Raw genomic sequence first — 57,671 nt, 5'->3', positions numbered from 1 at the left:
GTGTTCCCTCTGTAATTCTCAGTATTTCAAAAATATTAGCTTTAGTTTTTTCAACTAAGGGTTGCATAGCAATACTTGTTTTATTAGCAGCGCTTTCATTATTTATAAATAAAAATTGGAAGATGACAATAATTCAACTTTTAATTTCGCTTCTTCCTATGATTTACATTTTTGCAGTTAAATTTGCTGTAAATCGTCCGCGTCCGTACATTGGTTTGAATATTAAATTACCAACTGATCCAAGTTTCCCAAGTGGACACACTTCAGCAGCTGTAGCAGTTTGCGTTATGGCAATGTTGATTCTTTACATCAATAAACCATCATCAATTCAATTTGGATTACTTTTTAGCGCAATTCTTGTTGTTATAGTTGCTGTTTCACGTATTATTGTCGCTGCTCATTTCCCTACGGATGTATTAGCTGCAGCAATTATATATCCACTACTTTCTGTTACAATTTTGCGCTCGTTCCAGCGACATAATTTATATATTGACAACAGAAATAATGACAAATCTACTTACGAAGAACAAATATTAGATTCTAACTCACAATCTAATATTCAATAATATATAAAAGGAAGAAAATACTAATGATAAAAGGATTTAAAAAATTTATTTTACGAGGCAGCGTAATCGACATGGCTGTCGGTGTTGTTATGGGTAGTGCAGTAACTTCAGTAGTAACAACGATAGTTAATTATATTATTAATCCTCTTATTGCAATGATTTTTGGAAAGCCAGAACTTAATGGTGTTCTAACTATTAGTATGAATGGTGCAACAATTTCTTTTGGCGCAGTAATTGGAGCATTATTGAATTTCCTTATTGTTGCTACAGCAGTTTATTTCTGCATTGTTTTACCTATTAATAAATTGCGTGAAATTGGTGCAGATTTGTTGCAAATTGAACATGAAAAAACTGAAGAAGAAAAAAGAAAAGAGCGTGAAGAAAAAACTATTCAACTGTTACAAGATATTCGTGACGAACTAGTAAAACGTTAATTTCTTATTTTTCTTATAAAAAATTCCCACTGCTTCGTAGTAAACAGTGGGAATTTTATTATCCAAAGCTAAATTATTCACACTATCAGTCGTCACCTAAAGTAATGTGAATTCCTCCAACTAATGAACCAACAACGTTATATAGAAGAGCAATTATTGCAGATAATACGGTTATTATAATTATTTCTACAATTGAAAAAATAGTCACAGTACTTAATACTGTTGGGAGTGAGAACACATCTGCAAGATTAAAACCGTTACTATCCAAACCAGTAGAAGAAACAATCTGCGTTACTTGATCAAATACACCAATCATATTCAAGAACAACCACACTAAACCTGCAGCAATAACTTGAATAATTCCTCCTGCAACGCTTAAAAGGAATGTTACTTTTGCTACAGACCATGCATCTACTCTTACTAAAGAAAGACTCATACGACGAGCACGCGGAACACGTCCCGATTTTGTTGCATTTGATTTATTGGAAATAGATGAAGCAGCACCACCAATTGTACGACGATACGTATTGGAACTACCACTAACACGTCCAGAAGATGATGAATTTTTAACAATATTTCCTAAAGAAGAATTACCAGATATTTCATCAAAATTATTTTCTTCACTTGAATAATTAACTTCCTTAGAAGGAACCATTTTTTCTGCAGATAATTCTGTGTCATTAGACAAAAATCTTGCAGATTCCTCATTCATATTCATCGGATTTTGCGATGGCTCAAAATTTTCGCTCATCTCAGTGTTCCTTCTCTTATTAATTTGCCTATAATCAGTGTCATTATACCAATGAGAGTACCAATAAAAACAGACTAGAACAGTTTTTATTAGTACTCTCAAATTTTTGTGGAATAATATTATTAATATTATTCCACATAAGAAGTTTCTTAAGCTTCCTCATTTTCTGAAGTAGCTTCTTTTTCTTCTAATTGATTTTCTTCGTCATCCGTTTCTTCATTACGGGCAATAGAAATAATTTCATCGCCTTTATCCGGCTTAGCTAAGGTTACGCCTTGAGTTGTTCTACCAGTGCGCTTCACTTCATTAACGTCAGAACGAATTACCTTACCGGACTTCATAATTGCCATTACTTGATCTGTTTCTTCAACAATCAAAGCTCCAACTAATGAACCACGACCCTCTGCAAGTTGAACAGCTTTAACACCGTAGCCGTTTCTTCCTTGCAAACGATACTCTTCAATAGCAGTTCGCTTAGCAAAACCTTCATTAGTAACAACAAGAAGATCTTTACTAGTTTCTGCCGCAACAACGTCCATATCGAGTAATTCGTCACCTTCACGGAATCTCATACCCTGAACGCCGGCAGTCTGACGACCCATTGGTCGAAGTTGTTCATCATCTGCTCTAAACTTCAAACTCATTCCAAGCTTAGAAACAAGAATAATGTCATCTTCTGAATTGCACAAAGCTGCACCAATAAGCTCGTCGACAGGTTCACCTGTTTCTTCATTTGCCATCAAACGTACAGCAATCAAACCGCCTTGACGTGGAGAATCATACTCTTGCAATGCAGTTTTCTTAACTTTCCCGGAACGAGTTGCCAATACCAAGTATTTAGCAACATCATAATTTGGAATTGATAACACTGCTTGAATTGTTTCTCCAGGAGTAAATTGCAACAAATTAGCAACATGCTGACCTTTAGAATCGCGAGATCCTTCTGGAAGTTCGTAGGCTTTCAGACGATAAACTCGACCACGATTAGTAAAGAAGAGCAACCAATTGTGTGTAGAAGTTAAGAAGAAGTGATCAACTACATCATCTTCACGAAGCTTTGCACCCTTAATGCCTTTACCACCGCGGTGTTGAGCACGATACTCGTCTGCCTTAGTACGCTTAATATAACCTGCGCGAGTTACTGTTACAACAACGTTTTCTTCAGCAATAAGATCTTCAACATTCATTTCACCAGAGAATGGAAGAATCTTAGTTCTGCGATCATCACCATATTTTGCAACAATTTCATCAAGTTCATCGCCAACAATTTTGCGCTGACGTTCTGGGCTTGCCAAAATATCGTTGTAATCAGCAATTTTAATCATCAAATCTTCATGCTCGTCGAGAATCTTCTGACGTTCCAAAGCTGCAAGTCTACGAAGTTGCATTGCAAGAATGGCATCCGCTTGAACTTCATCAACATCAAGCAAATTCATTAAACCAGTACGAGCAGTTTCAACATCTTTAGATGAACGAATTAAAGCCACAACTTCATCAATCATATCCAAAGCTTTCAAATAGCCTTGCAAAATATGATCTCGCTCTTCAGCTTCACGCTTTAAGTAACGTGTACGCCTATCAATTACTTCAAGCTGATGAGTTACCCAATGACGAATAAACGCATCCAAACTCAAAGTTCTAGGAACGCCATCAACCAAAGCAAGCATATTTGCGCCGAAAGTTTGCTGCAATTGCGAATGCTTATACAAATTATTTAAAACAACTTTTGGAACAGCATCACGCTTAAGAACAAGAACCAAACGCTGACCAGTACGACCAGACGTTTCGTCGCGCATATCTGCAATACCTTGAATTTTGCCATCTCGTACAGCTTCACGAATAGAAGCAGCTAAGCGATCAGGATTAACTTGGTATGGAAGCTCGGTAACAACCAAGCACATGCGTCCCTTAATTTCCTCAGTATTAACTACTGCTCGCATTGTAATTAAGCCGCGACCTGTGCGGTACGCTTGCTCAATTCCCTTGTGACCTAAGATTGTTGCTCCAGTAGGGAAATCAGGTCCTTTAATTCGCTGAATTAAAGCTTCAAGAAGTTCTTCTTTGCTTGCATCAGGATGATCCAACGCCCAGTGCACACCATCAGCCACTTCACGCATATTATGAGGTGGAATATTGGTTGCCATACCAACAGCAATACCAGCAGAACCATTAACTAAAAGATTCGGGAAACGAGCTGGCAAAACCGTAGGCTCTTGAGTTTTACCATCATAATTTGGCAGGAAATCAACGGTATCTTTATCGATATCTCGTACCATTTCCATAGCCAACGGTGCCATACGACATTCCGTATAACGCATTGCTGCTGCAGGATCATCACCAGGAGAACCAAAGTTTCCTTGACCATCAACAAGCATATAGCGCATTGACCAAGACTGAGCCATACGCACTAAAGTGTCATAGATAGCAGAATCACCATGAGGGTGATACTTACCCATAACATCACCGACAACGCGAGAACACTTGTTATATCCGCGATCAGGCCTGTATCCTCCATCATACATTGCATAAATAACACGACGGTGAACAGGTTTTAAACCATCACGAACATCTGGTAAAGCACGCTCAACAATAACAGATAATGCGTAAGCTAAATAAGATTCGCGCATTTCCTGCTGCAAATCCATGTTCTTTACGCGAGCACCCTTCATTAAGCCATAATCAGTATTATCTGCTTCCTGAGGGCTCTGTGGTTCCATAGAACCATCTGGAAGCTGATCTCGCTCAGCACCATCACGAGCGGAATTTATTTCGTCTACCACTTCAATTCCTTCTTAATCTTATAAAAATTAAAGTTTTTTCTTTTTATCTTTTCGAATAAATTAATACTTTTAAGCGTCAATAAACCTTGCATCATGAGCATTTCTTTGAATAAAGAGTCTACGAGGCTCTACTTCATCGCCCATAAGCATGGAGAATGTTTCATCAGCTCGAGCAGCATCTTCAATATGAATTTGCTTCAAAATACGATGCTCAGGATCCATTGTTGTTTCCCACAACTCCTGATAACTCATTTCACCCAAGCCCTTGTATCGCTGAATACCTTCACCTTTAGGAAGTTGACGACCAGCAGCTTTACCTTCTGCCAAAACTCTGTCTCGCTCAGCATCCGTATAAACAAAATCATGTGCTCCCTTGCTCCACTTCAAACGGTACAAAGGTGGCATAGCAACATAAACGTATCCTGCAGTAATCATAGGACGCATATAGCGGAAAAATAATGTCAAATTCAAAGTAGCAATATGAGCACCGTCGACATCAGCATCAGCCATAATAATGACTTTGTGATATCGAACCTTGCTTAAATCGAAGTCTTCTCCATAACCACCACCAACAGCAGTAATTAAGGATTCAATAGTTTCAGACTTCATCATTCTGTCGATTGAAGCGCGTTCAGTATTCAAAATCTTACCACGCAAAGGCAAAATTGCTTGCGTAATAGGATCGCGACCTTGAATTGCTGAGCCACCTGCAGAATCACCCTCGACTATGAATAATTCACATTCTTCAGGATTACTTGACTGGCAATCCTTCAACTTATCTGGCATTCCAGCAGTTTCAAAAATAGACTTGCGACGAGTATTTTCGCGAGCTTTTTTAGCAGCAAGTCGAGCACGAGAAGCTTCTATAGCTTTTTGAATAATATTTTTTGCTTCATTTGGATGAGCATCAAACCAATCTCCAAGCTTTTCAGTCATGACTCTTTGCACAAAAGTCTTAGCTTCAGAATTGCCAAGCTTTGTTTTAGTCTGACCTTCAAACTGTGGAGTTGTAAGCTTTACTGAAACAACTGCTGTTAAGCCTTCGCGAACGTCATCACCAGAAAGATTAGTATCTTTCTCTTTCAAAATATTCTTTTCGCGAGCATAACGATTAACTAAAGTAGTAAGCGCTGCACGGAATCCTTCTTCGTGAGTACCGCCTTCAGTAGTCGAAATAGTATTAGCAAAAGTGTGAACTGCTTCAGAATAAGCAACAGTCCATTGCATAGCAATTTCCGCAGAAATACCAATTTCAAGATCTTCAGCCTCAAAGTCAATAACATCTGGCTCTACTGGAACAGCTTTTCGAGATTTAACTAAGTAATCAACATAGTCTTTAATACCATGCTCATACTGGTAGCTTACGCTTCTATGCTTTTCTTCACTAGAAGATTCGGAATCACCTGCAACTTCATCTCCAGCTTCATCTGGCTTACGTAAATCAGTTAAAGAAATCTTCAAACCCTTATTTAAGAAAGCCATCTGCTGGAAGCGAGAACGCAAGGTTTCAAAATCATAAACTGTTGTTTCAAAAATTGTTCCGTCTGGCCAGAAAGTCACAGAAGTTCCAGTAGATTCTCCTTCTGTCATTGGCTCACCTTTTGCCAAAGGAGCAGTTGGATGCTGATCAACATAAGTTTGAGTCCAGTGGAATCCTTGACGACGAACTTCAATTTCTACACGAGTAGAAAGTGCATTAACAACAGAAATACCTACACCATGTAAACCACCAGAAACAGCATAACCGCCGCCACCAAACTTACCGCCAGCGTGAAGCTTAGTCATAACTGTTTCAACACCAGAAACACCTTCGCCTGGCACTTCATCTACTGGAATACCTCGACCATCATCGACAACACGAATAGCATTATCAGGCAAAATTGTTACTTCAATATGCGAAGCATATCCTGCCAAAGCTTCATCAACAGAATTATCAACAATCTCATAAACCAAATGATGCAATCCACGAGGACCAGTAGAACCAATATACATGCCTGGTCTAATACGAACTGCCTCTAATCCTTCTAGAACACGAAGGTCACTCGCATCATAATGTTCAGGAGCAAGTGAATCATCGAGTTGAGCATCATCGAGTTTATGCTCTTCGACGGCATTATCCATCGAATTATCTTCCGTGTTTGCCACTTTAGGTCCCTTCACAAATTGCCTCATATTAAAAGGCATTTATAGAGCCAACATATGCCAGAAAGCACATAAAAGGGGATTCTAGCGTTTTAGCCATAATACATGACATTCTACACACATACTATGACCTCTCTTCAGAAATAGGCATTTTTACTATTTTTAAAAAATATAATAATATTATTAAAATTTATTTCTTAAAAATCCTAATCCACTCGTTGTTGGACCAATAACTTTAATTTCTTTTATTTCAATATTTTCAAGGTTATTATTAATTTTTTCTTTTAATTGTGGAATTAAATAAGAAAGTTGAGTTGCCCAAACTGTTGATTGAGCACGAACAATAAGCACGCCATTTACAACTTGACTTATTTCACAATGTTTTGCAATACTTTCCCCTACTACTTTATGCCAAGAAGAACGTAATTTTGCTATAGAAAGTTGACTATTCCAATTACTTTCAGAAGCAAAATTTTTTAAAATACCACAGAATGATTTAGGATCTCTACCAGGTTTTCCAAAATTTTCCCAAGCTTGTTCTGCATTTTTTTCACGATTATTTTCGCGTTCAGCTTTTCTATTAATAGGATCAAAAATAATTGCAGGTAATTTTCGAGTATCAATTTTTAAAAGAATATTAACAGGAATCATTATTTTTCCTCCTGCTTATTTTTTCTTTGTTCTATTACATCAAGCAAAATATTATTATGCTCTTCACTGAAATTATTAATTTCATTATTTTTTTCTAATAGTTTTCCAATATTTATAAGATTTGTTTTTTTAATATATTCTTTATTAGGAATGTCGCTAAGAGAAGAAGTAGTAATAAAAACTTGACCTTGATTAAGTGCAAAATTTAATATTCTTATACGCCTGTTTTCATCAAGTTGTGCAAATACATCATCAAGAATAACAATAGGTTTATCATTATTTTTTTCTTCTAATGCCTTGCATAATGCCATTTTTGAAGCTATTGCAATTGTCCAAGATTCACCATTCGAAGCAAAATCTTTAGCAGAAATATTATTAATAGCAAAGTCAATATCATCACGATGAGGGCCAATAAGATTGCATCCTCTAGCTAGCTCTCCATCATAAATACGTTGAAAATGCTCACTTATTTTAGAAAAAAGCTCGTTTTTATCTTCAATATTTTCATCACTCTTTTTTTCAAATAATACTTCTTCAAAAGAAGGAACATATATTATTTCCGTATTTTCTTCATTAGTAAAAGATTTAATTATATTTTTGAAATATTTATTAATAATTTGCACAGTTTCTTGGCGTGCTTTTGTTAAGTTAATACCACTTTCAATAAATTTACCAGTCCAAATTTCTAATCCGGATAATGAAACTGTCTGATTTTTGTATGAAAAATCTCTAATATTTTTTAGTAATGCAGCACGCTGTTTAGAAATATGTTTAAATTCTTGCAATAATTGCACATAATTTGGTATTAACAAAGATCCAGCTTGATCGATAAAAGTACGTCTAACATTAGGATCACCAATTATAAGAAATTGGTCTCTTGGAGTAAAAGAAACTATTGGCAATAATCCAACAATGTCTTTAACATATAATGCTTTACCAGAATTTATATGTGCTCTATTAGAACCTTTTACATAAAGATCTATTTCATAAGTTGTTTGATTTAAATTACTTTCTAAAGATGCAATATTACTTAAGCCAGTATTTGTTTCATCTTTTTTATAATTTATATCATTATTAATGGTATTTATTCTTATTATTGATTTTTCATAGCCTTTTTTAATAAGAGGCAATGTTGAAGATGTTCTGTGACTTATTCCAGTACCAGTAACTTCTAATGCTTCTACAATATTGGTTTTCCCTAAACCATTATTGCCATATATAACATTTATTCCAGGGTTGAAATCACAAATTATATGGTTCCAAGAACGAAATGTATCAAGGGCAATTCGCGAAATATACATTGCTTAATTACCCTTTCTTAATAGTTTTAAAAGAAAAATGCGATATTACATTGTACATCAAAAAATAATCTAAAATACAATGCAATATCGCAACAATATTAATTATTAAAACGCATAGGAACAAGCAAATAGCGATAATCTGTTGATTCATCACCATCTGATTCCTGCTGACCATTAAATTCAACAGGTTTTACAGCTGTTGCCATTTTCATATGCACAAATGGCTCTGGAATAGCTCCTAACCCTTCAAGTAAGTAGTTCGGATTAAAGGCAACAGTTATGTCTTCTCCATCCATATCGATATCAAGTACTTCTTTTGCTTGTGATTCGTCAGCAGTACCAGCACTCAAAGTTAACTCCTGATTTGAAAAAATCATTCGAATAGGAGCATTTCTTTCGGCGACTAAAGATACTCGCTTAATTGCATTTATCAATAATTGTTTATTAATAATTGCGTGAATAGGATATTCATCTACGAATAGTCGATCTACAGAAGGGAATTCTCCATCAATTATTTGTGAAGTACTTGTACGACCGGAATTTTCAAAACCTAAAAGTGACTTATCTTCCTCATTAAAATGGATAATAACATTTTGATGATCGTCGAGAGAATGAGCAATATCTCTTAGTAATGACCCACGAGTAAGAGTGGTCGAATGAATGTCATTATGTTCTGGTGTCCACTTAAAAGTAGATCTAGATAGACGGAATCTATCAGTAGAAGTCATAGTAACGGTGTCATCTTCAAATTGGATCCTAATTCCAGTTAGAACCGGTCTATTTTCTTCTCTAGATGTAGAAACAGATGCTTGATTTACAGCTTGAATAAATGTTGGTGCATCAACCTGACCTAATTTATGAGGCAGTTCAGGCAAGTCAGGATACTCTCCAAGAGGCATAAGTTGTAGAGTAAATGTTGATTTTCCGGAAGTAATAGTCAAAGTATTATTTTCAGATTTTAGATAAGTTTTTTCTGCAGGAAGAGACTTAGTAATATCTGCCATCAATTTGCCTAGAATAAGTATGCTTCCCTCTTCGTCAACACCAGCTTCAATGTGATGGCAGCTAGAAATTTGATAGTTGAATGCAGAAAGCTGCAATGTGCCATTTGCTGCTTCAATTTTTAAGCCTGCAAGAATAGGGTTTGCAGGGCGTGAGTCAATTACGCGTGTAGTCCAAGCTACAGCATCAGCAAATGATGCAGAGTTGACTTCTACTTTCATGCTTCCTCTTTTCTGTAAAGTCTGCATTTATTCTACAGTATGAGGGTGTCTACAAAAAATATTTTTCAATGTTTGCATTGCTTTTGCAATTGTTATTTTTCTTATTAACTAAGTAGTAAATAAAAGTAGTAATAAAGACTGTGTATATGTGGAAAAGTGCTTAAAAACCGCTTTTAAAAAGACTTATTAACAATTAAAAGATGTGGATAACACAAGAACAACAATGTGTATAAGTGGGGAACTTATCCACAACTTTTTCTATTTTTTAGAGTTTCCACATTTTTAAATGCCTTATAAACAACTTAATAACATTTTTACGCGGCGTTTTCCACGAGTTATGCTCAGCTTTTACCCACACTTGTTATTAAGTATGTGGATAACTTTTTATAAACTTTTAAACATTTATTCATGAATATGTGGAAAATAAGTTTAATTTCTACGCTCAACAGGATTTTGTTTTAAACGAACAGTTAATTCCATAACGTAGTTATAAATTTCTTGCTTTTCTTGCATCTCGCCACTTACTCGAGTATAAGCATGCATAACTGTAGTATGATCCCTACCGCCAAAAACTTCGCCAATATCAACCAAACTCATGCTTGTCATTTCTCTTGCAAGATACATTGCAATTTGACGAGCGAGTGCAACATTCTTTGTGCGCTGACGACCAACAAGTTCATCAAAAGTCATGTGGAAATACTGAGCTACTTGACTAATGATGTCAGTTGGCCTTACTTCAATATCTGTAGCAAAGAAATCTTGTAATGCTTGTTCAGCTAAAGCTTTACTAACAGGCTGATTACTTAAAGATGCTACAGCAGTAACGCGTGTCAATGCACCTTCAAGTTCACGAATATTTTCTGTAAAACGTTCAGCAATTAAATCAAGTACGTCACTTGGAACATTACAGTGATTCATTGATGCCATCATTCTCAGAATTGCAATACGCGTCTCCAAATCTGGCGGTTTAATATCAACCGTAAGACCTGATTCAAATCTGGAAATTAAGCGTGCTTCAAATCCCTTAAGATTTTTTGGCGCAACATCTGAAGCTATAACTATTCGCTTATTTGCTTGATATAAAGAATTAAAAGTATGGAAGAATTGTTCAAGTGTTGCTTCTTTTCCACCAAGGAACTGAATATCGTCAATAAGAAGAACATCTACTTCACGATATCGCCTATTAAAATCAGCGATTTGACCTTGACTTTGATTTGGTGTTTGAAGAGCTTCAATAAATTCATTAGTGAATTCCTCACTTGTTACATAACGCACTTTAAGTGAAGAATCTTTTACTAAAGCATAATTGCCAATTGCATTAAGCAAGTGAGTTTTGCCAAGACCGGAGCCACCATAAATACATAAAGGATTAAAATCTCTGCCGGAACCCTCTGCGACTGCCAAAGCTACAGTTCTTGCAAAACGATTTGAATCGCCAGGCACAAAAGTATCAAAAGTTGCGCACGTATTTAAATGTGTAATTGCATCGCGTTGAACAGAGACAGGCATTTTTTGCTGTGCAGCCTGTTCAGTAGAAATATCAGTTTGTTGAAGAGTAGATATTCCAGTTGCATGATCAAAATCTGGTTGTACAGGAGATGAATTATTTGCTGTAACCGATGACAAATTATTAGATGATGAAACTGAAATATTATCAACAGGCAAAACTGTATTATCAGTTACTATTTTATTTTTATTTAAATTCGCATTGTTCTGTGCTTGATGAGATAAAGAATTTGAAGAATTTTGTGCAGCTTTTTCCTGATATTCAGATTGAGGGACGATCCTAAAAGCAGGAAACATATCTTTACCAGTGCAAATTTTTAATGCTGTAAGTAGAGGAGAATTTAATTCATTTTGCAAAGCTTGTTGCGTTTCAGCATTGGATACGCACAAAACAATGGTCGTTCCAAAGATTGCTTCTGGTTTAACACCTTCAAACCAACCTTTATCGCGCGCAGTTAAAAGGGCGTTATGCTGTAAAACAGTAAGCGTATTAGACCATACCAAAGCAGCTTGCGATGTAGAATCGCCTAATGTATCAGCCATTTCACCCCCAAACTTGCATTTAGCACATGTAATAATGCTGATTCTGTTTACGCGCGCACGTGTGTAATAAGTATCAGTAAGATATGTTTACTCTGACCCTACGAAGTTATCCACAGTCTAGCGTGTTGAAATTGTTTAATTGTGAATAACATGTGTGTAATTTGTGGATAAGTTTAAAGCTGAGATTTGGCTATTTTTCAACGATTTTGCGTGTACAATAAATTGTAATAGAAATGTGAATAAATCATTTTTATTTATATCTGACAATGTTGATTCTTTAATAAGAAAATGTGGAGTTTTGAGCATTGGTGAGGGGTAATAGTATTTTGGTATAGCTTGACTCATACGGGGCCATGCTTTTGCGTGGCTGAATACAGGAGCATTAGTTATGAAGAGGACATTTCAGCCGAATAATCGTCGTCGTCACATGAAGCACGGCTTCCGCGTTCGCATGCGTACGCGTGCAGGTCGCGCAGTAATTAATCGTCGTCGTGCCAAGGGCCGCAAGTCACTGTCTGCCTGAGTTAAGGTAGCGTCGTAAGGCATGGAAAGGCTGAAAAGCCACCGTGATTTTGTTGCGGTGCTAAAAAAACGGCGCAAGGTGAGTTCTCGGGATATCGTCGCGCATTACATTATGCGTGACGATATAGCCGTGCAGAGCACACTTAACGAAGATAGAAGTGCAAGTTTAGATTATATTGCCACGGGTTTTGAAAGTGATACTCCCGCGGCATTTTCTGATACCTTCTTACATGATCAAAAATTTGAACATGTAAAGAGGCTAGGTCTTGCTGTATCTAAATCAGTGGGGAAAGCTGTAGTTCGCAATAAGGTAAAAAGACGTCTGCGAGTAATCGCAAAAAATTATGAATCTTTATTACCTGCAGGTTGTGATGTGGTGCTAAGAGCAAAACCTTCTGCAGCTCAATCTTCATTTGATTCGTTACAATGCCAGATACAAAAGCTTTTTGGCAAAATTAGTGCAGATTTATGTTCTACACAAAATTGCAAAATGCATGAGAATAATCAGAATCAAGGATAATTGAAATATATTATTTTGAGTAAATGGTGGTTATTGTTATGCGTAGTAAAAAAAGTTTAAGTTCTAAGTTTGTAATTAGTGCAATTAGATGGTATCAGCGCACGATTTCTGCAAATAGACCAGCTTGCTGTAGATACTATCCTACGTGTTCGCGTTATGCTATTGAAGCAATTGCTAGGTATGGCACGTTTAAAGGTGGTATTCTTGCATTATTACGCCTTCTACGCTGTAGACCTTGGACAAGCTGCAGTATTGATGATGTACCCCGCAAATATTCGATTTTTTACAGATGTGCTTGGTCTAAAGCACATGAAGAGCCACGGCTAACTCCCTTGGCTGAAGAAGACAAGGAAAACTAATGTTTAATCAAGATAACTTCATACTTGATAATGGATTCTTGGGATGGTTTTATAAAATCTTGACGCCAGTTGAGTGGCTCATGACTCAAATTATGTCATTATTCCATAAGTTATTAACTCTTCTGGGAATGAATGAAGTTGGCTTCTCTTGGGTTTTTTCCATCGTATTCTTGGTATTAGTTGTGCATGCGTGCATTTTCCCTGCATTTATTAAAAGCATTAAAGGCATGCGCAAAATGCAAGCTATTGCGCCTAAGATTAAGAAAATACAGCAAAAATATAAAGGCAAAAATGATCCTGCAAGTAAAGAAGCTATGCAGCGTGAAATGATGAAGCTTTATCAAGATAACAAAGCCAATCCTGCTGGTTCGTGCCTACCTATGATGATTCAGGGTCCTGCGTTTATGAGTATTTGGTATACGCTTTCCGTTATTCCTTTTATTGCTCGTGGTAAGCATGCAGCTCTTGGTGCCTTTGATATTGCAACAGCACAGCAATTCATTAAAACTCGCGTATTTGGGGTTGGTGTTGCAGATACTTTTATGACAACTGCTGGCGCAGGTAAAATTGTCATAGTTATATTTGTTGTACTTATGTGTGCTGCAATGTGGTACATGCAATTCAATAATATTCGTAAGAATCTTCCGCCTGAGTCTAAGCAGGGTAGCCAATATACTGTACAAAAGCTCATGATGTGGGGATTCCCGTTGATTTACGTTTTCTCTGCGTTTGCTATGCCATTTGCAATGTTGGTTTACTGGTTAGTAAACAATGTTATAAATATGTTGCGTTCAATTTGGCAGGTTTACGCATTCCCAACTCCTGGATCTCCTGCAGCTGAAGAAAAAGAAAAGCGTGACTATCAAAAAGAAACTGCTTGTCGTGAGCGCGAAGGGTTGCCTTCTATTGAAGAAGAGAATCTTCAAAAAGCTCGTGAAGAAGCTGAGCGTAGAGAGATTGAGGGATTCCAGCGCAAACAGCCACAACGTAAACGTAAGGTGGCAAAGCGCTAGTATTTAGATACATTTTGCGGATATATAAAGTCATTTTTATGACTTGAAAATAAGTTAGTAACTTGGCTTTATTATCCGCTAAACTAGACTTCAGGAATTTGTAAAACGTGAATTTTCTCACGATAAGGAGTAATTAATGGTACAAGATGAGAAGAGGACGGTTGATCAACTCAATGAAGAAGCTGATATTGCCGCAGATTATTTAGAAGGCTTACTCGATATTGCTGATTATGAGGGTGATATTGAGATGGGTGTGCGCAATAATCGCCCAATGATTCAGATTGTTGCAGATGATGACACTGATATTAAGAATTTAATTGGTCGCAATGGTGAGGTTGTCGATGCCTTGCAGCAATTGAGTCGTCTTGCTGTTCAACAAAAAACTGGTGATCGTTCGCATCTTATAGTTGATGTAGATGGATTCTTAAAGCGTAAGCGCCAGCATTTGCGCGATATTGCGTTAGATGCTGTTGATGAGGTGCGTGAAACTGGTGAACCTGTGAATTTGAAGCCAATGAATTCTTTTGAGCGTAAAGTTGTGCATGATACTGTACGTGATGAAGGTTTGCGCTCCCGTTCACATGGGGAAGAACCACGCCGCTATGTAACTGTTTACATGCCTTCAGTTGCTTCTGAAGATGAGAATATTGATGAAATTGACGATGTAGAAGGCGAATATTCTGAAGAATAATTAATTTTTATTTAATTGTTTCTTTTCGAAGGAAAAGAGAAATAAAATGAAAAGTAACACAATGGAACAAAAAATGTTTTGTTGTGTTACTTTTTATTTATTTTTTATATTGCTTTTATTTGTTTTGGGGAAAATATGGAAGCTAATTTAGATAAAAAATACGAGGAAAATACACAAAAAATAGCGGACGAATTGGAAGGATCCCCGTTGCTGAACGAGGTTTTAGGTGAAGCATTAGAAAAGTGTAAGCTGTTTCACGTGAAACTTCAGCAAGAAGGATTAATAAGAGGTCTTATCGGTCCTAGAGATATGAATATTCTCTGGGAAAGGCATATATTAAATTCTGCAGCAGTTGTTCCTTTTATTAAAGAAGCAATAGTTGGTAGAAAAAATAAAAGAGTTGCAGATGTAGGTAGCGGCGGAGGTTTTCCTGGTCTAGTTTTAGCTGCGTGCTTACCTGATTATGACGTTACTTTGATTGAACCTATGGAGCGTCGTGTTGATTGGTTGCGTGAGTGCGTTGCTCTTATGAAATTAAAAAATGTTACTATATTTCACGGCAGATCAGATGAAGTTATTGACAAAGTTAAGTCACATGAAATTCCAGCGTTTGATGTAGTAACATGCAGGGCTGTAGCTCCTATGACGAAATTAGCTGGATGGACTATTCCTCTATTGAATAAGCACGGGAAATTAATAGCATTAAAGGGTAAATCTGCTCAAGCAGAAGTAGAAAAAGCTGTAAAAATGATTCGAAAAGCCGGTGGAATAGATACTCATGTTTTTGAGGCACCTGTTGCATCTGGCTTACAACCAACTACAGTTGTAATAGTAAATAAAGCCTAATTTTTTAATTAAAATTTGTGTTTGCGCAAGTTTTCGTTTAGTATGATGCAATTTTATTTGCGATGTTCTTGCGTATCGTCTATGAGTTTTGACTGGTGTTTTCTGAAAACGGTCTGATGAGCCTCGAAAGTTCTTGTTTGGCGTGGCGTGAGTTTTAGCTGGTGTTTGGCTGGCGGGTTTCTTTGTGTGGCTGTGTGAGATAGGAATTACTTGTCTCGCAGCGCTCCGCTCTTATACCTTATTTGGACTTAGCGGTTGTGTAGTTAAGTTTAGTTTTTTACTTACTTTTTCTGCAAAAATAGTATTCATCAACAAGATTATTACTATCGTTCCGCTTTTATATTGCTCGACCAAGCAATTCCTATCTCCCACTATTAGTAAAACCGCTAGTGTTTTTGGTGTGGTAGGAGTGCCTGGTGTGACGTGCGCAGCAGCACGGATGCTAGTGTTCTCTATGCGATAAATATTCAACGTCCGCAGAGCAATACTGTTAAAGTTTGCTAATCAATAAATAATCGCCGTTTGCAAAGCATTACTGCAAAGCTTCATGTGCAACGTTTGCAAAGCATTGGTGCAAAGCTACAGAAACATACAAGCATCCAATCAATGCGAAAAATCTCACACATGAATATAAATTGTTCAATTAGGTTTTGGGGAGGGCGAGGCATTGATTGTTTCTATTTTGTAGTGTGCAGTAGCATTAATATTAGTGTTCTATGATTAGAAAAATATGTAGTTAGTTATGGAATAAGGTGTTGATGTTTCATGTGAAACATCAAAAAATTTGTGCTTTTTATGTCCATGGAAACGACGAAACTTAAAACACGATATTTTTGTTTTAAGAGTTTCGCATATTTAATTGGGGGTGATACGTCGTGGAATCAGCTGCTGAAACGATTCAACGAATTTTTGGAGATTCAAAATCCTCCCTAGGTATTGAATTGGCAGATTTGACATCTCGTTTTCATTCCATTGAACAAGCGAAATATCCTAAGCCTAAGCAAACGCGTTTTATTGCTGTTGCTAATCAAAAAGGTGGAGTAGGAAAAACAAGTTCTGCTGTAAATCTTGCTGCAGCTATGGCAGTAAGTGGATCAAAAGTACTTCTTATTGATATGGATCCACAAGGGAATGCATCAACTGCATTAAATACTCCTCATGCTTCTGGTAATTTGTCGGTTTACGATGTTCTTGAAGGGCGAAAAAGTATCGCTGAAGTAAAACATGCTTGCCCAGATATTGAAGGACTTGATGTTGTGCCAGCATCCATTGATTTAAGTGGTGCTGAATTAGAGCTTGCAGATATGGATAATCGTAATAATCTGTTAAAGGATGCCTTGCAAGAATATCTTGATAATAGCAGCGAACATTACGATTATGTTTTTATTGATTGTCCTCCGTCGCTTGGCTTGTTAGTGATTAATGCCATGTGTGCAGCACGTGAAATGCTTATACCAATTCAAGCTGAGTATTATGCTCTTGAAGGTTTAGGACAGCTTATAAGAACTATTGGTTTAGTCCAGCAACATTACAATCCAATTTTAGTTGTTTCTACAATGCTTGTTACTATGTTTGACAAGCGAACTTTATTAGGCAGAGAAGTTTTCCAAGAAGTTAAAAAACATTATCCAAATATTGTGCTTGAGACTACGATTCCTCGTACTGTGAAAATACCTGAAGCGCCAAGTTTTAACCAAAGTGTTATTACTTATGATCCTCATGGATCAGGAGCGATTTCTTATCGCGAAGCTGCGTTAGAAATAGCGAAAAGGTCTAAGACAGTATTATCTGTTATTGCAGCAAAGCAAGATGCTAATCGACAAGAATAACAACAGGAGAATCAATAATGAGTGGAAATAAGTCTCGCCTGGGTAAAGGTTTAGGTGCTTTGTTCCCAGCTTTGCCTGGCGAGGATGCGCTTGCCGATGCATCTAATAATTTGCAATTTAATGTTTCACATGAAACAAAAAAATCCGAATCTGTGGATAGTCAATTAGAAGAACAAGCAAAAGTTTCACGTGAAACGTTACATAAAGATAATAATCAATCAAAAAATGTTTCACATGAAACAAAGGTCCCTAGTATGAGCAATTCAATTGCTCCTCACGCGGATAAGAATAATAACAAAATAAAGAATGTTTCACGTGAAACCGTGCCGTCAATTCATACTAACAAGCATTCTCATAAACGTTCAACTATGCCATCTCTTGGAGATGTCACTAGACCTATGGATTTCTTTTTTGGAGATTCAGCATCAACGACATTTATGTCGTCTAAGGCAAAAAATAATGAAGAAACCGTTATTGGTGAAAAAAATAACGCTGCTGAAAAATCGAATAAAACCGCAAAAAATGAGCCTTTGAAGCCAGTAAAAGGTGGATATTTAGCTTATCTTAAGCCGTTAGATATTGTTCCTAATGCGCATCAACCTCGAACAATTTTTGATGAAGATGAGCTGCGAGAACTTGCGTCATCTATTAAAGAAGTCGGCGTTTTACAGCCTATAGTTGTGCGACCTATTGTTGATGCAGATAAAAATGATGAACAAATTGCACATTATGAACTTATTATGGGCGAGAGAAGATGGCGTGCTTCTCAGCTAGCTGAACTTGATACAGTTCCAGCGATTGTGCGCACAACTGCTGATGAAAATATGTTAAGAGATGCATTGCTTGAAAATCTTCATCGCGTTGCTCTTAATCCTCTTGAAGAAGCGGCAGCATATTCTCAGATGATAGATGATTTTGGTTTAACACAGATTCAGCTTTCTCAGTCTGTATCAAAATCACGTCCACAAATTGCTAATACTTTAAGACTTCTCAATCTTCCTGCTAGCGTGCAAAAACATGTCGCCTCAGGTGTGCTTTCTGCAGGTCACGCACGAGCACTACTTGGCTTGGAAAATCCAGAAGATATGGAAAGTCTAGCCAATCGCATTATTGCAGAAGGATTGTCAGTTCGTAGTACTGAAGAGATTGTTTCGTTGAAGAATGAAGATACATCTCATGGAGCAGTACGTACGCGTGTGCGTCGCAATAATCAGTGGTCTTCTTCGCCTGTGCGCAAGCAGCTTGAGGAGCATTTTGCTACCAAAGTTTCTATTAAGGGCACAGAAAATCATGGAAGAATCGAGATTGTCTTTTCTTCTCCTGAAGAAATGCAACGAATTATTGGTTTACTTGTTTCTAAAAAAGAATAGTAGTTTTAATAAAATACGTGTGACATTTGTCTACAATATAATAGCTTAGACTGTAATGTCACACGTAAATTTAATTGTATTTATGCTTTTACTTTTAGTAAGCCTTTGTGTAATGAGTAAGATTTAAGCGTATTTTTCGTTAAGATAAGTTTGAGCATCAAGAGCTGCTCTGCATCCCATTCCTGCTGCAGAAATTGCTTGACGATACATGTTGTCGACAACATCTCCCGCAGCAAAAACGCCTTCAACAGAAGTGCGAGTAGTTGCACCATCAACAACAATTGTTCCATCTTCATTAAGTTTTAATTGGCCGTTTAAAAACTTTGTTGCAGGAGTGTGACCAATTGCCACAAACAATCCAGCTGACTCAACTTCTTGAGTTTCTCCTGTAATAACATTGCGAACAGTAAGTGAAGTAGCTTCTACATCGTTGCCGTGCACTTCATCTACAACGCTATTTGTAATAAATTTGATTTTTTCGTTTTCTTTTGCTCTGTCAACCATAATCTTTGAAGCGCGGAATTCATTTCTGCGGTGAATTAAAGTAACAGAAGAACCAAATCGTGTGAGGAACAATGCTTCTTCAAAAGCAGAATCTCCTCCACCAACTACAGTAATTGGTTTTCCTCGGAAGAAGAAGCCGTCACAAGTTGCGCAATAAGATACACCTCTGCCGGAGTACTCGAGTTCTCCCGGAATGCCCAATTTGCGCACTTGCGAGCCCGTAGAGACAATAACTGCGTCGGACTCATAAGTTATACCGTCATCGGTAGTAACGAGCTTTACAGCACTTTTAAAGTCTACAGAAGTGACATCGTTCAGCAATATTTCTGCACCAAATTTTTCAGCTTGTTTTTGCATAGACTCCATTAAGTCAGGGCCTAAAATACCTTCTGGGAATCCTGGATAATTCTCTACTTCCGTTGTGTTCATCAATTGACCGCCTGGAGTAAGAGCTCCAGCAATAACAAGTGGTTTGTACCCAGCGCGACCCAAATATATTGCAGCAGTGTATCCTGCAGGTCCGGATCCAATTATGATAACTTTTCGAAGTTTATTTTCCATTACTTATTTCCTTAAAAGCACTTATTATAAGAGATTCAATACAGTTTTACAGAATTGATGTACAAACTGTTCTTAGGCATGCTATCTTTTGGAACCCATAGCATGAAATCTTGAGATTTTACAATCTTCTTAAGTTTTACATCTGTTGTTCCGCTTTCATCGAATGTAAATTCTGCTACTTGAGTTCCCTTAGTTGGATCATCCTTAGTATCTGCCAACAAATATGCGTGACCTCCAGAGGAACGTATCGAAACAACGAAGCGATACACAGTTTGTGGTTCGGTTAAGTGAATATAGTATCCATATCCAGCTTGATTAGCCGGGAAGCTTAAGAATTGATAACGATCAGCTTCGTAAGCAACGTTATTAGTAGGAATTTTAGGCTTAGGCACAGGTTTTACTTGCTTACGACCCATATTTTTCTTAACAGGTTGTTTTTCTTGAGGAAGAATACCTTGGCTACCAAACGGAACATTTTCTAGACTAGTGCTATCCCATGAGCCGTTGTTTCCGAAGCTACCTGTGCTTTCATGATTGCCAAATAAACCATGTAATGCCAAAGCTAATCCAGCTACAAGGAGTAACGAAACAGCCCCGATAACAATAACTTTGGTTGAAAGACCCCACCAAATCTTAGCATCTGCAATAGTGTTGTTATTTTGTGTATTCTGCTTTTGTTTGTGCAAATTAGCAGTTTGTTCCAGAGGCTGGAAGCTTGGCGGCAAAGAAAGTGCTCCATTTTCTTGGATATCGTCGTTTTGGTCATTGTTTATTTCGTCTCTAAGTGCTCTTGCTGATTCCTCTCCAGGAGCTACAAATCTTCCGTGAGAATCAACAACAGGAACGCGACCAGTAGCTTCGCCTTCTGAAGTTAAGTTTTGTGGTCTTGAGATTAATTCTGTGTGTTGATTATTTTCAGTAAGAAGATGCCCAAAATCAAAACTACTAACTACGCCTGTTTCGCTAATGGTATTTTTGGAAGTTTGATTTCTTGTATTTTCAACGTGATCAAAAATATTTTTAGACGTAGCAGTATCGGGAAAATGTTTATATGAAGCAGACAATGTTGGGAAAAGAGCATCGTCTGTATCAAGTTCTGTAGGAGCGAGAATGCTAGCCATTTCTGCTGCTGCAATATCATGAAAATCTATATCTGTATTAGTGTTAGTTTCGTCACTAAAACTATTGTTACCAATGCCTTCAGAATCTGAGTTAGTATTGCTTCTTTTAAGAAGAGATCCCAATGTTCTTCCAGCATTTTTGAAGCTATCACTTAACTTAGCGGATCCATTTGTATTATTTGAAATAGTGTTGGCTGAATTAGTTGAAGAAAAATCGTTAGAATCCTGATTATTTCTTTGCATTAATTGTGCATCAAATTCTTCTTCACTTTGTGAAAGACCTTCAGGCAAAGGTAGTATACAATCATCTTTTGCTTCGCGAAGTCGAACATTGCTAATAGAAGCAACACTTGTTTTACCATCAAGCACAATATCTCTTGTTGTGAGCTTCGATAAAGGCGTGTATGAACCTAATAATGCTACTAATTCTGCAATAGACGCCATAGGTATTACGTTGTTATTTTTATTTGAAGCTAGGCTTCTTGTGCAAATCATCCTAAATTCTGAAGGAGTATTATCTGGCAAAAGAGACGCATCAAAACGAGCTTGTATTCGAGAAGAAGTTCTAGTAATCAAAGTGTATAACAATGATGCAAGTTGCTTAGTTGCAATATGTTCAACATTTTGCCTTGGAATTTGATCATCATCTTTTTGAGTCACATCTTCCAAAAGAGGACTTACTGGAGTATCTGCTAACTCAATTCCTGAAGAACTTATGCGAACAGTGTCACTAGAAACAGCGTGGTGAGTAATATTGCTAGCAAGTAATCTGCTTAAAGCTTGTGCAGTTTCTGCAACAATAGTTCTTATTGCTTCGTAGCTTAAAGGTGCTTTTTTAAGAGCCAAATAATCATTGATAGTAATACCGCGATCTAAAGCTGTAACAATAATTGCAACAGAATCATGATGCCGTAATTGAAGTACTTGCGTAAACTTGCGGCTATGCGATAAAGCCAAGGTTGATGCAATTGTATTTACTTGCGGCAAAAAACGTGAATCTCGTACAATAAAAAGCTGGCAATCCTGCGTAAGTATGCGGTCATTGGCTTGCCATACTTGCAAGCCTGCTTCGTTGCGCAAAAGCGATACTAGTACGTATCGATTTAGTACAATATCTCCTAACCGAGGTTCCATTTGTTCCTCATCTTCCTACGCATGTGCAATAAGTAACTTAACATTTTTTACTAACACATAATTGTACTGGTGAGCCGTCATGTTATGTACAGCATTTTGCTGTTATTGAAATAATTTCCCAAATAATCACATATTTTAAGGAAAAGCTCAATATGAAACTACGCTCTTAGAAGTTTTTGCTGTTAGAAGAATCATGATATTTTGCATCGGATTGTATTCTACGCGGAATTCTAAGATTTTTCTGTTCGTGCTGTGATTGACTTTTTGCAGTTTCTTCAAAAATTTTAGCAAGAGGAGCAAGAGCAGGAATCTTTTGGGCAAGCTTACTAATTATTGGGGCAGACAAATCTACAAGTTCTCTGGTCTTCAAAAGTAAGAGTGCTGACAGATAAACAACAGCAATAATAATTGTTGTTATTGCGCAAATAAGTATTGCGTATACCCACCTTAATATTCCATGCATATGTGGGGAATTGAAGTTTAAAACATGCAATAGCGGTTTACTCACTAAGAGACCAACAACAATAGATACTATTGAAGCAATAGTAATTTTTATATGCGTAATTGCAAGATTTCGATCATCTAAGTCATTGTTGAAACGATTTCGAAGCATATGAACAAGTGATGGGAAAGTCAAGAAGTAGCTTATTGAAACTGATGAGCCTAAAGCTGTAACCCAATAAGTAGGTGGCAGTACATTAATGCAACATACAAAGGCAAAAAGCTCAGTAAGAAGTTGCGCTGCTGCGAAAATAAAAGGACTTTTACCGTCTTCAAAAGCAAAGAATGTGCGTTGAATAATCAAATAGCTACTAGTTAAAGGCAAGCCAAAAGCTAGCATCATTAGAGGTGCAGACATAAGGTTTGCTTCTTGAACACTTATTGATGGTATTAAAGCTAACGAAATAGGTGTCGGAATAACAATAAAAATGACTGTAAAGAAGCACATAATTATGCTTACATGCCTGAGTGCTTCACTTAAATCATTGCGCGCGCTATGTAAATCGTGAGATGCAATGGAGCGTGAAATTTTAGGGAAAATTGCTGTTGCAACAGATACTGCAACTAAAGAGTAGGGCAATAGGAACATTGTGTAAGCGTTTTGATAAGTAGCATTACCTGCTACTTCAAACTGATCTAATCCTAAACGTTTTTCGGCAACAAATGGGACGCTTGTTGTTATATGCGTAGTAATCATTACAACTATTTGTGTAACAATAACAATGCCCATGCTCCATGCAGCAACAGGGCCCATTGATCTTAAACCGATATCTCGTATACCAAAACTTGGCTTGTAGTGTATTCCGCATTTTATAAGAGGTAGGAATAACACTAAGGCTTGTGCTGCTACGCCAATAGTCCAGAATCCTGCAGTGAGCAAAAGAGTATTGCCATTCCAAAAACTTAGTGGCATCCTATTTGCTTTACCAAAGATGATGATAAAAACGCCAAAGCCTAGGCAACTAATAATATTTGCTGCAACTGAACTCCACGCGTACATGGCAAAATGCTCTTTTGCTGCCAAAACTTGCCCAAGTACTGTATAAATACCGTAAAAGAAAATTTGAGGCATGCACCATAAAGTAAATGAACATGTTAATGTTTGCATTTCGGCGCTTCCGCCGGCGTATAGCATAGTGAGCACAGGCGTTGCTATAGACATAAGAACTGTTAGCGCGAGAAGCAGAAGAATTGCAAATGTAATAAGTTTATTTAAGCGTTCCTCGGCATTTTTCTTTTCGAGAGTGCGAACAATTTGCGGTACTAATACAGCGTTGAAAATTCCACCTGAAACAAGCGTATATATTAGCTGTGGAATCATAGATCCAGCTTGATATGCGTTTGCTGCTAAACCTGTTGTTCCAAGGGCTGCTGCTAATAAGATAGTACGTATTTGACCTGTAATGCGTGATGCGGCTGTTCCGCTAGCCATAATTACAGAATTTCGACCTACTGAACTCATTCGTCTGGATCCTTCTTACGGTGGAATTGCCTCCAAAGGCCAAGAAGACCAAGAATGAAAGCAAATACTATAATAATCGTACCGCTTTTATCACTAATTTGCAGTGTACTAGTAATAAGTGTGCTTTGTTCTTTTGCAAATACGCGATGCTGATTGTCTTCAAGCACAAAAGTAGCTTTTGTGTGAATTGATGTAGTGATTCTCAGTGGTAAAGTTACTTGAGTTTCGCTATTAGCTGGAATTTTTACTAAAGTTTTACGGCGTGTAACAATTTCCATAGCATGAGTATTTGCAGATAAATACACTTGCACAGGGTAAGAGTATGTGTTGCTTATCGTAATAGGCATGCTTGCTGTTTCGCTTACGGCAGTAATATCATGCGGTGGGATTATGCGAATGCCATTCATCAGTGTATTTGCAAAAGTCTTAGCAGTATTTTTACTTATACAAGACTTGTTATTTTTCTTGCTGTGTGCAGTAGTTTTGGCTGAATCTTGCTGCTCGATCGTATTATTGGTAAATTCGTGCAAAGAAATATCGTCGTATAAGCGTAATAAATACTTTTCTAAGTCTTTTATGTTAATAAGTTTTTTTGTTTTGGCTGTTTGTTTTGCAAGTGCTTGAGCGTCACCCTCAGTATTATGAGGATGCTTAGCGGAACTATAGTCGAGAATATTCTTAGTAAAACGTAAAACGTCTTTCCTTGAATGTGACAAATCGTTTAGGCAAGAGCGTCGTTTTTCAGTAATATTCTCGCTTATAGAGCTGTTGCGAGATATTTCACGCATTATGGAATTTTTCTTCCAGTCAGGCAAGGCATTTTGCTTCGTATTTGCCATTGTTTGCAAGTCGCTTAACGACAGCCAAGGAGATTGTTCTAATGCGTTCATAACAGCATCAATATTTGAATTAGATGCATTATTCGAAAAAGTAATGAGAATATGTCTATCAACATACGGCTGTTCCATTTGGTAGAACGCGCTTTGTGCCACTAAACGATTAATGCGCCCAGCCTGAGTTCGTTCGCTTGTTGCGTTATCGCTTGTAGGCTTTCCGTTTGCCAGAAGAGTAAGCACTGATTGAGGTGACAAAACTCGCACATTCCCTGCAGGCGTATCTATATCGTATATGCCATTTCTAACAGCAAACTGTGAAGCATTATTGTCAAATTCGTCTGTTGCAATAACAGTTTCATATCCATTACGTTTTGCTTGCTCTAGTGCATGAATAGTCCATTTGCCGTATGTTTGCCATGCATAAGCTTTATTTAAATTATGATTAGTTGAGTCTGTTTGTTTTGAATTATTTGCTTTAGTAATATTTTTCTGCGATTGCGAATTTTTTGCAGACCATTTTTCTTTAGTAATTCCTGCCGATTTATACAAATCGTCATTATTGTCATCTGCATAAGCACTGATATCAAAACCAGATTGTTGCATATAAGCGCTTGGTTTGAGTGTTAAATGCGATGCTTGTATTGTGCTTAAATCTGCGATTGTTTGTAATTTTGAGTGTTTATTTGCTAAATCAGCTTTCCCAATAATGTTGTGAATACTATCTTTGTCTGCTCTAAGTAACATTTCTAAATGATCGCTAGGTTGAATGTTATTAGCTTTAAAATTGCGTAAATCGTTTTGTGTACGAATTAATATTGGCATGAGCGCAGTAAGTTTCATCGCTGGTAAGTTAGCTGAGTGCATGCCAATATTTGCTCTTGTCAAAAAAGAATGTATCGATTTGTATTTTGAATAATCTTGTGAGAAATACGTAATTTTTAATGGTTTGGGACCCCAATTCAGGATGGAACGTAATTCTTGTTTATCTGCAGGTATGTTAAAGCTAAGAGTGCACGTGTGACCGGAAGCTAAACTTGGAGTTTTTACGGAATCTAAAATTTGAGGAGTTGGTATAAGAGATTCCTCTTGCGACCAATTTTGCACGTCCGTGCGCGAAACAAAAGTGTAATTGGAATTTATAGAAAGTTGTAAAGTGCCTTCTGGAAGTGCCGTTTTTACGGCTTTTAGTGTTGCAGTAAGGTGGTATCCGCTTTTATCTGTTACTACAGGCGTTGCTTGAGTTATATCTATTTCAATGCCCTTGCTATGCGGGTTCTCATACGTAGATTGTTTTTTATTTTGTCTTGTAGAAGTTTTGTCAGATAAATCTGCTTTTTTCGTGTTTGCATATGCGTAATTTGCTAATCCTGCATATTTTGCTGTTGGAAAAGCAAAAATTGTTGCAAATACTACGAATAATATAAAAATAAAACGTGCAGAAATTAAGCAAGTATGTAACGTAACTCGTAATAAAGAAAATACGTATGAAAGTGCCTTCTGCTTTAGAACAGTAGACGCATTTGTGGTCTGATGTTTACGCGTGAGTTTCTTCACTGTTAGACCGCCTATGTGCTTTTTTGGCATAAAGCCATGCAATTTTACGTTCATTTGGATAGCTTAGTATTGCATTAAGTTCTTTAAAATTCACCCATATTGCGTCTTCTGCTTCGTGATCAGGATCTCCTAATACAGATAAGTCGCCACTTACGTAACGTAACGCAAAATGGTGTACTAGCTTGTGTACTCTATGCGTTGTGCCTGTAAACCAATAGTCGATTGTGGCAATCGAATCTACTACTTCGCCAACTATACCCGTTTCCTCATGAATTTCGCGAACTGCTGTTTCTTGAGGTGTTTCACCTTTTTCTATATGTCCTTTTGGTAGACACCATTCAAGGTGTCCGCTTCTTGAATGACGAGCAATAATTGCGACACGCCCGAGAGAGTCAAATACTAAACCGCCTGCGGAATATTCTCGAATAATTGGCAAGTCTTGCGCATCTAAAGAAGCAAAAGTTGTAGGAGTATCTGCCTGTCTGCGTGGTGGCATAAGTGCTGGAGATACGCCTGAGAAAGAAGATGTTTTTTGAAGATTATCTTCCGGCGATCCTGAGTCTTGCGCAGTGCTGTCATCCTTAGAAAACAGCGGAATATCAACAACATTTTGTTCTTCACAACTGTCTTGCTGGCAAGACTTTTTTCTATGCATTTTAGCTAAATCAAGTGGCGTAATAACAGGAGCAGCTTGATTTTGGGCATGATTATCCGCAAGCTTGGCGAGCGTACGTCGTAAGTCTGCAGGAGTGATCATATAGTCAACATTACTCAATCCGCTGTGCATTGGGGTAACGGTATGCTGGAATATAGATTGATTTTTGCTGAAAGGGTGTCGGTAAGGGTGACTGAGAACTTCGAAGTTTGGCCTGAAGCTATAGAGTTGGGGCGACTTTTTGCTGAGCGTCATTATGAACTTGCATTAGTTGGTGGTCCTGTGAGAGATATGCTACTGCATCGCGTGTCGCATGATCTTGATTTTTGTACATCAGCTCGACCCGAAGAGTTTGAACCTATTTTGCGTCGTTGGGGACATGATGGTTTTTGGGATATGGGTCGCAAATTTGGCACGTTGGGAGCTATGCGTCGACGTGCTGATGGTACAGAAGTAAAAGTTGAAATTACTACATACCGTTCTGATGTGTACGATCCAGATTCTCGTAAACCTGAAGTGCAATACGGTGATACTTTAGAAGGTGATCTTTCTAGGCGTGATTTTACTGTCAACGCAATGGCGTTGCGCGTGCCAGATTTACAGTTTGTAGATCCTTTTGGCGGTGCTAGTGATTTAGCTAAAGGCGTGTTGCGAACCCCGGTTGATCCTCGTCAATCTTTTGATGACGATCCTTTGCGTATGATGCGTGCAGTTCGTTTTGTTGCGCAACTTGGGTTTAGTATCGAAGCAAATACTGCTGAAGCGATTGTGGACATGGCAGATAGGTTAGATATTGTTTCTGCTGAAAGAATTCGCGACGAAATTACTAAAATGTTACTTTCGGACAGACCTCGTAAAGGATTAGAAGCTCTTGTTGAATCTGGTATAGCTCAGCGTGTTCTTCCGGAGATTCCAGCTTTACAGCTTGAAATTGACGAGCATCATCGTCATAAGGACGTTTTTGAACACACAATGATGGTTCTTGAGCGCGCTATAGCTTTGGAAACAGATCAGGAAGGTCCAGTGCCGTCTCCAGATTTAACGTTGCGTCTAGCTGCTTTATTGCATGATATTGGGAAGCCAAAAACTCGAAAATTTGAAGATGGAGGGAAAGTTAGTTTCCACCACCATGATGTTGTTGGCGCAAAAATGACTCGTAAACGTTTGAAAGCACTGCATTTTGATCATCATCTTATCGAAGATGTTACTGAATTAGTGAATTTGCATTTGCGTTTTCATGGGTATGTTGATGAACCGTGGACTGATTCTGCAGTTCGTCGTTACGTAAAAGATTCAGGACATCTGTATGAGCGGTTGAACCGACTTACTAGAGCAGATGCAACCACTCAGAATCGTCGCAAATCGTTAATGTTTGAGCATGCGATGGACGAGATGGAAGAGCGCGTAAAGGAGCTTAAAAAGCAGGAAGATTTTAACGCTATTAGACCTGATGTAGACGGTAATGAAATAATGCAATTATTGCATTTGCAACCAGGTCCAACAGTTGGTGAGGCTTATAAGCATATGCTTGATTACCGTCTCGATAATGGTCCGGTAGACCATGATATTGCTGTAGAAGAATTACAGCGATGGTATGAGGAAACGTACAAAAAGTAAAAGTTTCTTCACTTAAATAAAGAGTAGCAGTATAAAATATTTTACTGCTACTCTTTTTTATTTAACTTCCTTATGCTGATCTGCCTTAGGAATGTTTTTCATAAGATCAGCTCTTATACATCCTTGCACTTCATGTATTGTTGCGCCTGCTGCTGGAACATCTACTTTAGGGCGAAGATTATTAAAAGTAGAGCCAAGCACAATATCGACGAGCTTATCTTTTCTATCATCCATTCGCATAATTGCATCGGTAAAATTAGCGTTTACTGTATAAGCTTCATTAATAGCGTTTTTTCCAAAGTAAATGATTGTTCGTTTAATGTTACTGGATTTGTTATTGTTAACTTCTGTTAAGTTAAATCCGCGAGCGTTTAAAGCTTCGCCAACCGCGCGAGCAAGACCGCGGAACTTTGTGCCGTTGAGAACTCTGATTGCTACAGCTCTATTATCTACGTAAGGGGCTTTGGCTCCTTCTTTTCCTATTATTGCGCATGGAGCTGGAACGCCGTAATTTGGGTTATCTTTTGGAGCACGCACAGAATTTATGCCAAAAGCGTGGAATTGCACAAGTAAAGCAAATATAAAAGTGACGCCCAAGCCTACGCCCACTGTAGTGAGTACAGATCTTTTTCTTTGATACATGAAAGCTTTACGAGCAATACGTTCGTCGTATTCTTGCGTCATGTTCACTTCCGATCTGTGGTTTGTAACTTTGTTAGCAGCAAGTTTACACAAGCTGCAGAATATACGTAATATTTCATTGCGTAATATTTTATTTTGCATATTTATTCAACGAATAAATATGCGTTTTATTTATAATTTACAATCTTTGCATGCGCGATATAAAGCAATAAATTCATCGCAAGTAAGCGTCTCGCCGCGTCTAGTTGGGTCAATTCCAGAATTTTTATATGCTTCTTCTGGAACTTGATTTTTAAGAGCTGCGTGCAATGTCTTACGTCGTTGCTGGAAGGCGGCATCAATGAAAGCGAATACTCCCTCACGTTCATTATTGTCACCTTTGCCTGTGCAATTGCGAGTAAAAGAAACTAATGCTGAATCAACGTTTGGCGATGGCCAAAATACATTACGACCGATAAGCCCTGCGCGTTGGGCTTTGCCGTACCACGCCAACTTAACACTTGGTGTGCCATATACTTTATTCCCAGGTTGTGCGCATAAACGATCTGCTACCTCTTTTTGAACCATAACTAGAAAATTCTGTAAGTTACTAAATTTTTCTAGCAAAGTAAGAATAATAGGCGTCGCAACATTGTATGGCAGGTTTGCAACAAGAGTAAATTGTTTAGCCTGCGTAATCTGTGGAACATCATCGGCATTTACTGCCAAAGCGTCTTTTAGAATGACGTTAAATTTTTGCATTGATTGAGGCATAAATTCTTCTACAGTATGCGGCAATCGTCGAGCTAGCGGAGGGTCTATTTCTACTGCAGTAAGCTGTGCTCCTGTTTGCAATATTGCAAGAGTAAGAGAACCAAGACCAGGCCCTACTTCCATAACGATATCGCCAGATTTAACTTCAGCTGCCGCTACTATTTTTCGCACTGTACCAGGATCAATAACGAAATTTTGACCAAACTTTTTGGTAGGAGTAATGCCTTCCTCGGCAGCAATACGTCTAATATCTGCTGCACCTAAAAGCTGACCTTCATTTTCAATGCTGATTTCTGTCAAAGTTTTACCGTCCAAATTTCGTAACAATTAATCCGTTGCGCCAAAGTGCGTTAAAACACGCTGCTGCCTTTTAATACCAGCCAATTTCGCGCGAATGCTTTACTGCTCCACTAGGTGTTTTATATTTGCTCTTAATGTAACTTAGACCCCAGCTAATTTGTATTGCGGCATCTTCATGCCAATTAGCTCCTGCACTGCTCATTTTATTTCCAGGAAGAGCTTGAGGAATGCCATAAGCGTGTGAGCTAGGATTTTCTGCGTTCCATCTCCATCCAGATTCCCTATTCCATAACCATAAAAGATCTTCCCATTCTTTACCGGTCCAACCCATTTGCGCAGCTGCGCCCTGAGCGAATAGTTTAGCTTGTTCTGGAGTAGCATGTACAAGGCTATCGGGATTAGAGCTTGGAGCGGGTGCAGGTGGATTAGCTGCAGGTGCGGGAGCTGCAGATGCGGTTTGTTGTTGAGTTGGCTGTTGGCTGTTTTTCTTCTCCTGTTTTGCAGGTTGCTCAGTATTCTGCTTTTTGGGTTGAGAGTTTGTTTGTTGTTTGGATTGTTTTGACTTTTGCGTATTTGTATTATTTTTGTGAATTGGTGCAGGAGCAGCCTTACCTACAGCAATAACTTGATTAACTGCAGGCTTTACCAAATTTTGCGAAACTAAAGTTGCGCTTTCTGCTTTGCCATCTACGTATGTAACGTTATAAATATCTTCGCGCTCACCATTCACGCCAACTTGTTGTACAACGCGAGAATTCGCTGGAAGTTTAGGATCTACTACAGTTTGTGTGGCAAAAGGTAATGAAACTGTACGAGTTTCTTTGCCATGAGTAACTCGAGAAACACGTAAAACAGTATTTCCATCATCTTCTTCTACGCTTACGCGATCTTCCTTGCCGAGCACTATACCTTGAGAATCAAGAATTGCGCTCGCAGGTAAGTCTCCATTTTGCACAATGCGTGTTTTCCTGTCAGCGATAACGCTAATTGGACCTTTTTTATTAATTGATAAGCCGCAAGTGAGTTTATCGTAAATATTTTGCAAATTTACTGTAATTCGTGAAGCGTTCTTAGCATTAGCTTTAAAAAAGCCGATTAATTGATCGACACTAGTTGCAACAGTCCAGAACGGTATAGTTACTCCATCTACAGTGATAGAAGTTTGATAAGCACTGCGAACTGTTACAGTAGAATGATTTGTGAGAATATCTCCAGAAGAAGAAATAATTTGATCGTGAGTTTTTATTGGCACGTGTTGTTCTTCCAATAAACGTATTGGATTTGTTGAATAAGTGCTTACAATATGCGTTTTTCCATTTATGATCATTGCAACAGATTTTTTAGCTGTAAATATAAACAAGCTTGTTGCTGTGAGTGATATAGATAAAACGCAGGCGATTATTCTTGCACGACGCATCACTATTAATCGTCTAGGCGTCCATCGACGTGCCATACAATCACTCCCTTTGCAATAATGCTAACTTCTCTATTATACCTTCAGTATTGCATTCAAAATTGAGTGCAAAACAAAATAAAAGTGGGGGCGGGAGAGAAGGGGATATTCCCGCCCCCTATGAGGTGGAGCTGGTTGGGGGACGCTCCACTCTCACCTCGGAAACCCTGAGTTGGGGGAAGGTTCCCGAGTTCTTACTCGCGAAAAGTTTTGTTATAAAGATGATCATGTGCACAGATATAGATTTGTTATTTTCATAATACGCCATAATTTGGCACTGTATATGAAAAATAAAAATCTTTTCTATTTTTGAATAGTTAATTAGCCACTATCCCCTCTGCTTTAATCATTTCACGTCATTATATGTGATACGAAAGATAACAAAACTATAGTTCTGGAATATGTGAATGGAAAATAAGAAATACTCGCGAAACGAGTGGAATAAAAATGGAGCCTCCTGCCGGGATCGAACCGGCGACCTGCCGCTTACAAGGCGGCCGCTCTGGCCATCTGAGCTAAGGAGGCGAAGTTTCTCGTTAGCATGACGAATCATGCTAAGTAGAACAATTGATTAGTGTACCATATGCCACGTCATTACAAAATTACGGCGATGTTGAATATAGAAACGGCGTGTTTTTTGTTGTTTATATTTGCGTATTTGGCAATATAAGGCATTAACATAATGCAGTATGGAAGATACAAGCATGTTCGATTTGCAACCAGGGACTAATGTAGGCGGATACACGCTTATTTCTAGGCTTGGCGGCGGCGCAATGGGGTCAGTTTGGCGCGTTAATGACGATGGCGGCAATCAATATGCTATGAAAATATTACGTGCTTCTGTTCATGCAAAACAGAGTGAAGATGAAGATTCTGAGCAGGAACGTGCTCGAATACGTTTAAAACGTGAAGCTTTGGCTTTGCAGAGGATTCATCATCCAGGTGTTTGCGCGATAGTGGATATGGAATTAGATGCTTCAATCGCTTTTATTGTGACAGAGTTGATTGAAGGACATAATTTGCGCGAAGACGTGGATGAGAATGGACCTTATATTGCAGATGATTTGGAGCGTCTTGCGCATAAGCTTATTGAAGCTGTTAAAGCAGTTCATGAAGCCGGTATTGTTCATCGCGATATTAAACCAACTAATGTAATGATTTCTGCTACTGGACCTGTATTGGTAGATTTTGGGATTGCGATGGGCGAAGGTGAAAGCCATGTTACTCGCACGGGATTAGTGATGGGCACTCCTGGTTTTATTGCTCCAGAAATTATTGAAGGCGGAGATTCAGATGAACTTACAGATTGGTGGTCTGTTGCTGCTGTGCTTGCATTTGCGGCTACCGGTAAGCCTGTTTTTGGGACAAAGCCTATGATGGCGGTTTTGGAGCGTGCTGCCTCAGGCAATGCAGATTTAACTGGGTTATCTCCTAGAACAATGGCTGCTTTTCGTAAGGCTTTGAATCCGATTCGAGAGCAGCGTTGCATGCCATCTGATTTAGAAAATGCAATTAGTCAAGATGCTATGGATCCTTTAGCCTGGCCGGAGGCGAACCGCCCTTTTGACCGTAATGCCACTAACATAACTATGCGTAAAATGTGGTGTGAAACAAGTCGTGAAACAAAAGAAAAAACTGCTATACTAACAAATTCTCGTACCTGCGATGCAGCTGGTACAGCTGGCATAACAAATCTTAATTCTGATGGAGAAATGCCAACCGTAACTGTTCGTTCTACTACTGTTATGCCACATTCATTAGATAATAGTGAAGACGATAAAACATTTTGTGTGGATGAAAAAACACGAATTAATACGTTAAACGATGTAGATTTTCAGAATATACAGGACGACAATTCAAACAATTCACGCATTGCACAATCTTCAAAACTTATTCGTTCTTCTGATAACACTTTTGATAATGGCAATATTGAAAATGAAGCAGGTGATTCTCTACACGTTAAAAGTGATGAAGTGTCTTCTGTTGATCCTGCTCTTAATAAACATGATTATGCGCGTAGAGGAACATGGATACTGCTGATTTGTATAATTCTTCATTTAGCCATTGCTTGCTTAAGCATTCTCGATTCTATTGGTTTTGCGATGGTTTTTATGTGGATTAGTGCAACATCCGGCTACAGTATTTCATCAAGCTTGCGAAGATGGCAACTTAACGATGGAATAATTCCTCGCCATGATTCTGTAGTGCTTATTGCAACTTTACCGTGGCATATTATTCGAGGATTTGTTTACATGCTTCCACGAGTTATAGCTATTGTTGTTTCTGGAGGTATTGGAGCTGTTATATATCCATTTTTCTGCGGTAATAATCCTGAATTACTTTCTATAGATGTTGGATCCTTGCGTATTCTTTTACCAACTTACTCACCTAATATTTTTTCAAGTACTGCAGTTGGATATGCTCTAGGATTTATTGTTGCATGGGTTATTTTTGCTGCAGTTAAGTGGACTACAAAATTCCGTTTAGGATTAGGTGCGTTATTTTATTCTGGAAAATCATTTGAAAAATAAAAATAGTATGATACGTAATGTGTATTTTCCGTTGATGCCATCTACTAAACTGTGATGAAGTTATTATTTCATTAGCAAGAATGCTGCTAGGAACGAGTCTTAGTGTGCGAAATAAATGGTTGAAGGATAACAATGCCTAAAATTCAGATGCGTGATAATAAGCAGGGAGATTCATCTGCTACTCGCCTACAAAGAACTATAGAAAATCGCGAACGTGCAGCGCGTGAGGCGCGTGAGCGTCGTCAGCAAGCAATTATCGGCGCTATTGTAGTAATTATTGTTGCGGCTATGTTGGCTGCTGTAGGCATTACTGCGTATCAGGCAGCTTACGTTCAGCCTCAGAAAAAAATAGAGCAATCTGCAAAATCTAATCATAATTTGGATAATATTGATCCAAGTATTCGTCCAAGCGGTGTTAATTCTAAGAATGGCATTCTTTTTAGCAAGGATGGGTACGGCAAGCAAGCTGTTGGTGCTCCTACAGTTGCCACTTATTTTGATCCTTTGTGCCCTGGTTGCGGATCCTTTAATCGTACTGTTGATGAAACTTTAATTAAAATGGTTGAAGCAGGTCAAATTAACCTAGAACTTCACCCAATGTCATTCTTGGATGGACTTTCTACTGACCATTACTCGACTCGTGTTTCTAGTGCTATTGCTTATATCGCTTCATATGATAACAATCCAAAGCATTTGCTTCAGTTTATCAATGGCATTTTTAACGAAAAATTCCAGCCGGAAGAAAGCGAGGGATATAAGCCTGTAAGCAATAAAGAGTTGATTAAACTGGCTAAGAAATCTGGAATTCCAAACGAAATTGCAAGTAAAGCTTTTAACCGCCAATATTTGAAGTGGCAGCTGCTAGTTAATAAATACACTCCTGATCGTAAGGAATTGTGGAATGTCAGCGGTCCAAATAAAGGATCTATGACAACGCCGACTGTAACTATTAACGATAAATTGCTTGATATGAATGCCATTAATGAGAAAAAAATGAAGGTGCTTGATGCTCTGCTTCATTGCATCGGCCTGGATAAAAAACAAGTTGGAGTTGCAGGTCAGATGCCTAAAGTGTCTGACACTAGTTCCCCTATTGCATTGTAAATAAGCTAAATTATAGAAATCTAAATTATTAAATAAAAACGGACGTTAAGTGTATTCTTAACGTCCGTTTTAGTGTAGAGATTACTTAATTTTATTTATAATTCAAGCGGCTTACTCTTATACGTAACTTTCGGCATATGACCAGATTTGCCAACATATTTTTTATCGATTCCCAAAGACTTTAATATAGCTTCCAAAGGATCCATTTGCTTTTCAGAAGCTGCATTGAGATCTACTAGCTTACCGTTAATTGTTACTGTTGGAGTTGTCATAGCGCCTTTATTAGAGCCAGAAACATTCCATAAAGCTTTTTCTTCTGGAGTATTCTCATTAATAACTTCTTGCCACTTAACATAGTGTAAGTTAAATGCTTCATTCGCAATCTTATCTGCAACTCCAGCATCTTCAGCTAAATCAATAAGAGCTTTATTTGGTGTTGCTTGGTATCCGTCGCCTTCTTCCGGCTGGAATCTTTCGCTAAAAATACTATTGATGAACTGAAGCAAATGCTTTGGATCGTTGTCGTGCGAAGCGATATAGGCAATACCGCCTGAGACGCGATAAGAATATTGATCTGAGCTAAAACGATTTAAGAATGACATTGGGTGAAGTTCTAGGTTAATTTGACCTGCTTCAACCATTTTAATTAAAGTTTCATCAACAGTACGATTAAAGGATCCGCAACCAGGGCACAAAGGATCAAAATAAGTAGCAACTGTAGGAGCACCAGCAGCTTGCTTGCCGTACCCATCCTTGCTAAGAAGAATTCCGCCTTGTAAATTAGATGCTGGTGGGATGTCAGAAGAAGGCAATTTTTTAATCTCTTTGGTTATTTGGGAGTCTGCTGTATCCTCAGTTTGTGTATCTGGCTTATTGGTTGTTGGATTTTCAATTTTTACTTGTGGTTTATTGATTGAATTGTAATAAGTCATAAACCCAGCTCCTGCAGCGAATGCAAGAATAATTAGTGCTATTACGATGCCAATTAAGCTTTTACTATAAGGGGTATTTGATTTTTGCATTTCATTATTTGTTGTTTCTTGTTGTTGATCCATAGTTATTCTCCTTTTGTGCGCCTTACTCGACACGCCGAGTTTATGCAAAATACTGATTTTTTGCTGTTTTTCTAAGATAAACATGATATATTAAGGCATGGCTCAACGAAGAGAACCTTCAATGGACCAGGTAAGTAAACTGTGGACGATTGATACCCGCCGATGTAGGAATTGGGGTCATGAGTGCACACCCTTCACTACGGATCGTTCGGCACGTACCTGCCGATGAAAGGACATATCATGGCAGAAGTTGTATTTGATCATGTGACTCGTATATACCCGGGCAACGATAAGCCTTCGGTTGATGACTTGAACATGACTATTAAAGATGGTGAGTTCCTCGTACTCGTTGGTCCATCTGGTTGCGGTAAGTCAACTACTTTGCGTATGTTGGCAGGTCTTGAAGAGGTTAACAAAGGACGTATCCTCATCGGTGGTCAGGATGTTACTACAATGCAGCCAAAGGATCGCGATATTGCAATGGTCTTCCAGAATTATGCACTGTATCCGCATATGACAGTTGCTGATAACATGGGCTTTGCTTTGAAGATTGCTGGTGTTCCTAAGGAAGAAATCCGCAAGCGTGTTGAAAAAGCTGCAGAAGTGTTGGATTTGACAGAGTATTTGGATCGTAAGCCGAAGGCTTTGTCTGGTGGTCAGCGTCAGCGTGTTGCTATGGGTCGCGCAATTGTTCGTGAACCAAAAGTCTTCCTCATGGATGAGCCTCTTTCCAACCTCGACGCTAAGCTCCGCGTTCAGACTCGTACTCAGATTGCTGCTTTGCAGCGTCAGCTTGGTGTTACTACTCTGTACGTTACCCACGATCAGACCGAAGCTTTGACCATGGGCGATCGCATTGCAGTGATTAAGCTTGGCGTATTGCAGCAGGTTGGAGCTCCTACTGAGCTTTATGACCGCCCTGCAAACGTATTCGTTGCAGGCTTCATTGGTTCACCATCTATGAATATCAATCAGCATCCAGTTGTAAACGGTCGAGCTCAGATTGGTGAGGATTCTATACTTCTTCCAGCTGAGGCTGTTGACAAGCTCACTGCAGAAGATAACGGACAGATTATTGTTGGCTTCCGCCCAGAAGATGCAAGCTTGGCAACATCCGATGATCCAAATGCGTTCTCCTTGAAGGTAATGAACGTGGAAGATCTCGGTTCTGATGGCTATATCTATGGCAATATCATCACCGATGGTTCTCCTGAGGAAGCATCTACTATGATGTCTGATCAAAATAAGCTCACGACTATTCGCGTGAACCCACGTGCTCTTCCAAAGGTTGGCGACACCGTGAAGATCAAGATTGATCCATCTAAGATGCATCTGTTCGCACCTTCTACGGAGTTGCGTTTGAACTAAAACGTTGGTTTGCCTGCTTATATAAGCTAATGAGCAAACTTTCGGTATAAGGTATAGAGCGGGGTTCGCAATATGACGCGAACCCCGTTTTTGGCACAAAAAAGCAGCATAATAAGTGTACAATAATACATCATTACAATGCATCGCTTATTATATATAGTTGTTATCAATAATTCGTCGGTGGTTGAGCTGTGTTTATCTGGAATGCAGTGATATCGTTGGCATGAGCTTGATTGGTAAATAAACTTTATGGAATGGAATGACGCTCCTCAATTAGACCCGCGTGCTGTGCAAGCAACTTCGGTATCTGCACAGGACGAGAATGCGTCTTCTCAAGAGCCGCAGGCACTGAAGATTACTGCGGCTAGTTCAAATCCAAAAATGTTTACACTGCCTTGGGAATTACCACTTTCTCAATGGCCTGCTGATTTATTCGTGAATTTGCCGCGTGGTATTTCTCGCCACGTTGTGCGATTTGTTCACGTTGGCGATGAAGTGTATGCAATGAAGGAAATTACTCGTCAAGTTGCAGAACGTGAGTATGAGCTTTTGCGTAGGCTTCGTAAACTTGAGTTGCCTACAGTTACTCCTATAGCTGTTGTTGCAGGACGCCATGACGCTAATGGTGAAAAGCTTGAGGCAATGTTAGTTACGAAACATTTGAAGTTCTCACTACCATATCGTGCATTATTTGCTCGTACGTTGCGTCCGGATACTGCAGAGCGCCTTATCGATGCGCTTGCTGTTCTTATGGTGCGCTTGCATCTTTCTGGCTTCTATTGGGGCGATGTATCGCTTTCCAACGTGCTGTTTTTGCGAGATGCAGATGCTTTTTCTGCATTCCTAGTTGACGCAGAAACTGGTGATTTGCATGGAAGTTTAACAGAAGGTCAACGAGAATACGATATTGATTTAGCTCGAACCAACATTATTGGTGAGCTTATGGATTTGAGCTCCGGTCAGCTTTTACCGACAGAAGTAGATGAAATTAGTATAGGCAATCGTCTAGTAGATCGCTATCATTCGCTTTGGAGTACGCTTACTGACGTTGATAAGTTCAGTCCTGATGAGATGTGGCGAATTGAACGTCGTGTTAATCGTCTAAATGAGCTTGGTTTCGATGTTGATGAGTTGGAGATGAAGACTTCAGAAGATGGTCGAAGGGTTTTGGTTCGACCTCGAGTTGTGGATGCTGGCTATGCTTCCCGCAAGCTTCTTCGTCTTACTGGATTGGATGTTCAAGAGAATCAGGCTCGAAGGCTGCTAAACGATTTGGATGCATATCGCACTTCTACATGGCGTCAAGGTGAAGAGCTGGAAATCGTCGCAACTGATTGGATGCGTGAAATTTTCGAGCCAACAGTTCGTATGATACCTCCTGAATTCCGTTCGCAAATTGAACCAGCTCAGTTCTTCCATGAAGTGTTGGATCATCGTTGGTTTATGGCAGAAAAAGTTGGCCATGACGTTGCTATGCAAGATGCTGTGACAAGCTATATTAAAAATGTGCTTCCTCAGTACAAAATGGATAAGCATGTTCTTGCTGCTATTAATGCAGATGCTGATTCTGGCGTTGTGGATGATGAATACACGTATTCTTCTCCAGCACCTGTAGGTCACGATATAGATGAAGATGATCAAGATGCTAGTGTTTGGGCAAGTTGAGTATTGTGTTATATAAGTAATCAGCTAATTCTCAATAAGTACGGCATTGATTGCCGTCTTTGATTTTAAGTGAATTTTTCGTCGGGGAGCTTCAACTCCCCGTTTTTTTATTGCAGTTTACTCGCTTACCCTAAATTTGGGTATAAAAAAGTGCCCCCTGTGGGACTCGAACCCACAACCCAAGACTTAAAAGGACTCTGCTCTGCCAATTGAGCTAAAGGGGCAACAAATGCTAAGTGTACTACATTCAATCGACGAAGTGAATATCGTGTTAACTTATGCGTGTTACATATATTTATTGCAGTATTCCGAGTGACTCAAGTTTTGCTTTTATTTGTGTTGCTGATGGCTCAACCATAAAAGTATTATCTGCAAAAGTAACAACTGGAATATGCTTTTGATTGCTAATTTCAATCGCTTTTTCTTCAGCACCCTCTTCTGTTTCAATATCGTGCCAAACGAATGCCACACCATACTGGATTAGCGCAGCTTTCGCACGTTTGCAATCTCCACACCAATCTGCACCGTATACGTTTACGGTAGGCTGATCTGACATAAAATCCTCCTCAATGATTTTGTGAATTCAAATTTTGCGTAATAAATAGCTCGTACTATTTATTACTACTTTTACTAGTGTAATAGATGCAGGTGTACCTAAGCATATTGACGTTGAAGTGTAACAAAGATGAGAAAAAATAGTGAAATATATTGCTAGTGTCCCTTGACTTTCATAGTCTTGATGTCATGAATATGGTTATGGATATGAACATGCTAATTTGGTTTGCGGCTGCGGCTGTTGTTATTGTCATCTTATTAGTAACAGTTGCAGTGATTTTGCGCATTCACAGCAATAGTCATGGACCAGTAATTCCTGAAAGCGTTGATAGTGCAATCGATACAAGCAAAACTAAAGCGCGTGGAACAAAAAAATCTGAAAAACAGATAGAAAGTAACGTCGCGGTTGTACCTAATGAAGAAGTAAAGTCTGAATTATTGCCAGAAAGTACTTCTTCGCGTATTAAACATCTTCGTGAACGTTTGGCTCATAGTGCAAATCCACTTGGTCGTGCATTGTTTAATATCATAAGCAAGGACCATCTTTCGGAAGAAGATTGGGAAGATGTAGAAGATACTCTTCTTATGGCCGATGTTGGTTCTCGAGCTAGTGAAGAATTAGTAGAAGATCTACGCAAAGATGCACGCATTGCTGGTACCTCTAATTCAGAAGATGTGCATTCAGCATTGCGTACAAAACTATTGAAAATAGTAGATGAAGACGCTGATCGACGCTTAAATGTAGATAAATCAAATGCGCATCATCCTAGCGTTATTATGATGGTCGGCGTTAATGGCACCGGTAAAACCACTACTGCTGGTAAATTAGCGCGATTGTTTATTGCCAAAAAACGTTCAGTAATGTTTGCTGCAGCAGATACTTTTCGTGCGGCTGCAGCTGATCAACTTGAAACTTGGGCGTCTGCAGTAAGCGTGCCAGTTGTTCGTGCAAATAAAGATGGTGCTGATCCTGCTTCTGTTGCTTTTATTGCTGCGAATAAGGCAAAAGAAGAGCAAACTGATTTATTGATTGTAGATACTGCTGGTCGTTTGCAGAATAAAGCAAATTTAATGGAAGAGCTTGGCAAAATTCGTAGGGTTATAGAAAAAACTATGCCTGTTGATGAAGTATTGCTGGTATTGGATGCTACTACTGGTCAAAATGGCATGTCTCAAGCAAAAGTATTTGCTGAAGCTATTGGCATTACGGGCGTAGTCCTTACTAAGCTTGATGGTTCCGCTAAAGGTGGAATTGTTATAGCTGTACAGCATGAACTTGGTGTACCGGTTAAGCTAGTAGGTCTTGGCGAAGGACCAGATGATTTAGTGCCGTTTGATGCTCAAAGCTTCGTAGACGGTTTGCTCGCTTAATGCTGAGCATTGATGTAGTTGCATGAGTGGTAGTTTTTAATGTTCCACTAAAGTCTTTATGAGTTTTGGCTATAAGAGTTTCTCGGTACAATAGTTATATAAAGTAATACTTAAGCTGCAATGATGTTATTGTTGCGCTGTTTCAAATAATTGAGGTGAAAAATGACCACAATGGATCCGCAATGGGCATTGTTGGCTGGCGCGTTGGTGTTTATTATTACGCCGGGTATTGCCCTGTTCTATGGAGGCCGTGAACGCGCTACTTCCATGGTGAATATGATGATGCTTTCAGCTGGCGCTATTGCTGTAACCACACTGGTTTGGACGCTGTGGGGATGGTCGTTAGCTTTTGCTGGCAAAGATATGGCTGGTGGTGTTATAGGTGATCCATTGAGTGGTTTGCTATTCCGTGATTCGATGGTGGCAGATCATGGTGTGTTTACGTCTATGGACGCAAATTCCGGATTATCTGGCGGCATTCCTGCAGCTTTTCGTTTAGCATGTGCTGTTGTTGCAGTAGCGCTTATTACTGGAGCTCTAGCCGGTCGAGTGCGTTACGCTATTTGGCTTATTTTCGTAGCTGTGTGGATTACTTTAGTATTCGCTCCATTAGCACATATGGTGTGCGGTGGTGGATTGCTTTCGCCTAATGGTGCTATTTCACAGGCGTTAGGTATTTCAGTGCATGACTTCGCAGGTGGCTCTATATTGCATATTGCTGCGGCTGTTTCGGCTTTTGCAATTGTTATGATTATTGGCGGACATGCTCACTTCCCTCTTAAGCGTTTTGTTTTGCATATTAAGAATGTTGCGCATACGAGTGGCAATGCTAATTCTGGAGCTACTAATTCGCGTAATCCTAAAAGTCGTTTATCGCGCGCATTGTGGGCTGATGTTGAGCATGCTAAAAATGCCGCTAGTGAGACTGTTGTCTCTCCAGTTGCTACAGTGACTGAGGTTGCTGCTGAATCCACTGCAACGCAGTCAGCCGTTGAAAATGGTGTTGCTGCTCGCCATCCGCATAATGTTCCTTTCGTTATGCTTGGCGTTTTCTTGATTTGGTTCGGTTGGCTTGGGTTAATGATTGGTTCTTCTGCAGGCGTTCCTGGAGTTGCAGGTTATGCTTGGGTGAGTTCCACAATAACTGCTTCTGCTTCAATGCTTGCCTGGGGTGTGACTGAACGTTTACACTCTGGATGCTTTACTGCTTTGGGAGCTGCGTCTGGTGTTATGGCTGGATTGGCTGCAAGTGCTGCAGCCGCGGATGTTATTGCTCCATTGTGGGCTTTAGTTTTGGGTGTTCTTTCTGGTGTTATTACTTCTCTAGTGACTCACTCTCGTACTTTTGTGCGCTACGATGGTGCCTTGCATGTAGTTAGCGTGAATGGTGTTGCTGCGCTTATTGGTGTGCTTGCAGTAGGCTTATTTGCTGATGGTTCTGGATTACTTGCTGTTGGTGATTGGCATCAGTTAGTTGCACAACTGTGCTTAATTGGGATTACGGTGCTTTATGCAGGTGCTGTAACTGCAGTATTAGCTTTTGTTCTTGAAAAGCTTTTTGGATGGCGTATTTCGGAAGCTAAGGAACGTAAGGGCGTTGATTTGGTTGATCAAGGAGAGCGTGCTTACGATTTTTCTTCTATTGCACAAAGTCATGATGGCGCTGTAGTTGCTGTTGCAGATGATGATGCAAATAAAACTCAAATGGCTGTTCTTACTTCTGTTGATATTGATATGGGTGAAAACGAGGTTGAACAATCTGATTTTATGGTTAATCAATCTGAGGCAAATCCTGAGCAAGGCGATTCTGAGGTTGATTCTAAATCTGAAGTTGAGCAAAAAGAGTCTTCTTCTGAAGAAGAGTTTGAAACTGTAAAAAAAGATGAATCATCGCAAAAGAATAAAAAAACAGAAAAACGAAATAATAGTGCTAAAGAATAGACGCATGTGCGTAAGCGTTATGATTTAGCAGCAAGTTCGAATTATGTTGGTATAAACCGCATGTCTTATCTAAGATATGCGGTTTTGCTATTTTTGCTAATTTAAAATCAAGTTTTTTAATGAATAACTTATTTTTAGTGAATAAGTTATTCATATGACACGCACGAATTGCTTGATGTGGATAAAAAAGATAAGTTATCCACATTTTAGGCGTGTCTACGTGGATATCACACAAATTTATCCACATAGTGGGGATAACATTGTGGATATCCTGCGGATAACTTTTTAAAATAATATTTTTATTTGCGATTTACGCATATTTGTGTTACTTCACTCGCAATTGCTTTTGCATAAAATTTGTTAGCATATTGCAATTTTCTTTTATGCAAGCGTGACAAAGTAGCAGTAGAATGAAGCATTATGACAAATCAAAAGTTGGACAACCAGAACAAAAAAGACGTACTGCGCAATATTTGGCTACTAGCTGTACCGACTTTTGGACAGCTCATATCTGAGCCGGCATTTGTACTCATTGACACTGCTATTATTGGTCATATTGGCAAAAGTGCTCTAGCGGGTCTTTCTATTGGATCAACGGTACTTCTTACTACTACAGGTCTCTGCTTATTTTTGGCTTACAATACAACTTCACAGGTTGCGCGTCTCTTAGGCGCAGGTAAGCGTCGAGAAGGTTTTAGCATTGGTATGGATGGGTTGTGGCTTGCATTATTGCTTGGCATAATTCTTACAGTCATACTTATTTTCGCCGCTGAACCGTTATGTTACGCAATAGGCGCGCGTGGCTCTACGTTGCAAAATGCTATCGTTTACACACAAATGGTTATGCCTGGATTGCCTGCGATGTTGCTCGTGTATGCAGCAAATGGCATATTTCGCGGTCTTTGCAACGTGCGCATAACATTATTTGCTGCTGTAAGTGGAGCTGTTCTAAATACCATTCTCGATGTAATCGCAGTATTTGGTCTCAATATGGGAATCGCTGGTTCTGGTATTGCAACAATGATTGCGCAATGGTACATGGGACTTGTTCTCACTATTCCTGCAGTTATTTGGGCTACTCAAAGTGGTGCGCGTCTCAAACCGCATTTCCAGCATATTCTACATTCTGCTGGAACTGGTATGCCTTTGTTTGTTCGTACACTTGCATTGCGCGTGTGCATGGTAGCTACGGTTGTTACTGCGACTCATCTCGGTACTAATACTCTCGCCGCGTATCAGGTTGCTAACTCTTGTTGGAATTTTGTTATGAATATTTTAGATGCAATTGGTATTGCTGCGCAGACTATTGTTGCTGCAGCACTAGGTGCAGGCTGTCGTAAGCGCGCAGGAATGATTACGCGTATTTGTGCTCAAGTGGGAGCTGTAAGCAGCGTAGGAGTCGGTTTATTCATGATTTTCGTGGGTTGGAGTTGCGCGCCACTATTTAGTCAGCATACAGATATCCAGTTTTTAATTTCTGTAGGTATGACAATATTAGGATTGTTCTTGCCTCTTGCTGGATGGATGTGGGCACTAGATGGCGTATTAATTGGCGCAGGCGATCACCGTTACTTAGCAAAAGCTTGCTCAGTAATGGCTGCTGTGTATTTAACATTTTTGGCGCTCACAAGCGTTTTCGATGTCGTCGTCGACGCTAATGACGTGGTAAGAACTATTACTTTATGGGTTGTTTTAAATGCTGTTTATATTGGGGGGCGTGCAATAGGCAATAGTTTGCGCATAAGAAATGATACGTGGATGGACTCTGCGCTAAAAATGTAAATAAAGTTTTGTGTTAATACATTTACGTTTTTTCATAATACGTGCGCGCGTTTATACTCGTTTTTATGGCAGATAATGATATGTGGCAATCTACTAAAGGCAATGTTATCCGCGTAGGGAGCAATCGTGGTGGCAATGGTGACGTCTCTGCATATGGTTCTGGCGTTGCAAATCGTGGTGCTGAAGTAGGTGCTACGTTGTTTGATCGTGTGCCTCCTCACGATGTCGATGCAGAAATGGCTGTGCTTGGCGGAATGCTTATGAGCAAAGATGCTATTGGCGAAGTGTCTCAATTGCTTGAAACATCAGATTTTTATTTACCGCAGCACCAAACAATTTATGATGCTATTCTTACGCTTTTCGCTGGCTCACAGCCTGTTGACGTTGTGCTTGTAGCTAACGAATTAATGAAAGATGGAAATCTCGATAAAGTTGGCGGAGCTGACTATTTGCACAGCCTAGTAGCTTCTGTGCCAACAGCCGCAAACGCAATGTACTACGCAGATATTGTGCACCAAAATGCTGTTCTTCGTAACGTTATTACTGCTGGCACAAAAATTGCGCAAATGGGCTATTCTGCTTCCGGAGCGCAAGCAGAAGATATTGTAAATCTTGCGCAATCAGAAGTGTATGAGATGAGTGCCGGCAAAGTGCGTCAAGATTACGTTGCTATTGGCCCAGTTTTGCAAAATACTCTTGATCAGCTCGATAAAATGCAAAATCATGAACTTGAGCAAGGTGTGCCGACTGGATTTAGAGATATTGACGAAGTTACTCAAGGTTTGCAGCCTGGTCAAATGATTGTTGTTGCTGGTCGTCCGGCTATGGGTAAGTCAACACTTGGCATTGATTTCGCTCGTTCAGCAGCACTGCACCACAATATGACGTCTATTGTGTTCTCTCTAGAAATGAGCAAAGTGGAATTGGCTCAGCGCATTATTGCTGCAGAAACTAATATTCCGCTTGCTGCTATGCGAAGAGCGGAAGATATTACTCCGGATCGTTGGAATACTCTTAATACTTTTTGGACAAAAATGCAAAACGCTCCGCTTTTTATTGATGACAGTCCAAATATGAGCTTGATGGAAATTCGCGCAAAATGCCGTCGTTTGAAGCAAACTAATGATCTGAAACTGGTAGTTATTGATTACCTTCAGCTGATGAGTTCCGGCAAGCGCGTGGAAAGCCGACAGCAGGAAGTTTCGGAATTCTCACGTGCGCTTAAGTTGCTTGCAAAAGAGCTTGAAGTGCCAGTTGTGGCATTGAGCCAGCTTAACCGAGGGCCGGAAATGCGAAACGACAAGAAACCACAGCTTTCAGATTTGCGCGAATCTGGTTCTATTGAGCAGGATGCTGACGTTGTGTTCCTAGTGCATCGCCCTGATTTTTACAATAAGGAAGATCGCCCAGGCGAAGCAGATATTATTATGGCAAAGCATCGTAACGGCCCTACTGACACGTTTAATCTTGCCTTCTTGGGTGCAACTTCCAAGTTCATGGATATGCCGCAAGACTACCAGCAATAAGGGGTGTGATTTAGTATGTCAAGCCGCGACCATGAATCGCATAAAAAGTTGCGTCAAAATTTGCATAAGCATTGGTACAGTTTTGCAATGCCTGCTGTTGGTAAACTTGTTTGCGCTCTTTCTAGGGTGCTACATCATGGCGGAAGCGCATTGCCGGGGAAAGTTATTGAGAGCCTTGATTCCGGCTTTCTAGCGCGTACTCTTGCATCATTGCCATACGGAATAGTTCTTATTTCCGGAACTAATGGCAAAACTACCACAACGCGTATGGTAACTTCTATGCTGCGTGACGCAGGGCTTAATGTATTTACTAATCCAACCGGTTCAAACTTTACTAGAGGAGTAGTGGCATCTCTTGCAAAAATAATGCCGGCTTTTGGCACAAAATTAAATGCGGATATTGCAGTTTTAGAGCTCGACGAAGCGTACGCAGTGCATTTTGTAAATCAAATCAAGCCTCGTTATTCTTTATTGCTAAATGTTATGCGAGATCAGCTCGATCGATTCGGCGAAATTGACACAACTGCAAAACTATTAAGCAATGTAGCTGCAGCAACTGAAGGAACGGTAGTGCTAAATCGCGAAGATTCACGTATTTGCGCGCTTGCAAAAGTTGTTCCTTCCGGGACTTGTGTGCGGTATTTTGGTTTGGATGACGCAGTAAAAAGCATGTTCCCAACGGATGATGATTTGCACAATACTGCTGAAAAAAGCGAAAATTGCAAAGATACTGCAGAAAGCAAGGCTAACAATCTTCCTAAAGCAGACGTTGTGCTTTCAAAAGTTGGAGACCATGAGGCCGAGTTTATACTTGATGGCAAGAGTAAAACCACATCTGTAAAACTCGACGGCGCTTACAACATTTTCAACGCTGCTGCAGCTGCAACAGTAGTTCGCGCTATATTAGCGGATGCTACAAAACAAAATTCTGCGCTGCAAAAATTCGACGACGACGCGCTTATGGAAGCGATTTCGCACGTAACTCCTGCTTTTGGTAGAGGAGAAGTAATTGAAGTTAATGGCGCTCCTGTTGAGCTTGTTTTAGTGAAGAATCCTATTGGTTTTAGACTTGCGATTGCTTCGGACCATCCACAAAATCACGATACCATGATTGCAATTTGTGACGAATACGCTGACGGTAGAGATATGAGCTGGCTGTGGGACGTTGATTTTGCAAGCTTTAGCGGCACTGGAGTTGCGTGTGTTTCGGGCACTCGCGCATGGGATATGGCTTTGCGGTTGCAATACGATAAGGTTGAGGCTCGCAATGTGAATACGGATTTGGAAGAAGATGCTAAAGCTTTTGTAAATGGCGATTTTAGTGGCAATACTAAAAATGCTAAGCGCATATATTGCACGTATACTGCTATGCTTCGCGTGCGCGCTGCTTTAGCACAACTTGCGGAAGTTAAAGACGTTGGAGTTGGGAAGTAATTGTCATGAATGGTTCCAGTGATATTAGTAAAGCAAATGCTACTTTTGAAGAAAATCGCGTGCTAGATATTGTGTCGTTGTACCCGAAAGACATGAATATTTACGGGGACTACGGGAATGTGCTTACAATTATGCGCCGAGCGGAATTGTATGGCTACGAGCCTGTGCTACGCGAGTACAATGTTGGCGATTTATGGCCAGAACACGTGGATATGATTCTTGGTGGCGGTGGTCAAGATCATGGTCAAAGTAGAGTCACTGAAGATTTATTTGCGCGAGCAGACGCGATTCGTGGGCTTGCAAAAGATGGCGTTCCAATGCTTATGATTTGTGGTCTTTACCAGCTTTTTGGAGAGTATTTTGAAACCGTTGATGGTCAAAAGCTTAAAGGAATTGAAATACTTGGCGAGCATACGGTTGGTCAAGACGTGCGCATGATTGGAAATCTTGTGGAGCATAGTGCCGATTTTGGCGATATTGTGGGATACGAGAACCATTCTGGGCGCACAAGCTTGGAAGATGGCACGCTGCCACTTGGCTCGGTTGATAGTGAAAATTGCGGTAACAATGGCAAAGATCACACGGAAGGAGCGCGCAAATACAATGTTATTGGAACGTATATGCACGGCTCAGTTTTGCCGAAAAATCCGCGTCTGGCTGACTTTTTAATTCGTACCGCTGCACAAAATCGTTACGGCGAATTTTCGCCCAAGCGAACTGATGCCCAGCGCGCGGAGCTTGCGAAACTAGACGAATTAGCAGAGCGCGCTCGCAAAGTGGCCGTAACTCGTCCGCGGTAAATGAGCATAGGCGTATGTATGATTTAGTAAAAATTTGATCAATTATTTTATTCTATGCGCATAGTGTGTATAATCTTTTTATGAGATACAAAGAGATTGAAAAACGTCTTAAGAAAGACGGATGGATACTTTTTGCACAGCGTGGAAGTCATTGCCAATTCGTACATAAAACCAAAACGGGTAAAGTCACAGTGCCTAAACATCCAGGTGATATTAACCCATCGGTTGTTAAGTCAATCTGGCGCCAGGCAGGAATTAGTGAGACAAAGGTGAAATGATGAAATTAGCGTATCCTGTTATTCTTACTCCATACGAAGATAATAGTGGGGGTTTTGTTGCAGAAGTTCCTGATTTGCCAGGGTGTGTAACTGGCGGTAGTAATCTTGCAGATGCTTTGATTATGGCAGAAGACGCAGCAAGCGGATGGGTTCTTACAGAACTAGAAAGTGGCAAGACTGCGCCAAAAGCTAGCGATATTAATGATATTGTTGTAGAAAATCCTAATTCAAAGTTATCTATGGTTGCGCTTGATATGGATTCTTATGCTGCAAAATACGGTTCTCAGTCAGTTCGCAAAAATGTTACTCTTCCAGCTTGGCTTGACACTTGGGCGCAAAAAGCTGGCATCAGCTACAGTGGGACTTTACGCGATGCTTTAGAATCTTTATATGCTAAAGGAGCTGTGAATAAAGCTTAGTTATATTAGAGCTATATTATCTGATTTGTAATGCAATATTGCGCAATCAATTAACACAAAAGCCTGCTGAACTTGCAAAGTGTTGCAAATCAGCAGGCTATTTTGTAGTTTTTGATTCTAGTTTTCGCTTGATTTGGTGAGTGTATTAATCAATCAAACCATACAAGCGGTCGCCAGCGTCGCCAAGACCTGGAACGATATAAGCTTTGTCGTTCAAATGCTCGTCAACAGCGCAAACAACAACCTTAAAATCGATGGAAGGATCAAGTTCCTTCTCCAAGCGCTCTAAGCCTTCTGGGGCTGCCAAAATGTTAATAGCAGTAACATCCTTAGCGCCGCGCTCAGCCAAATAATGCGTAGCGGCAATAAGAGTGCCACCAGTGGCAAGCATTGGGTCAAGAAGGAAGCATTGACGACCGGTCAAATCTTCTGGCAAACGGTTGGCATAAGTGACAATGTCGAGCGTCTGCTCGTCGCGCTTCATGCCAAGGAATCCAACCTCAGCGGTTGGAAGAAGGCGAGTCATGCCATCGAGCATGCCAAGACCAGCGCGCAAAACCGGCACAACCATTGGGCGTGGGCGGTTCAAATGCTTGCCAGTCATCTTGCAAATAGGAGTTTCAATCTCGCGATCGCTAACTTCCAAATTACGGGTTGCTTCGTATGCTTCGAGGGTTACCAATTCGGAAACCAACTCGCGGAAAATATTAGAAGGTGTATTCTTATCACGCAAAACGGTGAGCTTGTGGTCCACCAGCGGATGATGTAAAACATGAAGATCCATACCTTCTAGGGTAATGCAAGCATGGCATGTTAAGCTATCGGCGTGCCGTTATTTTTGCGCAAAATATAAACAAATGTGAGTAAAAATATATATTTTATCTAAAATTAGCTAGCAAAATCTAAAAACTAAAACTAAAACTAAAACTTAAAATTCAAGATTCAGAACAGAAACGATACTGACTTGCGAAAGCGCCTGTCGGCGCAAACGCCGCTCGCAGCGGCAAAAAATGGAGCCCGGGGCTTAAACACAAGCCAGCATCATTTTGAGTATACCTTGTTTTCTATTTTCACGCGCCGCACAATTTTAATCGCAAATAATTTATTCCAACTTTTCTGCGCGCCATAATTTCGCTCCATGAGCAAAAGATAACGAAAGTGCGTGCATATTTGCTGAGATATGCAAAACTTTTGCAATTTTCTGCGTGTGCATTGTATTTGCTTGTTTGTCTAACTTTTTTGCGTAAACTTGCATTCCGCGCGCAATAATCGAAGTAAAAGCTGAAGATCGGTAAAGCGCTACAGCAAAATCGCCTGTAAAAGCACCAGAAAGAATAGAATCTGCAAGTCGCGCAATATCTTCTCCTGTAGGAGCTTCGTCAATTCCTGTAATAGCGGATGCGCTTGTTGTTTCAGGTTCGCCAAGACTCCAGTACTCAGCGTAAGCTTCGCGCTGTTTTCGTAGCGACATTCGCAATAAATAAAGTCGCCACAACATTCCAGGAATAGACTCTGCTTCCGCATGGCTCCACAAATCTGCAATAACTTCAATGCCCTCATTTTCAACCAAATTCAGCACGCGCTCAACAATTTCCGGCGACTGCGTTTTATGAACGCGGTTAAGCAGAACGGCGGCGGAGGTGTGGCTAATTTCGTTTACAACCTGCGGATCCGTGCCGCCTTCAATCTGCGTGAGCATTGCAGGATCCATTTGTGCAGGTCGGCTTGGGCGGGCAGAGCCTGTAGGACTTGGCATAAAAGCAGATCTGCTTGAATGAATAGAACTCGATTGCGAATTTAAACTAGTAGACACTTGGAAGAACCTTTTCAATATCAATAATGCGAGCGCCTTTAGGAGTACTAATTATGTGCAAAACTATTGCGCTTCCTGTAGGCATATATGGAGATTTTTGACTGAGTATGCGCTTGTGTGCTCGAGGCTTTGTTATTTCGCGCAAATAATCAAAGAAAGTGCCAATAACCGGTCGGTGCAAGCATATGACGGTTGCGTTGTTAGTTGTGCTTGCATTGCTAGTTTCGCTTGTATTTTGTGTGTGGCACTCAAGATTTTGTATTTCGTTTATAAGCACAGACAATGTAGATTTTGGTTGTTTCTCGTGATGGTCTTCAGTAAGTTCCGCAACCTGTTCTATTTGAAGTGAAGAGTCGTGTGCAAAAGCCGCAACCGTTTCAACGCAACGCTTCCAAGGTGACGATATGATTTTATTCGGCGCGTAGCAGGCAAGCTCGCGTCCTAGAGCGTATGATGCGGCTGCTCCAAGAGGTGTGATTGGTCGAGTCGCTTCGCTTCCTTGCCAAGTTTTTCGAGACTCAGCTTTTCCGTGACGCACCAAAAGCAGCGTGCTATATTCTGCTTGACCTGCGTGGAGCTTTTCTAAGAAAGCATCCAGCACTTCGCGGTCGCTATCGTGCGTAAGTTTTTTGCGCGCTTGAGAAGGAGTGAGCCATAAAACATTGCTAATTTCAGTAGGCTTGGCTGGCTTAATTGGTCCGAAAGCAGGGAGACGCTTTGCTGCAGTTGGCTTGTCGATTAAGCGCATCATCCAGTAATGGATTCGCTTTATTACTTCCGGCTGGGAATTGCGATTTTGGCTGCTATTTGATGAGCTGTTCTTGGAAGATTTTTTGCCTTCGCGCTCAAGCGGATACTCTATTTTGGCAATGTGTGGACCTAGCGTGACTGAATATCCTGTTTCTTCTCCAACTTCGCGCACGGCTGTGTGGCGATGTGATTCGTTTGGCTCGTTTTTGCCCTTTGGCCAGCTCCAATCGTCATATTTAGGACGGTAGACTAGGCAAAGTTCAAAATCGTCGTCGCTGGGCTTTATTGCATCGCTAGGCTTTATTGCATTGCTTCCTGTTTTTGCATCTTCGCCTGCGTTTGAGTTGTTTGTAATATTGCGCTTGCGATAGATTATTCCGCCAGCTGCTTCAACGTATTGCGTCGTTACTGCACTCATATTCACTATTTTAGCGTTTTTCTTTCGCAAATTTTAGTTATGCTTGGTTATTTATTGCAATTCGATTATTTGTCCATTTGGTTAGAGTCAATTTAGTTGCTGATTTTTGTATATTTGCGCTGCTTACGTTTATCATGGCCATGACTGTGATAAAAGTGTTGTGACTGTCATTTTCTCGTCCATAACAGTGATTTTCGTATATATGACTGTCATTTTTTCGATTTTGAACATGATTTACTATATTTTGACAGTGATCTTACATATTTTGACCGAGATGTGTCGACTTATGACTGTCATTTTAACTTCCGTGACTGTGATAATTTACTCCATAGACGTGATGACTCATCAATATTGCGCCATCATCTCACCCACATCTAGATTATTGCTGTTAATAACAGTAATGAAGACATATGTAGTTACATCATTAATTCACAATTTTTCTGACAAATCTACTCCTGATACACGCTTGCATTCATTTAATATTGTTTCTACTATTTCTGGAACATCTGTCCAAGGAGCGTAGTTTGACTTTTGAGTTACTGAAGGGTGATTTTTGCGAGTTTCTCTCTGTTCGGTTTGCATATGCTGCTTTGCGTTTTTAAAAGCATTCTTATAGTTTCCAGTTAATTTTTCTAATTGGATATGCTTATTTTTATTCCCAGTAGTGTTGTGCAGTAGTCCAAGTTCTTTTGCTTCTTTTTGGCAATCTCGCGTTTCTGTGCAAGAAAGAGGGCAGCTTTTTATATGGTCAATAAGCCATACTTCGAAGCAAGGGTTGGAAATTACTAATTTTATCTTCCCACAAGTTGAATCCGACTTAGATTGAGCTTGTTGAATTTTTTCTCCAAATTCATCAACGTCTGTTACAACCCATACCAGTGTAAACGGATCGTAGTTTTCTTTTTTGCTTCTTTGCAGTCTAATTTCTCAAGTTTAATTGCATAATTCATTAAAGTGAGTGGGTCTACGCCCTCTTTTTCTATGTTAATTGATTTATGAATATCCCATGATGCAGCACAATATTTACTTACTTCTGATTTTATATAGCTAAAATACTCAAACTCTGTAACTACACCGCCACAAACAATGAGGAATCTTTTATTTCGTTTCGACTGTTTCTTCGAACGGCCGTGTGATGGAACATGAACCATAGCCCGCTCCTCATGAATACTAGTGTTTTATATCGTTTTGAATACTGGTAGTGTTTTAGCTTCTGTTAGTATTTGTAAGTATTTCCGCAAAAACATCATATAGAGACGGTTGTGGTGCTGAAGCGTATATGTTGTGTTGATAGTTTTTACCAAAGTTTACATTGCGGTTTTCCCATTCCGTAAGTGGATGTAGTGAAGATTCGCCTAATGTGTTTTTCTCTATAAACCAAATTTGATCTCTGTCGAGAATAGTTTTGTCGGTTCCAGAATTACTAATAAGACTTAAATCGTGAGTAGTAAAAATTAATTGCGATTGGTTAGGATTCGTTTCTGGATTACTGTAAAGCTTGAGTATTTCAGACACGAATTGCATGCTTAGACTTGTGTCGATTTCATCGATTAGAAGTATGGAATGTTTTGATAATGCATCTATAACGAAAGCAAATAGCAATAATGCTGTTTTAGTTCCTAAAGATTCAAAATCCTCAGGAAGCTGGCAATCTTTTTGACCAGAATGTGTAAACATTAAACGTGAAACACTAAATTTTTGCAATTTTTCAGTGTTTTCAGAAGTGTTATCTGTAAGTTTATTGTTATCTCCGTCAAGTTCATTAAGAAGATTTGCGAGTCTCGCTAGTTTTTCTGATTGTTTAGCATCTAGCTGTTCGGATTGGACTGTTACACCTTTTAATCCTAAATCTGCATATTTTAGCAACTTGCTAATGTTGGATGCAAAATCTGGATTTTCTTGTAAAACTGTTATCAAATTATTGGAATACTTATCAAAGTCAACTGTTCTGCATTGCTGTGTAGAAGTTATTTCTTCGTATGCAGCTTGCAATGCTTGTACACCTGATGCTGCAGCTGCAGATAGAAATAATGCGTTGTCTCTTGTAATTTTTTCTACAGTTTTTCCTATGGTTTTTAGATTTGAGCCAAATCGCATTGGCTTGCCATGCTCTCGTTCAAACAGCACAGTTTTTCTGTTTGTTGTAGAGCGGAAAAGCCATAGTACCTCTTCAATAATGTAGTTATTATTGAAGGTGAACCAATATTTATACCTGTTTTTATCTCTTGCAATAAATTCTATAAAGAACGTTGAAGGTTTATTTTCAGACTCTTTATTCAAAAGAAAAGGAAGTGCATTTATTTTTGAATTTGAGTTGCCGCTTTTGAAGCTTCCTTCCACAAAATTTTTTAAGAATGCTATACATTTTAGCAGATTTGTTTTCCCTGAGGCATTTCCTCCGTAAATGGCTGCAAGAGTTGATACATCTGGATGGGGCCACGAACTGTTTTTTGCATGTACGGTTCTTTGCATGCTGAATTGTTGCGATTGACGAAAACTTAGCGCGTTTTCTACGCTAAAATTAAGCAACATAGTTGCCTCCAGTGTCCAGTTTGCTGTTTGTTTACAAGTAGCATCAAAATTTTTCTGATTATTATCTACTATCTACAGCGATATTCCTTAATATAATAATATCCTAAAATATCATATTTACAATCTACAAACAGTTTTTTGCATGAAATCTACATAAAAGCAGTTGAAAATTTAAAGAATAGGATTGTTGTTCGTATGTGTGTGGTAGGTAACTTATACTAAAACGTAAGCGACGTTAAATTCTCAAACTTCCCAAAACTGGCAAATAATGCTAGGTAGGTTGTACATTGTCAAAATAGTTGCTGAGAATATTAGTTAGATATTGCAGGAGCTGGTGCCCGAGATAATCAGGTGATTATGGCTCCAACTTCCATATTCTCCGAAAAGATAGGCAATAAAGTTATTGGTCATTGCATAAATATCACTGCGTATTATATTAAGCTAAATAATAATTTCTTATTTTAATCTTGATTGGACAACTTATTATTTTTTTGATTTGCCTGGATCTATAATTGCTTCAGCTACTTCTTTAAATAAATCCCGTGCGTCAACTTGAAGAGCTGTTGCCAATTTAAATAATGTTAAAATCGATGGAAGATTTTTTCCATTTTCGATGTTTGCCAGGCTTTTTACACTTATCCAATCAGGATCTAAACCTACATGATCCGCATAGACAAATTTTTCTCTAGTTTTAGCTATATCGGTAAGTTCAAGCCTATGCTGTTTGATTATTGCGCCTATTCGCTTTATTGCATTTGATTCTTCTATGCTTTTTATGTTTTGTTTTTTTGTTTTTCTTATTGTCATAAAGATATTTTACATCAAAAAAGAACCTTGGTTCCTTTTTAATAAAATTTTGTATGATAATCTTATAAATATCTTCACCAAAAGGTGCTAGATGTATGGTTACAAACTGTAATTGTGCTTTAAGCTACTCAAAGGAGTGCAAAATGATAAAAGAATTTAAATTTGAAGCTGTGCGAACGCTTACGTCACCTGTAGATAAAGAGAAAGATGACGATGGCAACAAAGTTAAATACTATATTGTATGGGTTAATTTGCGCGATTTGCCAGAAGGAATGCCTACGGATGTAAATCCTCGTGAAGTAAATATGAAAACAGCTACAGCTAAAAAGCTCAAGGCTGCGGTTTCTAATTCGGATCCGTATTTTGACATGCATAACAGGGGAATGGTAATTCTTGCCAACCGTGTCAAAACTGATCCATCTAAATCAACAATTGAAATTGATTTTGGTGATAATTCTTCTCTTTATGGTGTTTTGGATGGTGGGCATACTTATAAAGCCATTATTGAAAATCGAAAAGAAATCCCTGAAGGAATGGATAAGTTTGTTAAAATCGAAATCTTTGTAGGTAAAAATATTGATGTAGCAAAATTATCTGATGCGCGTAACACATCTGTTCAAGTTAGCGATATTGCATTATTTAATCTTGAAAATAGGTTTGGATTTATTAAAGAAGCCTTGGAATCTAAAGGTGAAACCTATCGTAACGAAATTGCATATAAAGACAATGAGGATAAGCGTATACCAATTTCTGATTTACTTAGATTAATGTATGCATTTAATATTGATTTGTTCAAAGACGATACGAATGCTCCTATTGCTTCATATTCTGGGAAGGCTATAGTTTTTAAGAATTATAGTGAAGAATATAATAAATATGAGTCGTCAAATCCTGATGATGTAAATGATTCTAAAGAAAAAAATATTTATTATCTTCTTGCTCAAGAATTGCCAGTTTTAGTTAGGTTGTTTGAGCTTATTCAAAAAGATATGGGCCAAAAGTATAAAGGGTATAAAATTGACAACAATCAAAAGAGTGCGTTTGGCAAAATTCGTGGTGTAAAAACTACGGATAAAGCAAAAACGTCTTATCATTGCGAAGACATTAAATATGATATTCCATCTGGGTATATTATGCCTATTTTTGGAGCTTTTCGAGCGTTGTTGAAGAGGACCAAGGACGGCTCTCTCAAATGGGCTTATGCGCCGGAAGTGATATGGGAAAGGGTTGGTAAAACTTTAGTTCAAAATACTCTTGATACAGACACAAACCCAAATAATATTGGCAAACTTAAGATTGTTTGGCAATCAAATTATCGTATCGTTGAAAATGAAAAGAACAAGATGTTGATTGCGGAATTAGAATCCAATAATCATTAAATT

General features: G+C 39.2%; 48 protein-coding genes and 2 tRNA genes (1 of these 50 cut by a window edge). 24 read left to right on the top strand and 26 right to left on the bottom strand.

The features are described 5' to 3' along the window. Nucleotides 1-566: the 3' portion of a phosphatase PAP2 family protein gene (locus HXT59_RS01845; RefSeq protein WP_103013748.1), read on the top strand. It extends 172 nt beyond the left edge of the window; the window shows 566 of its 738 coding nt (coding positions 173-738); the start codon falls outside the window, past its left edge; the stop codon is at nt 564-566. 23 nt (nt 567-589) lie between these two features. Next, nucleotides 590-1,000 (top strand): large conductance mechanosensitive channel protein MscL, encoded by a 411-nt coding sequence (mscL, locus tag HXT59_RS01840; RefSeq protein ID WP_012913695.1) that lies wholly within the window; start codon nt 590-592, stop codon nt 998-1,000. Nucleotides 1,001-1,085: 85 nt separating this feature from the next. On the opposite strand, the gene HXT59_RS01835 is transcribed toward mscL, so the two are convergent. The 7 genes from HXT59_RS01835 to dnaA form a co-directional block, all read right to left on the bottom strand. Next, nucleotides 1,086-1,655, bottom strand: coding sequence for a DUF3566 domain-containing protein (locus HXT59_RS01835; protein WP_369827461.1), 570 nt, complete (start codon nt 1,653-1,655; stop codon nt 1,086-1,088). A 245-nt stretch (nt 1,656-1,900) separates the two neighbouring features. Beyond that, on the bottom strand, nt 1,901-4,531 hold the full coding sequence (gene gyrA, locus HXT59_RS01830) for a DNA gyrase subunit A (protein WP_102703287.1): 2,631 nt from the start codon (nt 4,529-4,531) through the stop codon (nt 1,901-1,903). A gap of 69 nt (nt 4,532-4,600) precedes the next feature. Then, nucleotides 4,601-6,676: a DNA topoisomerase (ATP-hydrolyzing) subunit B gene (gene gyrB / locus HXT59_RS01825; RefSeq protein ID WP_102703288.1), complete on the bottom strand. Its 2,076-nt coding sequence runs from the start codon at nt 6,674-6,676 to the stop codon at nt 4,601-4,603. 180 nt (nt 6,677-6,856) lie between these two features. Continuing rightward, on the bottom strand, nt 6,857-7,324 hold the full coding sequence (locus tag HXT59_RS01820; protein ID WP_004109579.1) for a DUF721 domain-containing protein: 468 nt from the start codon (nt 7,322-7,324) through the stop codon (nt 6,857-6,859). Then, complete coding sequence (gene recF / locus HXT59_RS01815; RefSeq protein ID WP_012913698.1) at nt 7,324-8,625, bottom strand: DNA replication/repair protein RecF; 1,302 nt, start codon at nt 8,623-8,625, stop codon at nt 7,324-7,326. The genes HXT59_RS01820 and recF overlap by 1 nt, the downstream gene beginning before the upstream one ends. Before the next feature lie 98 nt (nt 8,626-8,723). Further along, the gene (gene dnaN, locus HXT59_RS01810; protein ID WP_012913699.1) at nt 8,724-9,848 is read right to left on the bottom strand and encodes a DNA polymerase III subunit beta; all 1,125 of its coding nucleotides are present in this window, start codon (nt 9,846-9,848) and stop codon (nt 8,724-8,726) included. Nucleotides 9,849-10,277: 429 nt separating this feature from the next. Further along, the gene (gene dnaA / locus HXT59_RS01805; protein ID WP_004109588.1) at nt 10,278-11,897 is read right to left on the bottom strand and encodes a chromosomal replication initiator protein DnaA; all 1,620 of its coding nucleotides are present in this window, start codon (nt 11,895-11,897) and stop codon (nt 10,278-10,280) included. A gap of 388 nt (nt 11,898-12,285) precedes the next feature. Here dnaA and rpmH point away from each other — a divergent pair, with 388 nt between their 5' ends. The 8 genes from rpmH to HXT59_RS01765 all read left to right on the top strand — a co-directional run bounded on the left by rpmH (nt 12,286) and on the right by HXT59_RS01765 (nt 19,047). Further along, nucleotides 12,286-12,420: a 50S ribosomal protein L34 gene (rpmH, locus tag HXT59_RS01800; RefSeq protein WP_004106067.1), complete on the top strand. Its 135-nt coding sequence runs from the start codon at nt 12,286-12,288 to the stop codon at nt 12,418-12,420. Between the two features lie 21 nt (nt 12,421-12,441). After that, nucleotides 12,442-12,939, top strand: coding sequence for a ribonuclease P protein component (rnpA, locus tag HXT59_RS01795; RefSeq protein WP_033888537.1), 498 nt, complete (start codon nt 12,442-12,444; stop codon nt 12,937-12,939). Between the two features lie 38 nt (nt 12,940-12,977). Further along, nucleotides 12,978-13,298, top strand: coding sequence for a membrane protein insertion efficiency factor YidD (gene yidD, locus HXT59_RS01790; protein WP_076003119.1), 321 nt, complete (start codon nt 12,978-12,980; stop codon nt 13,296-13,298). Beyond that, entirely contained in the window at nt 13,298-14,311 is a 1,014-nt protein-coding gene (gene yidC, locus HXT59_RS01785) for a membrane protein insertase YidC (protein WP_421783980.1), read from the top strand. Before yidD ends, yidC begins: the two co-directional genes overlap by 1 nt. Before the next feature lie 136 nt (nt 14,312-14,447). Further along, a complete protein-coding gene (locus HXT59_RS01780) occupies nt 14,448-15,002 on the top strand; it encodes a protein jag (RefSeq protein WP_004109601.1) in 555 nt (184 codons plus the stop codon). Between the two features lie 135 nt (nt 15,003-15,137). Then, nucleotides 15,138-15,848 (top strand): 16S rRNA (guanine(527)-N(7))-methyltransferase RsmG, encoded by a 711-nt coding sequence (rsmG, locus tag HXT59_RS01775; RefSeq protein WP_004109604.1) that lies wholly within the window; start codon nt 15,138-15,140, stop codon nt 15,846-15,848. A gap of 875 nt (nt 15,849-16,723) precedes the next feature. Beyond that, nucleotides 16,724-17,677: a ParA family protein gene (locus HXT59_RS01770; RefSeq protein WP_421783978.1), complete on the top strand. Its 954-nt coding sequence runs from the start codon at nt 16,724-16,726 to the stop codon at nt 17,675-17,677. Nucleotides 17,678-17,694: 17 nt separating this feature from the next. After that, on the top strand, nt 17,695-19,047 hold the full coding sequence (locus HXT59_RS01765; protein ID WP_103013751.1) for a ParB/RepB/Spo0J family partition protein: 1,353 nt from the start codon (nt 17,695-17,697) through the stop codon (nt 19,045-19,047). A gap of 123 nt (nt 19,048-19,170) precedes the next feature. On the opposite strand, the gene trxB is transcribed toward HXT59_RS01765, so the two are convergent. The 5 genes from trxB to HXT59_RS01740 form a co-directional block, all read right to left on the bottom strand. Further along, on the bottom strand, nt 19,171-20,112 hold the full coding sequence (gene trxB, locus HXT59_RS01760; protein ID WP_102703290.1) for a thioredoxin-disulfide reductase: 942 nt from the start codon (nt 20,110-20,112) through the stop codon (nt 19,171-19,173). 35 nt (nt 20,113-20,147) lie between these two features. Continuing rightward, a complete protein-coding gene (locus tag HXT59_RS01755) occupies nt 20,148-22,367 on the bottom strand; it encodes a kinase (RefSeq protein WP_033888539.1) in 2,220 nt (739 codons plus the stop codon). 166 nt (nt 22,368-22,533) lie between these two features. Then, nucleotides 22,534-24,330: a murein biosynthesis integral membrane protein MurJ gene (gene murJ, locus HXT59_RS01750; protein WP_064621505.1), complete on the bottom strand. Its 1,797-nt coding sequence runs from the start codon at nt 24,328-24,330 to the stop codon at nt 22,534-22,536. Continuing rightward, on the bottom strand, nt 24,327-26,750 hold the full coding sequence (locus tag HXT59_RS01745; RefSeq protein WP_421784331.1) for a DUF6049 family protein: 2,424 nt from the start codon (nt 26,748-26,750) through the stop codon (nt 24,327-24,329). The genes murJ and HXT59_RS01745 overlap by 4 nt, the downstream gene beginning before the upstream one ends. Then, complete coding sequence (locus tag HXT59_RS01740; protein ID WP_004110180.1) at nt 26,701-27,477, bottom strand: NUDIX hydrolase; 777 nt, start codon at nt 27,475-27,477, stop codon at nt 26,701-26,703. The genes HXT59_RS01745 and HXT59_RS01740 overlap by 50 nt, the downstream gene beginning before the upstream one ends. Nucleotides 27,478-27,519: 42 nt before the next feature. Here HXT59_RS01740 and HXT59_RS01735 point away from each other — a divergent pair, with 42 nt between their 5' ends. Then, the gene (locus tag HXT59_RS01735) at nt 27,520-28,992 is read left to right on the top strand and encodes a CCA tRNA nucleotidyltransferase (protein WP_049762339.1); all 1,473 of its coding nucleotides are present in this window, start codon (nt 27,520-27,522) and stop codon (nt 28,990-28,992) included. Nucleotides 28,993-29,049: 57 nt separating this feature from the next. Here HXT59_RS01735 and HXT59_RS01730 read toward each other — a convergent pair whose 3' ends face one another. The 4 genes from HXT59_RS01730 to HXT59_RS01715 form a co-directional block, all read right to left on the bottom strand. Next, the gene (locus HXT59_RS01730; protein WP_004110176.1) at nt 29,050-29,676 is read right to left on the bottom strand and encodes a LytR C-terminal domain-containing protein; all 627 of its coding nucleotides are present in this window, start codon (nt 29,674-29,676) and stop codon (nt 29,050-29,052) included. 129 nt (nt 29,677-29,805) lie between these two features. Then, entirely contained in the window at nt 29,806-30,702 is an 897-nt protein-coding gene (gene rsmA, locus HXT59_RS01725) for a 16S rRNA (adenine(1518)-N(6)/adenine(1519)-N(6))-dimethyltransferase RsmA (RefSeq protein ID WP_102155561.1), read from the bottom strand. 55 nt (nt 30,703-30,757) lie between these two features. Further along, on the bottom strand, nt 30,758-32,140 hold the full coding sequence (locus HXT59_RS01720) for a G5 domain-containing protein (RefSeq protein WP_421779540.1): 1,383 nt from the start codon (nt 32,138-32,140) through the stop codon (nt 30,758-30,760). A gap of 448 nt (nt 32,141-32,588) precedes the next feature. Beyond that, nucleotides 32,589-32,665, bottom strand: a tRNA-Thr gene (locus HXT59_RS01715). Nucleotides 32,666-32,829: 164 nt separating this feature from the next. Between HXT59_RS01715 and HXT59_RS01710 the strand changes: the two genes are divergently transcribed. Further along, nucleotides 32,830-34,671, top strand: coding sequence for a serine/threonine-protein kinase (locus tag HXT59_RS01710; protein WP_421779542.1), 1,842 nt, complete (start codon nt 32,830-32,832; stop codon nt 34,669-34,671). 132 nt (nt 34,672-34,803) lie between these two features. Then, a complete protein-coding gene (locus tag HXT59_RS01705) occupies nt 34,804-35,775 on the top strand; it encodes a DsbA family protein (RefSeq protein ID WP_421777246.1) in 972 nt (323 codons plus the stop codon). A gap of 95 nt (nt 35,776-35,870) precedes the next feature. On the opposite strand, the gene HXT59_RS01700 is transcribed toward HXT59_RS01705, so the two are convergent. After that, complete coding sequence (locus HXT59_RS01700) at nt 35,871-36,830, bottom strand: DsbA family protein (RefSeq protein ID WP_004110158.1); 960 nt, start codon at nt 36,828-36,830, stop codon at nt 35,871-35,873. A 240-nt stretch (nt 36,831-37,070) separates the two neighbouring features. Between HXT59_RS01700 and HXT59_RS01695 the strand changes: the two genes are divergently transcribed. Then, complete coding sequence (locus HXT59_RS01695; RefSeq protein WP_004110155.1) at nt 37,071-38,198, top strand: ABC transporter ATP-binding protein; 1,128 nt, start codon at nt 37,071-37,073, stop codon at nt 38,196-38,198. Between the two features lie 249 nt (nt 38,199-38,447). Beyond that, the gene (locus HXT59_RS01690) at nt 38,448-39,863 is read left to right on the top strand and encodes a DUF4032 domain-containing protein (RefSeq protein ID WP_004110152.1); all 1,416 of its coding nucleotides are present in this window, start codon (nt 38,448-38,450) and stop codon (nt 39,861-39,863) included. Nucleotides 39,864-40,014: 151 nt separating this feature from the next. Here the strand turns inward: HXT59_RS01690 and HXT59_RS01685 are convergent. Both HXT59_RS01685 and HXT59_RS01680 read right to left on the bottom strand, forming a co-directional pair. After that, a tRNA-Lys gene (locus HXT59_RS01685) sits at nt 40,015-40,087 on the bottom strand. Between the two features lie 71 nt (nt 40,088-40,158). Further along, nucleotides 40,159-40,419 carry a glutaredoxin domain-containing protein gene (locus HXT59_RS01680; RefSeq protein ID WP_004110149.1) on the bottom strand — a complete coding sequence of 87 codons (261 nt, stop codon included), beginning with the start codon at nt 40,417-40,419 and terminating at the stop codon, nt 40,159-40,161. Between the two features lie 188 nt (nt 40,420-40,607). Between HXT59_RS01680 and ftsY the strand changes: the two genes are divergently transcribed. From ftsY to HXT59_RS01640, 8 genes are all read left to right on the top strand, one after another. Then, on the top strand, nt 40,608-41,789 hold the full coding sequence (gene ftsY / locus HXT59_RS01675; RefSeq protein WP_081378914.1) for a signal recognition particle-docking protein FtsY: 1,182 nt from the start codon (nt 40,608-40,610) through the stop codon (nt 41,787-41,789). Between the two features lie 162 nt (nt 41,790-41,951). Beyond that, complete coding sequence (locus HXT59_RS01670) at nt 41,952-43,730, top strand: ammonium transporter (protein ID WP_012913714.1); 1,779 nt, start codon at nt 41,952-41,954, stop codon at nt 43,728-43,730. Between the two features lie 420 nt (nt 43,731-44,150). Next, entirely contained in the window at nt 44,151-45,512 is a 1,362-nt protein-coding gene (locus HXT59_RS01665) for an MATE family efflux transporter (RefSeq protein ID WP_004110141.1), read from the top strand. A 65-nt stretch (nt 45,513-45,577) separates the two neighbouring features. Further along, nucleotides 45,578-47,038 carry a replicative DNA helicase gene (gene dnaB, locus HXT59_RS01660; protein WP_076002551.1) on the top strand — a complete coding sequence of 487 codons (1,461 nt, stop codon included), beginning with the start codon at nt 45,578-45,580 and terminating at the stop codon, nt 47,036-47,038. 15 nt (nt 47,039-47,053) lie between these two features. Further along, a complete protein-coding gene (locus HXT59_RS01655) occupies nt 47,054-48,472 on the top strand; it encodes a Mur ligase family protein (protein ID WP_004110124.1) in 1,419 nt (472 codons plus the stop codon). Nucleotides 48,473-48,477: 5 nt separating this feature from the next. Then, entirely contained in the window at nt 48,478-49,272 is a 795-nt protein-coding gene (locus tag HXT59_RS01650; protein WP_004110122.1) for a type 1 glutamine amidotransferase, read from the top strand. Between the two features lie 80 nt (nt 49,273-49,352). Further along, nucleotides 49,353-49,550 carry a type II toxin-antitoxin system HicA family toxin gene (locus tag HXT59_RS01645; protein WP_032841657.1) on the top strand — a complete coding sequence of 66 codons (198 nt, stop codon included), beginning with the start codon at nt 49,353-49,355 and terminating at the stop codon, nt 49,548-49,550. Beyond that, entirely contained in the window at nt 49,550-49,969 is a 420-nt protein-coding gene (locus tag HXT59_RS01640) for a type II toxin-antitoxin system HicB family antitoxin (protein WP_012913716.1), read from the top strand. Before HXT59_RS01645 ends, HXT59_RS01640 begins: the two co-directional genes overlap by 1 nt. Before the next feature lie 145 nt (nt 49,970-50,114). Here the strand turns inward: HXT59_RS01640 and upp are convergent, their stop codons facing one another. The 7 genes from upp to HXT59_RS01605 all read right to left on the bottom strand — a co-directional run bounded on the left by upp (nt 50,115) and on the right by HXT59_RS01605 (nt 56,289). After that, a complete protein-coding gene (gene upp, locus HXT59_RS01635) occupies nt 50,115-50,753 on the bottom strand; it encodes a uracil phosphoribosyltransferase (RefSeq protein ID WP_004136544.1) in 639 nt (212 codons plus the stop codon). A gap of 318 nt (nt 50,754-51,071) precedes the next feature. Continuing rightward, a complete protein-coding gene (locus HXT59_RS01630) occupies nt 51,072-51,725 on the bottom strand; it encodes a thymidine phosphorylase (protein ID WP_076003122.1) in 654 nt (217 codons plus the stop codon). Nucleotides 51,726-51,771: 46 nt separating this feature from the next. After that, on the bottom strand, nt 51,772-52,950 hold the full coding sequence (locus tag HXT59_RS01625) for an NUDIX hydrolase (RefSeq protein ID WP_199172866.1): 1,179 nt from the start codon (nt 52,948-52,950) through the stop codon (nt 51,772-51,774). A 429-nt stretch (nt 52,951-53,379) separates the two neighbouring features. Beyond that, nucleotides 53,380-53,829: an RloB family protein gene (locus tag HXT59_RS01620; RefSeq protein WP_233186347.1), complete on the bottom strand. Its 450-nt coding sequence runs from the start codon at nt 53,827-53,829 to the stop codon at nt 53,380-53,382. Further along, complete coding sequence (locus HXT59_RS01615; protein WP_233186330.1) at nt 53,814-54,101, bottom strand: RloB family protein; 288 nt, start codon at nt 54,099-54,101, stop codon at nt 53,814-53,816. Before HXT59_RS01615 ends, HXT59_RS01620 begins: the two co-directional genes overlap by 16 nt. A gap of 55 nt (nt 54,102-54,156) precedes the next feature. Further along, nucleotides 54,157-55,482 (bottom strand): AAA family ATPase, encoded by a 1,326-nt coding sequence (locus HXT59_RS01610; protein ID WP_103013759.1) that lies wholly within the window; start codon nt 55,480-55,482, stop codon nt 54,157-54,159. 483 nt (nt 55,483-55,965) lie between these two features. Continuing rightward, nucleotides 55,966-56,289 carry a helix-turn-helix domain-containing protein gene (locus tag HXT59_RS01605; RefSeq protein ID WP_103013760.1) on the bottom strand — a complete coding sequence of 108 codons (324 nt, stop codon included), beginning with the start codon at nt 56,287-56,289 and terminating at the stop codon, nt 55,966-55,968. 143 nt (nt 56,290-56,432) lie between these two features. Here HXT59_RS01605 and HXT59_RS01600 point away from each other — a divergent pair, with 143 nt between their 5' ends. Continuing rightward, a complete protein-coding gene (locus HXT59_RS01600) occupies nt 56,433-57,668 on the top strand; it encodes an AIPR family protein (protein WP_103013761.1) in 1,236 nt (411 codons plus the stop codon). The last annotated feature ends 3 nt before the right edge of the window (nt 57,669-57,671 follow it).

Source organism: Gardnerella sp. KA01001, assembly GCF_049244025.1.
Lineage (GTDB): Bacteria > Actinomycetota > Actinomycetes > Actinomycetales > Bifidobacteriaceae > Bifidobacterium > Bifidobacterium swidsinskii.
This window is presented reverse-complemented; position numbering and strand designations above follow the sequence as displayed.

Coding starts and splice junctions, on each gene's coding strand:
- mscL (WP_012913695.1), top strand. CDS start 590: ATGATAAAAGGATTTAAAAAATTTATTTTACGAGGCAGCGTAATCGAC.
- HXT59_RS01835 (WP_369827461.1), bottom strand. CDS start 1,655: ATGGTTCCTTCTAAGGAAGTTAATTATTCAAGTGAAGAAAATAATTTT.
- HXT59_RS01820 (WP_004109579.1), bottom strand. CDS start 7,324: ATGATTCCTGTTAATATTCTTTTAAAAATTGATACTCGAAAATTACCT.
- recF (WP_012913698.1), bottom strand. CDS start 8,625: ATGTATATTTCGCGAATTGCCCTTGATACATTTCGTTCTTGGAACCAT.
- dnaN (WP_012913699.1), bottom strand. CDS start 9,848: ATGAAAGTAGAAGTCAACTCTGCATCATTTGCTGATGCTGTAGCTTGG.
- dnaA (WP_004109588.1), bottom strand. CDS start 11,897: ATGGCTGATACATTAGGCGATTCTACATCGCAAGCTGCTTTGGTATGG.
- rpmH (WP_004106067.1), top strand. CDS start 12,286: ATGAAGAGGACATTTCAGCCGAATAATCGTCGTCGTCACATGAAGCAC.
- rnpA (WP_033888537.1), top strand. CDS start 12,442: ATGGAAAGGCTGAAAAGCCACCGTGATTTTGTTGCGGTGCTAAAAAAA.
- yidD (WP_076003119.1), top strand. CDS start 12,978: ATGCGTAGTAAAAAAAGTTTAAGTTCTAAGTTTGTAATTAGTGCAATT.
- yidC (WP_421783980.1), top strand. CDS start 13,298: ATGTTTAATCAAGATAACTTCATACTTGATAATGGATTCTTGGGATGG.
- HXT59_RS01780 (WP_004109601.1), top strand. CDS start 14,448: ATGGTACAAGATGAGAAGAGGACGGTTGATCAACTCAATGAAGAAGCT.
- rsmG (WP_004109604.1), top strand. CDS start 15,138: ATGGAAGCTAATTTAGATAAAAAATACGAGGAAAATACACAAAAAATA.
- HXT59_RS01765 (WP_103013751.1), top strand. CDS start 17,695: ATGAGTGGAAATAAGTCTCGCCTGGGTAAAGGTTTAGGTGCTTTGTTC.
- trxB (WP_102703290.1), bottom strand. CDS start 20,112: ATGGAAAATAAACTTCGAAAAGTTATCATAATTGGATCCGGACCTGCA.
- HXT59_RS01755 (WP_033888539.1), bottom strand. CDS start 22,367: ATGGAACCTCGGTTAGGAGATATTGTACTAAATCGATACGTACTAGTA.
- murJ (WP_064621505.1), bottom strand. CDS start 24,330: ATGAGTTCAGTAGGTCGAAATTCTGTAATTATGGCTAGCGGAACAGCC.
- HXT59_RS01745 (WP_421784331.1), bottom strand. CDS start 26,750: ATGCCAAAAAAGCACATAGGCGGTCTAACAGTGAAGAAACTCACGCGT.
- HXT59_RS01740 (WP_004110180.1), bottom strand. CDS start 27,477: ATGATCACTCCTGCAGACTTACGACGTACGCTCGCCAAGCTTGCGGAT.
- HXT59_RS01735 (WP_049762339.1), top strand. CDS start 27,520: ATGCTGGAATATAGATTGATTTTTGCTGAAAGGGTGTCGGTAAGGGTG.
- HXT59_RS01730 (WP_004110176.1), bottom strand. CDS start 29,676: ATGACGCAAGAATACGACGAACGTATTGCTCGTAAAGCTTTCATGTAT.
- HXT59_RS01720 (WP_421779540.1), bottom strand. CDS start 32,140: ATGGCACGTCGATGGACGCCTAGACGATTAATAGTGATGCGTCGTGCA.
- HXT59_RS01710 (WP_421779542.1), top strand. CDS start 32,830: ATGGAAGATACAAGCATGTTCGATTTGCAACCAGGGACTAATGTAGGC.
- HXT59_RS01705 (WP_421777246.1), top strand. CDS start 34,804: ATGCCTAAAATTCAGATGCGTGATAATAAGCAGGGAGATTCATCTGCT.
- HXT59_RS01700 (WP_004110158.1), bottom strand. CDS start 36,830: ATGGATCAACAACAAGAAACAACAAATAATGAAATGCAAAAATCAAAT.
- HXT59_RS01695 (WP_004110155.1), top strand. CDS start 37,071: ATGGCAGAAGTTGTATTTGATCATGTGACTCGTATATACCCGGGCAAC.
- HXT59_RS01690 (WP_004110152.1), top strand. CDS start 38,448: ATGGAATGGAATGACGCTCCTCAATTAGACCCGCGTGCTGTGCAAGCA.
- HXT59_RS01680 (WP_004110149.1), bottom strand. CDS start 40,419: ATGTCAGATCAGCCTACCGTAAACGTATACGGTGCAGATTGGTGTGGA.
- ftsY (WP_081378914.1), top strand. CDS start 40,608: ATGAATATGGTTATGGATATGAACATGCTAATTTGGTTTGCGGCTGCG.
- HXT59_RS01670 (WP_012913714.1), top strand. CDS start 41,952: ATGACCACAATGGATCCGCAATGGGCATTGTTGGCTGGCGCGTTGGTG.
- HXT59_RS01665 (WP_004110141.1), top strand. CDS start 44,151: ATGACAAATCAAAAGTTGGACAACCAGAACAAAAAAGACGTACTGCGC.
- dnaB (WP_076002551.1), top strand. CDS start 45,578: ATGGCAGATAATGATATGTGGCAATCTACTAAAGGCAATGTTATCCGC.
- HXT59_RS01655 (WP_004110124.1), top strand. CDS start 47,054: ATGTCAAGCCGCGACCATGAATCGCATAAAAAGTTGCGTCAAAATTTG.
- HXT59_RS01650 (WP_004110122.1), top strand. CDS start 48,478: ATGAATGGTTCCAGTGATATTAGTAAAGCAAATGCTACTTTTGAAGAA.
- HXT59_RS01645 (WP_032841657.1), top strand. CDS start 49,353: ATGAGATACAAAGAGATTGAAAAACGTCTTAAGAAAGACGGATGGATA.
- HXT59_RS01640 (WP_012913716.1), top strand. CDS start 49,550: ATGAAATTAGCGTATCCTGTTATTCTTACTCCATACGAAGATAATAGT.
- upp (WP_004136544.1), bottom strand. CDS start 50,753: ATGGATCTTCATGTTTTACATCATCCGCTGGTGGACCACAAGCTCACC.
- HXT59_RS01630 (WP_076003122.1), bottom strand. CDS start 51,725: ATGCCAAGTCCTACAGGCTCTGCCCGCCCAAGCCGACCTGCACAAATG.
- HXT59_RS01625 (WP_199172866.1), bottom strand. CDS start 52,950: ATGAGTGCAGTAACGACGCAATACGTTGAAGCAGCTGGCGGAATAATC.
- HXT59_RS01615 (WP_233186330.1), bottom strand. CDS start 54,101: ATGGTTCATGTTCCATCACACGGCCGTTCGAAGAAACAGTCGAAACGA.
- HXT59_RS01610 (WP_103013759.1), bottom strand. CDS start 55,482: ATGTTGCTTAATTTTAGCGTAGAAAACGCGCTAAGTTTTCGTCAATCG.
- HXT59_RS01605 (WP_103013760.1), bottom strand. CDS start 56,289: ATGACAATAAGAAAAACAAAAAAACAAAACATAAAAAGCATAGAAGAA.
- HXT59_RS01600 (WP_103013761.1), top strand. CDS start 56,433: ATGATAAAAGAATTTAAATTTGAAGCTGTGCGAACGCTTACGTCACCT.